This window comes from Streptomyces sp. NPDC060049 (genome assembly GCF_042736715.1).
Classification (GTDB): Bacteria; Actinomycetota; Actinomycetes; order Streptomycetales; family Streptomycetaceae; genus Streptomyces.
The window spans coordinates 111,440-165,466 of sequence record NZ_JBHWVV010000018.1; the positions used below are offsets into that span (position 1 = coordinate 111,440).

The 54,027-nt window shown below is 71.2% G+C and carries 53 protein-coding genes (1 of these 53 running past the window's edge); 14 read left to right on the forward strand and 39 right to left on the reverse strand.

Annotation, left to right across the window (positions count from 1 at the left end; genetic code table 11):
* From rplT to infC, 3 genes are all read right to left on the reverse strand, one after another.
* Positions 1 to 346: the 5' portion of a 50S ribosomal protein L20 gene (gene rplT / locus ACFWBY_RS29225; RefSeq protein WP_215021862.1), read on the reverse strand. The gene continues 41 nt to the left of window position 1, outside the view; only the first 346 of its 387 coding nucleotides appear in the window; it begins with the start codon at positions 344 to 346; the stop codon falls past the left edge of the window.
* A gap of 100 nt (positions 347 to 446) precedes the next feature.
* Positions 447 to 641, reverse strand: a complete 195-nt coding sequence (gene rpmI, locus ACFWBY_RS29230) for a 50S ribosomal protein L35 (protein WP_030157249.1) — start codon at positions 639 to 641, stop codon at positions 447 to 449.
* Between the two features lie 104 nt (positions 642 to 745).
* On the reverse strand, positions 746 to 1,501 hold the full coding sequence (gene infC / locus ACFWBY_RS29235) for a translation initiation factor IF-3 (RefSeq protein WP_385338384.1): 756 nt from the start codon (positions 1,499 to 1,501) through the stop codon (positions 746 to 748).
* A gap of 322 nt (positions 1,502 to 1,823) precedes the next feature.
* Here infC and ACFWBY_RS29240 point away from each other — a divergent pair, with 322 nt between their 5' ends.
* Positions 1,824 to 2,195 (forward strand): DUF1844 domain-containing protein, encoded by a 372-nt coding sequence (locus ACFWBY_RS29240; RefSeq protein ID WP_385338382.1) that lies wholly within the window; start codon positions 1,824 to 1,826, stop codon positions 2,193 to 2,195.
* Between the two features lie 62 nt (positions 2,196 to 2,257).
* Here ACFWBY_RS29240 and ACFWBY_RS29245 read toward each other — a convergent pair whose 3' ends face one another.
* From ACFWBY_RS29245 to ACFWBY_RS29255, 3 genes are read right to left on the reverse strand one after another with little or no spacing between them, the layout of a single operon-like run.
* Positions 2,258 to 2,998 carry an SseB family protein gene (locus ACFWBY_RS29245; protein ID WP_385338380.1) on the reverse strand — a complete coding sequence of 247 codons (741 nt, stop codon included), beginning with the start codon at positions 2,996 to 2,998 and terminating at the stop codon, positions 2,258 to 2,260.
* 2 nt (positions 2,999 to 3,000) lie between these two features.
* Positions 3,001 to 4,176 carry a type VII secretion-associated serine protease mycosin gene (mycP, locus tag ACFWBY_RS29250; protein ID WP_385338377.1) on the reverse strand — a complete coding sequence of 392 codons (1,176 nt, stop codon included), beginning with the start codon at positions 4,174 to 4,176 and terminating at the stop codon, positions 3,001 to 3,003.
* Positions 4,173 to 4,946: a hypothetical protein gene (locus tag ACFWBY_RS29255; RefSeq protein ID WP_385338375.1), complete on the reverse strand. Its 774-nt coding sequence runs from the start codon at positions 4,944 to 4,946 to the stop codon at positions 4,173 to 4,175. The genes mycP and ACFWBY_RS29255 overlap by 4 nt, the downstream gene beginning before the upstream one ends.
* Positions 4,947 to 5,154: 208 nt before the next feature.
* On the opposite strand from ACFWBY_RS29255, the gene ACFWBY_RS29260 reads away from it, so the two are divergent.
* Complete coding sequence (locus ACFWBY_RS29260) at positions 5,155 to 6,357, forward strand: amino acid deaminase/aldolase (RefSeq protein WP_385338372.1); 1,203 nt, start codon at positions 5,155 to 5,157, stop codon at positions 6,355 to 6,357.
* An 18-nt stretch (positions 6,358 to 6,375) separates the two neighbouring features.
* Here the strand turns inward: ACFWBY_RS29260 and ACFWBY_RS29265 are convergent, their stop codons facing one another.
* From ACFWBY_RS29265 to ACFWBY_RS29280, 4 genes are all read right to left on the reverse strand, one after another.
* On the reverse strand, positions 6,376 to 7,653 hold the full coding sequence (locus ACFWBY_RS29265) for a haloacid dehalogenase-like hydrolase (protein WP_385338370.1): 1,278 nt from the start codon (positions 7,651 to 7,653) through the stop codon (positions 6,376 to 6,378).
* Between the two features lie 78 nt (positions 7,654 to 7,731).
* Positions 7,732 to 8,517: a 3-oxoacyl-ACP reductase gene (locus tag ACFWBY_RS29270; RefSeq protein WP_385338367.1), complete on the reverse strand. Its 786-nt coding sequence runs from the start codon at positions 8,515 to 8,517 to the stop codon at positions 7,732 to 7,734.
* A 3-nt stretch (positions 8,518 to 8,520) separates the two neighbouring features.
* Positions 8,521 to 9,900 carry an aldehyde dehydrogenase family protein gene (locus ACFWBY_RS29275; protein ID WP_385338364.1) on the reverse strand — a complete coding sequence of 460 codons (1,380 nt, stop codon included), beginning with the start codon at positions 9,898 to 9,900 and terminating at the stop codon, positions 8,521 to 8,523.
* Between the two features lie 70 nt (positions 9,901 to 9,970).
* Positions 9,971 to 11,350, reverse strand: a complete 1,380-nt coding sequence (locus tag ACFWBY_RS29280; RefSeq protein ID WP_385338361.1) for a glutamine synthetase family protein — start codon at positions 11,348 to 11,350, stop codon at positions 9,971 to 9,973.
* Between the two features lie 77 nt (positions 11,351 to 11,427).
* Between ACFWBY_RS29280 and ACFWBY_RS29285 the strand changes: the two genes are divergently transcribed.
* From ACFWBY_RS29285 to ACFWBY_RS29295, 3 genes are all read left to right on the forward strand, one after another.
* A complete protein-coding gene (locus tag ACFWBY_RS29285; RefSeq protein ID WP_385338358.1) occupies positions 11,428 to 12,174 on the forward strand; it encodes a FadR/GntR family transcriptional regulator in 747 nt (248 codons plus the stop codon).
* Between the two features lie 173 nt (positions 12,175 to 12,347).
* Positions 12,348 to 13,820, forward strand: a complete 1,473-nt coding sequence (gene eat / locus ACFWBY_RS29290) for an ethanolamine permease (protein WP_385338355.1) — start codon at positions 12,348 to 12,350, stop codon at positions 13,818 to 13,820.
* Between the two features lie 36 nt (positions 13,821 to 13,856).
* On the forward strand, positions 13,857 to 14,561 hold the full coding sequence (locus ACFWBY_RS29295; protein WP_385338352.1) for a gamma-glutamyl-gamma-aminobutyrate hydrolase family protein: 705 nt from the start codon (positions 13,857 to 13,859) through the stop codon (positions 14,559 to 14,561).
* 477 nt (positions 14,562 to 15,038) lie between these two features.
* Here the strand turns inward: ACFWBY_RS29295 and ACFWBY_RS29300 are convergent, their stop codons facing one another.
* Positions 15,039 to 15,980, reverse strand: a complete 942-nt coding sequence (locus tag ACFWBY_RS29300; RefSeq protein WP_385338349.1) for a LysR family transcriptional regulator — start codon at positions 15,978 to 15,980, stop codon at positions 15,039 to 15,041.
* A 70-nt stretch (positions 15,981 to 16,050) separates the two neighbouring features.
* On the opposite strand from ACFWBY_RS29300, the gene ACFWBY_RS29305 reads away from it, so the two are divergent.
* Positions 16,051 to 17,175: a TDT family transporter gene (locus ACFWBY_RS29305; RefSeq protein ID WP_385338347.1), complete on the forward strand. Its 1,125-nt coding sequence runs from the start codon at positions 16,051 to 16,053 to the stop codon at positions 17,173 to 17,175.
* Positions 17,176 to 17,197: 22 nt separating this feature from the next.
* On the opposite strand, the gene ACFWBY_RS29310 is transcribed toward ACFWBY_RS29305, so the two are convergent.
* Positions 17,198 to 17,926 (reverse strand): helical backbone metal receptor, encoded by a 729-nt coding sequence (locus ACFWBY_RS29310; RefSeq protein WP_385338344.1) that lies wholly within the window; start codon positions 17,924 to 17,926, stop codon positions 17,198 to 17,200.
* Positions 17,927 to 17,942: 16 nt separating this feature from the next.
* A complete protein-coding gene (locus ACFWBY_RS29315; RefSeq protein ID WP_214948334.1) occupies positions 17,943 to 18,491 on the reverse strand; it encodes a helix-turn-helix domain-containing protein in 549 nt (182 codons plus the stop codon).
* Between the two features lie 311 nt (positions 18,492 to 18,802).
* Here ACFWBY_RS29315 and ACFWBY_RS29320 point away from each other — a divergent pair, with 311 nt between their 5' ends.
* The 4 genes from ACFWBY_RS29320 (at position 18,803) to ACFWBY_RS29335 (ending at position 23,267) form a co-directional block, all read left to right on the forward strand.
* Positions 18,803 to 19,708: a 5'-3' exonuclease H3TH domain-containing protein gene (locus tag ACFWBY_RS29320; protein ID WP_385338452.1), complete on the forward strand. Its 906-nt coding sequence runs from the start codon at positions 18,803 to 18,805 to the stop codon at positions 19,706 to 19,708.
* Between the two features lie 63 nt (positions 19,709 to 19,771).
* Positions 19,772 to 20,614 (forward strand): siderophore-interacting protein, encoded by an 843-nt coding sequence (locus tag ACFWBY_RS29325; protein ID WP_385338341.1) that lies wholly within the window; start codon positions 19,772 to 19,774, stop codon positions 20,612 to 20,614.
* 107 nt (positions 20,615 to 20,721) lie between these two features.
* Complete coding sequence (locus ACFWBY_RS29330) at positions 20,722 to 22,260, forward strand: serine hydrolase (protein WP_385338338.1); 1,539 nt, start codon at positions 20,722 to 20,724, stop codon at positions 22,258 to 22,260.
* 23 nt (positions 22,261 to 22,283) lie between these two features.
* A complete protein-coding gene (locus ACFWBY_RS29335; RefSeq protein ID WP_385338336.1) occupies positions 22,284 to 23,267 on the forward strand; it encodes a pseudouridine synthase in 984 nt (327 codons plus the stop codon).
* Here the strand turns inward: ACFWBY_RS29335 and ACFWBY_RS29340 are convergent.
* The 13 genes from ACFWBY_RS29340 to ACFWBY_RS29400 all read right to left on the reverse strand — a co-directional run bounded on the left by ACFWBY_RS29340 (position 23,264) and on the right by ACFWBY_RS29400 (position 36,273).
* A complete protein-coding gene (locus ACFWBY_RS29340) occupies positions 23,264 to 23,923 on the reverse strand; it encodes a helix-turn-helix domain-containing protein (protein WP_385338333.1) in 660 nt (219 codons plus the stop codon). The two genes, ACFWBY_RS29335 and ACFWBY_RS29340, sit on opposite strands and share 4 nt — an antisense overlap.
* Before the next feature lie 90 nt (positions 23,924 to 24,013).
* Positions 24,014 to 26,866 (reverse strand): DEAD/DEAH box helicase, encoded by a 2,853-nt coding sequence (locus tag ACFWBY_RS29345; protein WP_385338330.1) that lies wholly within the window; start codon positions 26,864 to 26,866, stop codon positions 24,014 to 24,016.
* A gap of 81 nt (positions 26,867 to 26,947) precedes the next feature.
* Positions 26,948 to 27,838, reverse strand: a complete 891-nt coding sequence (locus ACFWBY_RS29350; RefSeq protein ID WP_385338327.1) for a diacylglycerol kinase — start codon at positions 27,836 to 27,838, stop codon at positions 26,948 to 26,950.
* A 23-nt stretch (positions 27,839 to 27,861) separates the two neighbouring features.
* On the reverse strand, positions 27,862 to 28,827 hold the full coding sequence (gene tatC, locus ACFWBY_RS29355) for a twin-arginine translocase subunit TatC (protein WP_385338324.1): 966 nt from the start codon (positions 28,825 to 28,827) through the stop codon (positions 27,862 to 27,864).
* 53 nt (positions 28,828 to 28,880) lie between these two features.
* Entirely contained in the window at positions 28,881 to 29,177 is a 297-nt protein-coding gene (tatA, locus tag ACFWBY_RS29360) for a Sec-independent protein translocase subunit TatA (protein ID WP_385338321.1), read from the reverse strand.
* Between the two features lie 184 nt (positions 29,178 to 29,361).
* Entirely contained in the window at positions 29,362 to 29,562 is a 201-nt protein-coding gene (locus ACFWBY_RS29365; RefSeq protein ID WP_385338319.1) for a hypothetical protein, read from the reverse strand.
* 26 nt (positions 29,563 to 29,588) lie between these two features.
* Positions 29,589 to 29,852, reverse strand: a complete 264-nt coding sequence (locus ACFWBY_RS29370; protein WP_385338316.1) for a hypothetical protein — start codon at positions 29,850 to 29,852, stop codon at positions 29,589 to 29,591.
* A gap of 14 nt (positions 29,853 to 29,866) precedes the next feature.
* Positions 29,867 to 30,865 carry a helix-turn-helix transcriptional regulator gene (locus ACFWBY_RS29375; RefSeq protein ID WP_385338313.1) on the reverse strand — a complete coding sequence of 333 codons (999 nt, stop codon included), beginning with the start codon at positions 30,863 to 30,865 and terminating at the stop codon, positions 29,867 to 29,869.
* 117 nt (positions 30,866 to 30,982) lie between these two features.
* Positions 30,983 to 31,945, reverse strand: coding sequence for a helix-turn-helix transcriptional regulator (locus ACFWBY_RS29380; RefSeq protein WP_385338310.1), 963 nt, complete (start codon positions 31,943 to 31,945; stop codon positions 30,983 to 30,985).
* Positions 31,946 to 32,088: 143 nt separating this feature from the next.
* Complete coding sequence (locus tag ACFWBY_RS29385) at positions 32,089 to 32,466, reverse strand: FKBP-type peptidyl-prolyl cis-trans isomerase (protein ID WP_385338306.1); 378 nt, start codon at positions 32,464 to 32,466, stop codon at positions 32,089 to 32,091.
* A gap of 48 nt (positions 32,467 to 32,514) precedes the next feature.
* Positions 32,515 to 33,453, reverse strand: coding sequence for an FKBP-type peptidyl-prolyl cis-trans isomerase (locus tag ACFWBY_RS29390; RefSeq protein ID WP_385338303.1), 939 nt, complete (start codon positions 33,451 to 33,453; stop codon positions 32,515 to 32,517).
* A gap of 126 nt (positions 33,454 to 33,579) precedes the next feature.
* Positions 33,580 to 34,941, reverse strand: coding sequence for a Pup--protein ligase (gene pafA / locus ACFWBY_RS29395; RefSeq protein ID WP_385338299.1), 1,362 nt, complete (start codon positions 34,939 to 34,941; stop codon positions 33,580 to 33,582).
* A 9-nt stretch (positions 34,942 to 34,950) separates the two neighbouring features.
* On the reverse strand, positions 34,951 to 36,273 hold the full coding sequence (locus tag ACFWBY_RS29400) for an MFS transporter (RefSeq protein ID WP_385338296.1): 1,323 nt from the start codon (positions 36,271 to 36,273) through the stop codon (positions 34,951 to 34,953).
* Between the two features lie 142 nt (positions 36,274 to 36,415).
* Here ACFWBY_RS29400 and ACFWBY_RS29405 point away from each other — a divergent pair, with 142 nt between their 5' ends.
* Positions 36,416 to 37,414 carry a LacI family DNA-binding transcriptional regulator gene (locus tag ACFWBY_RS29405; protein WP_385338293.1) on the forward strand — a complete coding sequence of 333 codons (999 nt, stop codon included), beginning with the start codon at positions 36,416 to 36,418 and terminating at the stop codon, positions 37,412 to 37,414.
* Positions 37,415 to 37,485: 71 nt separating this feature from the next.
* Here ACFWBY_RS29405 and prcA read toward each other — a convergent pair whose 3' ends face one another.
* From prcA to arc, 6 genes are all read right to left on the reverse strand, one after another.
* Positions 37,486 to 38,250: a proteasome subunit alpha gene (prcA, locus tag ACFWBY_RS29410; RefSeq protein WP_385338290.1), complete on the reverse strand. Its 765-nt coding sequence runs from the start codon at positions 38,248 to 38,250 to the stop codon at positions 37,486 to 37,488.
* 46 nt (positions 38,251 to 38,296) lie between these two features.
* The gene (gene prcB / locus ACFWBY_RS29415) at positions 38,297 to 39,136 is read right to left on the reverse strand and encodes a proteasome subunit beta (RefSeq protein WP_385338287.1); all 840 of its coding nucleotides are present in this window, start codon (positions 39,134 to 39,136) and stop codon (positions 38,297 to 38,299) included.
* Positions 39,088 to 39,321, reverse strand: a complete 234-nt coding sequence (locus tag ACFWBY_RS29420; RefSeq protein ID WP_385338449.1) for an endonuclease VII domain-containing protein — start codon at positions 39,319 to 39,321, stop codon at positions 39,088 to 39,090. Before ACFWBY_RS29420 ends, prcB begins: the two co-directional genes overlap by 49 nt.
* A gap of 413 nt (positions 39,322 to 39,734) precedes the next feature.
* On the reverse strand, positions 39,735 to 39,947 hold the full coding sequence (locus tag ACFWBY_RS29425; protein WP_133898495.1) for a ubiquitin-like protein Pup: 213 nt from the start codon (positions 39,945 to 39,947) through the stop codon (positions 39,735 to 39,737).
* A 175-nt stretch (positions 39,948 to 40,122) separates the two neighbouring features.
* A complete protein-coding gene (dop, locus tag ACFWBY_RS29430) occupies positions 40,123 to 41,634 on the reverse strand; it encodes a depupylase/deamidase Dop (protein WP_385338284.1) in 1,512 nt (503 codons plus the stop codon).
* Between the two features lie 250 nt (positions 41,635 to 41,884).
* Positions 41,885 to 43,651, reverse strand: coding sequence for a proteasome ATPase (gene arc / locus ACFWBY_RS29435; protein ID WP_214948081.1), 1,767 nt, complete (start codon positions 43,649 to 43,651; stop codon positions 41,885 to 41,887).
* 265 nt (positions 43,652 to 43,916) lie between these two features.
* On the opposite strand from arc, the gene ACFWBY_RS29440 reads away from it, so the two are divergent.
* The gene (locus tag ACFWBY_RS29440; protein ID WP_384659911.1) at positions 43,917 to 44,237 is read left to right on the forward strand and encodes a ferredoxin; all 321 of its coding nucleotides are present in this window, start codon (positions 43,917 to 43,919) and stop codon (positions 44,235 to 44,237) included.
* Between the two features lie 4 nt (positions 44,238 to 44,241).
* Here the strand turns inward: ACFWBY_RS29440 and ACFWBY_RS29445 are convergent, their stop codons facing one another.
* The 3 genes from ACFWBY_RS29445 to ACFWBY_RS29455 all read right to left on the reverse strand — a co-directional run bounded on the left by ACFWBY_RS29445 (position 44,242) and on the right by ACFWBY_RS29455 (position 47,275).
* A complete protein-coding gene (locus tag ACFWBY_RS29445) occupies positions 44,242 to 44,886 on the reverse strand; it encodes a hypothetical protein (RefSeq protein ID WP_385338279.1) in 645 nt (214 codons plus the stop codon).
* A 325-nt stretch (positions 44,887 to 45,211) separates the two neighbouring features.
* Entirely contained in the window at positions 45,212 to 46,123 is a 912-nt protein-coding gene (locus tag ACFWBY_RS29450) for a tRNA (adenine-N1)-methyltransferase (protein WP_385409724.1), read from the reverse strand.
* Between the two features lie 18 nt (positions 46,124 to 46,141).
* On the reverse strand, positions 46,142 to 47,275 hold the full coding sequence (locus tag ACFWBY_RS29455) for a site-2 protease family protein (protein ID WP_385344771.1): 1,134 nt from the start codon (positions 47,273 to 47,275) through the stop codon (positions 46,142 to 46,144).
* 243 nt (positions 47,276 to 47,518) lie between these two features.
* Here ACFWBY_RS29455 and ACFWBY_RS29460 point away from each other — a divergent pair, with 243 nt between their 5' ends.
* A complete protein-coding gene (locus ACFWBY_RS29460) occupies positions 47,519 to 48,424 on the forward strand; it encodes a RecB family exonuclease (RefSeq protein ID WP_385344762.1) in 906 nt (301 codons plus the stop codon).
* 87 nt (positions 48,425 to 48,511) lie between these two features.
* Positions 48,512 to 49,186, forward strand: coding sequence for a response regulator (locus tag ACFWBY_RS29465; protein WP_385344768.1), 675 nt, complete (start codon positions 48,512 to 48,514; stop codon positions 49,184 to 49,186).
* A gap of 111 nt (positions 49,187 to 49,297) precedes the next feature.
* On the opposite strand, the gene ACFWBY_RS29470 is transcribed toward ACFWBY_RS29465, so the two are convergent.
* From ACFWBY_RS29470 to ACFWBY_RS29485, 4 genes are all read right to left on the reverse strand, one after another.
* Positions 49,298 to 50,875, reverse strand: coding sequence for an ABC transporter substrate-binding protein (locus tag ACFWBY_RS29470; protein ID WP_385344759.1), 1,578 nt, complete (start codon positions 50,873 to 50,875; stop codon positions 49,298 to 49,300).
* Between the two features lie 87 nt (positions 50,876 to 50,962).
* Entirely contained in the window at positions 50,963 to 52,567 is a 1,605-nt protein-coding gene (locus ACFWBY_RS29475; protein ID WP_385344756.1) for an ABC transporter substrate-binding protein, read from the reverse strand.
* Between the two features lie 480 nt (positions 52,568 to 53,047).
* Positions 53,048 to 53,749 (reverse strand): HAD family hydrolase, encoded by a 702-nt coding sequence (locus ACFWBY_RS29480; protein WP_385344753.1) that lies wholly within the window; start codon positions 53,747 to 53,749, stop codon positions 53,048 to 53,050.
* A 122-nt stretch (positions 53,750 to 53,871) separates the two neighbouring features.
* The coding region (locus tag ACFWBY_RS29485) for a vitamin B12 dependent-methionine synthase activation domain-containing protein (protein WP_385409725.1) at positions 53,872 to 54,027 on the reverse strand (156 nt) is incomplete at its 5' end.

Below are 54,027 nucleotides of genomic sequence, written 5' to 3' on the forward strand. Positions count from 1 at the left end.
CCTTCTGAGCGACCTCGACCAGCGCGGCGAACGCGTTGGCGTCGTTGACGGCCAGCTCGGCGAGGATCTTGCGGTCCACCTCGATGTTGGCGGCCTTCAGACCCTGGATGAGGCGGTTGTACGTCATGCCGTTCTGGCGGGCAGCAGCGTTGATGCGCTGGATCCACAGCTGACGGAAGTCGCCCTTGCGCTTCTTGCGGTCGTTGAAGTTGTAGACCAGCGAGTGGGTGACCTGCTCCTTGGCCTTGCGGTACAGGCGCGAACGCTGACCGCGGTAGCCCTTGGCCGCCTCGAGGATTGCCCGGCGCTTCTTGTGGGCGTTTACTGCCCGCTTGACGCGTGCCACTTTTAACTCCTTGTAGCGGGGCCGTGGTTGTCTTCACACGGCCCGAATTCGATGGGGTCCCGGTCTTGACGTCCCGCTCCCGGAAGGGGAGCGGAGGACGTCACTTGCCGAGAAGCTTCTTGATCTTCGCGGCGTCGCCGGGGGCCATCTCCGCGGTGCCGGTGAGGCGGCGGGTGACACGGGACGACTTGTGCTCGAGCAGGTGGCGCTTGCCGGCGCGCTCGCGGAGCACCTTGCCGGAGCCGGTGATCTTGAAGCGCTTCTTGGTCCCGCTGTGCGTCTTGTTCTTCGGCATAGCGCCGTTATCTCCTCGTCGGTGGCGCCCCCACCGGCCCTTGTGGGGGCCGGCTCACCGGGAGCGTCATATTGTGTCGGTGATCCGAGACGGCTGCCTCAGGATCAGGCCTCGGCAGGAGCCTCGGGAGAGGCGTCCGCCTCTTCGGGGGCGGCCTCGGCTGCTTCGGGCGCCTCGTCGGAAGCGTCCTCGGCCTCGATGTCAGCGTCCCCGGCCTCGAACTCGGCGTCCTCGGTGAGGGCCTCGTCGTCGGTGGGGGCGAGACCCTGGCGCTCGGCCTTGCGGGCGGCCTGCGCCTCGCGGGCTTCGGCCATCGCCTCGGTCTTCTTCTTGTGCGGACCGAGAACCATGATCATGTTTCGGCCGTCCTGCTTCGGGTTCGACTCGATGAACCCGAGGTCCTCGACGTCCGAAGCGAGGCGCTGCAGCAGTCGGTAGCCGAGTTCCGGCCTGGACTGCTCGCGACCACGGAACATGATCGTGATCTTGACCTTGTCGCCCTGCTTGAGGAACCGAACGACGTGACCCTTCTTGGTGTCATAGTCGTGCGGGTCGATCTTCGGCCGGAGCTTCATTTCCTTGATGACCGTGTGCGCCTGGTTCTTGCGCGCCTCACGGGCCTTCATGGCCGACTCGTACTTGAACTTGCCGTAGTCCATGAGCTTGCAGACCGGCGGGCGTGCGGACGCCGCGACCTCGACCAGGTCGAGGTCGTACTCCTGCGCGAGCTCAAGCGCCTTCGCAAGCGGCACGATGCCGACCTGCTCGCCGCTGGGACCGACGAGTCGTACCTCGGGAACGCGAATCCGGTCGTTGATGCGGGGCTCGGTGCTGATGGATCCTCCTCGGTAGCACCACACGGCTGCCTGGAGGACAGCCGCTGACGTTTTTCCGTCAGACCGACCGCGGCGGAGAATGAAAAAAGCCCCGCCGGGCACAGGCAGGGGCTCCAAAACAACCGGAGCACCGCCGCGTGCAAACCGCGGGGCGCAGACTCGGGCAGCTTTCCATCGTCCGTACGGAACGATGGATACCACCTGACCGGTGACCCGCCTCCCGTGAGGGTGGTCGGGTGGGAGAATCGGAGCCTCCACTTGTGGTCGGGCACGTGAGTGTCCGACCGGTCGATGTACATACTAGCACCCGCCTTGCAAGCCCGCCGCACGGCATATCGTGGGGCACATGACTGACGCGACGCCCTCCGGTGCCACTCCCGACTCCCCCGACTACGACGACATGACCCGCGACATCGCGGACGTGCCGGCGGTCGAGGTCATCACCACGGTGGCCGTCCACCTGCTCAGTGCGGCCGCGGTCAACCTGGGCCTGGACAAGCCCGACTCCGAGCACAAGGACCTCGACGAGGCCCGCAAGCTGATCACCGCCCTCGCCGGCCTGGTCACCGCGAGCGCCACCGAGATCAGCTCCTTCCACGCCGCCCCCCTGCGCGACGGCCTGAAGTCCCTCCAGCTCGCCTTCCGCGAGGCCTCGCTGGTGCAGGACGAGCCGGGGCAGGGCCCGGGCGAGAAGTTCACGGGTCCCGTGTACGCGTAGCGGAACCGGGGGGAGGGCCGGGGCACCCGCCCCGGCCCTCCCCTTTCGCGTGTCCCCGCGCCTCAGCGCGTGAAGAGCGGCTCTCCCGGCGGGGCCGGGGCCCCCTCCGGGAGCAGCGCCAGGTCCAGTCCCCCCACGAGGCGTGCGCGCAGGGTCTCGTCGGCCGCCAGGGCCTCGGCCACCCGCCGGGCCGCCGCCGTGGCCTGCGGGCCGGCGGCCAGCACGATCGCCAGGGTGCCGTCGGCGTCCGCGGCGCCCGGGCCCAGGCGGGCCTCGAGTACGGCGGGCTCGGCGGCCACGACGGCCCGTACCGCCTCGCGCACGGCCGGGTCGGCGAGCGGGCCGCTGTCGGTGCGGCCTTCGGCCAGCGCGAGCAGGGCGGGGCCGGTGAGCTGGTAGGTGACCGGGCCGGACAGGTCGACGACGACCGTGTCGGCCTTCTCGTGCGCGGCGGCGGCCAGGGCCTGGTGCAGCGGGACCGCCACCGGGCGGGCGGCCGGGTCCCACCGGGCCAGCGAGGCGGTCGAGGTGAAGGCGGGCAGGGCCCGCCGGTCCCCCGCCCGCAGTGTGGGGACGGCCATGTCGCTGGTCTTCTCGCGCTTGAGGCCGGTCTCGGGGTCGGTCTCGACCTCGCCGAGGACGGCGACGACGGGCACGAGCAGGCGGGCGTCCTTGAGGGCCGCCAGCACCTCCGGCTCCTTGCCCCTGTCCTCGGCCCAGGCGGCCAGGGCAGCGCTCAGCCGCGGGTCGGCGGAGCCGTCGTCGTCGGAGAAACCCGGGTCGGGAATGTTCTTGTTCGCCACAGTTACCCGAGCCTATCGGGCCGCGCGGCCCGGGGGCGCCGCGCCAGTACGCCGGCCAGCACGAGGAGCGCCAGTCCGGCCGCCGCGCCGGCCGGGGCGCCGAGACGGGCGCGGCGCTCGGGGCCGCGTTCCGGCTCGGGGCCCGGGCCGAAGTACGTGCCCCGGGCGGCGGCGGGCGCGGGCAGCGCCGGCTCGGCGGTCATCGCGTCGGCGATCTGCAGGGCGGCGACCGGATCGACCAGGCCGAAGCCGCGGGAGTCGTCGCGGCCGCCGGACGGGGCGTCGGAGGCGGTGTCCTCCAGGAGCTTCTTGATCTGCGCCGGGGACAGGCCGGGGTGGGCCGCCTTGACCAGGGCGACCGCGCCGGAGACGAAGGCGGAGGCGGCGCTGGTGCCCCAGCCCTCGTAGTAGGAGCGGTCCGGGTCGGCGATGACGATGTCGACGCCGGGGGCGCTGACGGTGGCGTACCAGTTGCGGGTGGAGAAGGCGGCCTTCTTGCCCTTGCGGTCCACGGCCGTGACGGCGATGACGCCGGGGTAGGCGGCCGGGTAGGAGGCGTGGTCGCCCTGTTCGCCGCCGTTGCCCGCGGAGGCGACGACGACGACCCCCTTGGCCAGTGCGTACTGGACGGCCTCGTCCTCGGCGGCCTCGTGGTGCGCGGAGCTGCTGTCGTCGCCGAGGGAGAGGTTGATCACGTCGGCGCCGTGGTCGGCGGCCCAGCGGATGCCCTCGGCGAGGGCGCCGCCCTTGCTGTCGCGGGCCTTGGTCCGGCCGGGGTCGCCCTCCTCCAGGATCACCCGGATCGGGAGGATCTTCGCCTGCGGTGCGACCCCGAGGACGCCCTGGCGGCGGTCCGGACCGTGGCCGTGCCCGGCGATGATCCCCGCCATGGCGGTGCCGTGCCGGGCCCAGGTGCGCTCGCCCCGGCCGGCGCCCATGCCGACGAGGTCGTTGCCTTCGAGTACCTGCCCGGCCAGGTCGGGGTGGGCCGGGTCGACCCCGGTGTCCAGGACGGCGACGGTGACCCCGTCGCCCCGGGTGGTGCCCCACGCCTCTTCGGCGCGCAGGGCCGTCAAGCCCCACTGGCGGTCCCGGACGGCGTCGGCGGCGGCCGGGGGCGCGAGGGCCGGGACGAGCAGGGCCCCGAGGGCGAGGGCGGGGAGGAAGCGGCGGCTCATCGGGCGGGCTCCGGGGCGGGCGGGGCCGCGAGGGCCCGTACGGCTCGTTCGACGCGGTCGGCGACGCCCTTGGCCTCGTGGCCCAGACCGGCCTGGGCCACGGGTCCGGTGGCGTCCTTGCGCATGGCCTCGTCGGCGGGGGTGGGGGCGTCCAGGGTGCGGCCGTCGGCGAAGGCGGAGACGGAGTAGAGGACGACGGGGGCCTCGGGGAGCACGGAGGCGGTCCAGGCCGCGCGCCGGTCGTCGGGGAAGCCGTAGCCGGGCGGGATGGTCAGCCGGCCGCGCAGGGCGCTCAGCGCCGGGGCGTCGGCGGGGGCGAAGACCATGCCGACGGTGACGAGCGAACTGCGGGTGGCGTCGGTGTAGGTGGCGCGGAGCACGCGGGTGCAGCCGGCTTCGGCGAGCAGGGCCTGCCAGTCGGCTGCGAGGGCGGCGGAGCACTCGGCGTCGGGGGCCAGCGCGATCCGGGTCCACGTGCGGTCGGCGCCGCCGGGCCCGGCGCCCGCACCCTCGACGACGGGCGGGAAGAGGGTGTCGACGGGGGTGGACCGCCAGAGCGAGGCGGCCTCGCGGTAGGCGGCTTCGGCTGCCAAGGGCCGCTGCGCGGCGCGGTGTTCGGCGACCGCCGTGTAGCCGGCGGCGCCGGTGAGGCAGAGTCCGAGGAGGGCGCAGAGGACGGCGCCGAGGACCCGTCCGGGCTGCCGCCGTGGCGGGGCCGGGGGCCGGTCGGGCGCGGTCAGGACCTCGCTGTGCGGTGTGGACGTGCTCATCCGGCGGCTCAGCCCCCCGTTCCGTCCGGCTGCCTGCCCCTACTTTACGCGCCCGCGAACGGGCCCCGGCCGGCCGGTCCGGGCACTCCCGCGGGAGCTCACGCGCGGTCGCGGGTGCCCGCCGGGGCCCCGGGGCCGGTTCCGGCCGGAAGGGCGATGCCCGGGAACCCCCTACCCACGGGTACACCCATCTGGCAGGCTGCCGCCCATGAACTCCCCCGCCGCCGACCGGGCCCGATACGACCGGGCCACCGCCCACCTCGACGCCCCGCTCGCCCTCGTGGACCTCGAGGCGTTCGACGCCAACGCCGACGACCTCGTGCGCCGGGCCGGCGGGAAGCCGGTCCGGGTGGCGAGCAAGTCCGTACGGTGCCGAGCGCTGCTCGAACGGGTCCTCGCCCGGCCCGGGTTCGCCGGGATCATGTCGTACACCCTCGACGAGTCGATCTGGCTGGCCCGCTCCGGCTTCGAGGACGTGCTGCTCGCCTACCCGTCCGCCGACCGGGCCGGCTTCGCGGAGCTCGCGGGCGACGCGAAGCTGGCCGGCGCGGTGACGGTGATGGTCGACGACGTCGCGCAGCTCGAGCTCATCGACCGGGCCCGCGACGGCGGCGACCAGGAGATCCGGGTCTGCCTGGAACTGGACACCGCCCTGCACCTGTTCGGCGGCAGGGTCCGCGTCGGCGCCCGCCGCTCCCCGCTGCGCGAGCCGGCCGAGCTCGCCCGCCTGGCCCGCGCGGTGAGCGCCCGGCCGGGTTTCCGCGTCGTCGGGCTGATGGGGTACGAGGGCCACGTGGCCGGGGTGGGCGACGCGCTGGCCGGGCGCCCGCTGCGCTCGCGCGCCATCCGGCTGATGCAGGGCGCCGCCCGCAAGGAGCTGGCCGCCCGCCGGGCCGAGGCCGTACGGGCCGTGCGCGCCGTGGTCCCGGACCTGGAGTTCGTCAACGGGGGCGGCACGGGCAGCGTCCAGCAGACCGCGGCCGAGGACGCGGTCACGGAGATCGCCGCCGGCTCGGGCCTCTACGTACCGCGCCTGTTCGACAACTACACCTCGTTCAGCGGGCGTCCCGCCGCCCTCTTCGCCCAGCCGGTGGTCCGCCGGCCCGGCGTCGGGGTCGTCACGGTGCTCGGCGGCGGGTACCCGGCCTCGGGGGCGCCCGGCCCGGACCGGCTGCCGTTCCCGTACCTGCCCCAGGGGCTGCGCTACGACCCCCAGGAAGGGGCCGGAGAGGTGCAGACGCCGCTGCTCGGCAGCCCGGCCGACGATCTGCTGATCGGCGACCGGGTCTGGTTCCGGCACGCGAAGGCCGGTGAGCTGTGCGAGCGCTTCGACGAGCTGCACCTCGTGGAGGGCGACCGGGTGACGGCCACCGCCCCGACCTACCGGGGCGAGGGCCGCACGTTCCTGTGACGCCTCCGGGGAGGACGCCTACGGGAAGACGGAGTCCGTCTGGTCGGGGATGACGCTGGTGTCGCCCCGCAGGACGGGCCCCGGCGTGCCGTCGCGGCCGGTGAAGCCGGTGGACGCGCACGGGTAAGGGGAGGCCTTGCGCTTCTTCGGCTCGATGAACATCGGGTTCACGATCCACTTGCCGTCGCTGTTGTCGTAGGCGCGGCACATCAGCTCGTTCTTGTTGCGGTTGACGACGAGCCGCAGCGCGGTCGCGTCCCGCAGGAAGGAGACGTCGGTGTCGGAGTCGCCCGCGGCGAACACCTGGCGGCGTGCGGGCGGCTGGACCTTCTCGGCCGCGGCGCCCCGGACCCCGAAGACCTCCTTGTTGATCCAGCAGCGCTTGCCGTCGATGTAGGTGATCATCGTGTCGTCGCCGTCCCGGACGGAACCGCAGCCCTGCAGGTGGGTGGTGAACTTCCCGCCGCGGGTGGTGGTGTTGCGGATGCCGATGACGTGGTCCGCGTCGATGCCGACGCCCTCGGCCCACACCTCGACGACCGGCTGCGGCGAGGCCGAGCTGATCCAGACGTCGAAGCCGGCCTCGCGCAGGCCGTCGATAAGGTCCCTCTGCTGGTCGTAGTAGCGCACCCAGCCGGTGGCGGTGGTGCTGCCGACCCGCTGCTCGGCGCCGATGGGCGCGGCCAGGTTCTCGGCGCGCGCGGCGGCCGCGAAGCCGCGGACCTCGCGCGCGGTCCAGCCCTGTGTCAGCTGCGGCAGCCAGGCGTAGGCGGGCTCGATCGTGCGGTGGTCCCAGCCCGCGAAGGCGGGGGCGGCCGCACGGGTGGCGGCCGTGCCGTAGACGGCGTTCAGCTCGTCGGCGCAGTCGGCGCCCTCCGGGGTGCCGGTGGGCAGCGTCGCGCCGGGCTTCGCGAGGGCCCCGCAGGCGTCGGCGAGGGCCCTGGCGGCGGCCGGGGTGAGGTAGCGGCTGGTGGTGCTCCAGTCGCCCCGGGCCGGCTGGCGGATCTTCCCGTTGCGCAGCAGCCAGAACATCTGCGCGTCACCGACGTCGTTCTTGACGACGGTGTTGTCCCAGTCGAAGACGGCGACCGGCTTGGCGCGGTGGGACCGGTACGGGGCGCACGCGCCGTACTCGTCGATCAGCCGCTGGAGCCGGGCCTGGTTGTCCCCGTACCAGCCCGCGCCGACCGTCACCCGGGGGCAGGGGGCCGCGGCCGCCTGGGCCGGCGGTGGCGAGAGGAGTCCGGAGCCGGTCACGGCCATGAGGGCGAGGGGGGCCGCCCATCTTCTCTGCATGCTGCTCCTCGGTGCGATCGGGAAAGGGAACAGCCGGGCACCTCGCGGTGCCCGGCTGGAGTCGGCTGACCGGGCGGCCTACAGCGGGGTGACGTACGCCCCGGAGATGCCGCCGTCGACCAGGAAGTCGCTGGCGTTGACGAAGGAGGAGTCGTCGCTCGCGAGGAAGGCGACCGCGGCGGCGATCTCGGTGGGTTCGGCGAAGCGGCCCAGCGGGATGTGCACGAGCCGGCGGGCGGCGCGCTCCGGGTCCTTGGCGAACAGCTCCTGCAGGAGGGGGGTGTTGACGGGTCCCGGGCACAGGGCGTTGACGCGGATGCCCTCGCGGGCGAACTGCACGCCGAGCTCGCGGGACATGGCGAGCACGCCGCCCTTGGAGGCGGTGTAGGAGATCTGCGAGGTGGCGGCGCCCATGACGGCCACGAAGGAGGCGGTGTTGATGATGGAGCCGCGGCCCTGGCGCTGCATGTAGGGCAGGGCGGCCTTGCAGCACAGGTAGACGGAGGTGAGGTTGACGTCCTGGACGCGCTTCCAGGCCTCCAGTCCGGTGGTGAGGATCGAGTCGTCGTCCGGGGGCGAGATGCCGGCGTTGTTGAAGGCGATGTCGACGGAGCCGTAGGTGTCGAAGGCCGTCTTGAACAGCGCCTCCACCTCCTCCGGGCTGGTGACGTCGACCTTCACGAAGGTGCCGCCGACCTCTTCGGCGGCGGCCTTGCCGACGGTCTCGTCGATGTCGCCGCAGACGACGTTGGCGCCTTCGGAGGCGAGGCGGCGGGCGGTGGCGAGGCCGATGCCGCTGCCGGCTCCGGTGATGACGGCGGTGCGGCCGACCAGGCGGCGGCAGACGATCTCTTCAGTGGACATGGTTCAGGCCTCCGTGCTGATGAAGACGTTCTTGGTCTCGGTGAAAGCGGAGAGGGAGTCGGGGCCGAGCTCGCGGCCGAGCCCGGACTGCTTGTAGCCGCCGAAGGGGGTCCAGTAGCGGACGCTGCTGTGGGAGTTGACCGACAGGTTGCCCGCGGCGACGGCGCGCGAGACGCGCAGGGCGCGGCCCACGTCGCGGGTCCAGAGGGATCCGGCGAGGCCGTACTCGGTGGCGTTGGCCAGGCGCACGGCGTCCTCCTCGTCCTCGAAGGGCAGGACGACGGCGACGGGTCCGAAGACCTCCTCGGCGGCGACGGACGCGGTGGGGCCGACGCCGGTGACGAGGGTCGCGGGGTACCAGAAGCCCGGACCCTCGGGGGCCGTGCCGCGGATCACGGTGAGGTCGTCGGTGACGTAGGACCGTACGCGGTCCAGTTGCACCCGCGAGATCAGCGGGCCCATCTGCGTCTTCTCGTCGTTCGGGTCGCCGACGACCACGCTCTCGATCGCGGGGGCCAGCAGCTCCATGAACCGGTCGTAGGCCGATCGCTGGACGAGGATCCGGGTGCGGGCGCAGCAGTCCTGGCCGGTGTTGTCCAGGAAGGACATCGGGGCGGCGGCCGCGGCGGCTTCCAGGTCCGCGTCGGCGAAGACGATGTTGGGGTTCTTGCCGCCGAGTTCGAGGGTGACCCGCTTCACCCGGTCGGCGCACTTGGCCATGATCTGCTTGCCGACCCGGGTGGAACCCGTGAAGACGATCTTGGCCACGCCCGGGTGCTCGACCAGGGCGTCGCCCGCGACCGCGCCGTGGCCGGGCAGTACCTGCAGGAGGTGTTCGGGGAGTCCTGCCTCCAGGGCGAGCTCGGCCAGGCGCAGCGCGGTGAGCGGGGTGGTCTCGGCGGGCTTGAGGATGACCGCGTTGCCCGCGGCGAGTGCGGGGGCCAGGCCCCAGGCGGCGATCGGCATGGGGAAGTTCCACGGGGCGATCACCCCGATGACGCCGAGGGGTTCGAGGAAGGTGACGTCGATGCCGCCCGCCACGGGGATCTGGCGGCCGGAGAGCCGTTCCACTCCGCCGGCGGCGAAGTCGAGGACGTCGCGCACGTTGCCGGCTTCCCAGCGGGCGTTGCCGATGGTGTGGCCCGCCTCGAGGACCTCCAGCCGAGCGAGTTCCTCGATGTGCCCGTCGACGACGACGGCGAAGCGGCGCAGCAGCCTGGCCCGATCGGCCGGCGCGGCGGCCGCCCAGGTCCGCTGGGCCGCGGCGGCCCGTACGACGGCGGCGTCGACGTCGTCCCGTGTGGCGGCCGGGACGACGGCGACGACCTCCTCGGTGGCCGGATTCAAAACGCTCAGATCGAAGGGGGCCTGCGCGTCGGACACGTGGTGCCTCTCAGACGTTCGGGTGCGGTGGGTGCGGTTCCTGCGGTGGGGGGCGTGCGGCGCGATGGCCCTACAGGCGTTCGAAGGAGCGGCGCAGCTCCCAGTCGGTCACCGCGGAGTCGTAGGCGTCCAGTTCGACGCGGGCCATGTTGCGGTAGTGGGCGACGACCTCGGGGCCGAAGGCGGCCTTGGCGATCTCGCTGTTCTCCCAGAGCTCGGCGGCCTCGCGCAGGGTGGTGGGGACGTGTGCGAAGTCGGCGGTGTAGGCGTTGCCGGAGCAGGGTTCGGGCAGTTCGAGGCGGTTCTCGATGCCGTAGAGCCCGGCGGCGACCAGGCCCGCGACGGCGAGGTGGGGGTTGACGTCACCGCCGGGAAGGCGGTTCTCGAAGCGCAGGGAGCGGCCGTGTCCGACCACGCGGAGCGCGCAGGTCCGGTTGTCCACGCCCCAGGCGACGGCGGTCGGCGCGAAGGATCCCGGCCGGAAACGCTTGTACGAGTTGATGTTGGGGGCGTAGAGAAGGGAGAAGTCGCGCAGCGCGGCGAGCTGGCCGGCCAGGAAGTGGCGCATCACCGGTGACATACCGCCGTGGTCGTCCGCGTCCGGGCCCTCCCCGGCCATCACGTTGCGTCCGTCGCCGTCGGTGAGCGAGAGGTGGATGTGACAGGAGTTGCCCTCGCGCTCGTCGAACTTGGCCATGAAGGTGAGCGAGACGCCTTCCTGGGAGGCGATCTCCTTGGCACCCGTCTTGTAGAGCGCGTGCTGGTCGCAGGTGGTCAGCGCCTCGTCGTAGCGGAAGACGATCTCGTGCTGTCCGAGGTTGCACTCGCCCTTGGCCGACTCGACGACCAGGCCCGCGGCCTGCATCTCGTTGCGGATGCGGCGCAGGAGGGGTTCGACGCGGCCGGTCCCGAGGACGGAGTAGTCGATGTTGTACTGGTTGGCGGGGGTCAGGCCGCGGTAGTCCGCGTTCCAGGCCTGCTCGTAGGTGTCCTGGAAGACCATGAACTCCAGCTCGGTGCCCACCATGGCGGTGTAGCCGTGCGCGGCGAGGCGCTCCAGCTGACGGCGCAGGATCTGCCGGGGCGCGGCGACGACGGGAGAGCCGTCGTTCCAGGCGAGGTCGGCCAGGATGAAGGCGCTGCCCGGGCTCCAGGGGATCCGGCGCAGCGTGGCGAGGTCGGGGTGCATGGCGAAGTCGCCGTAGCCCCGGTCCCAGGAGGACATCTCGTATCCGTCGACGGTGTTCATGTCGGTGTCGACGGCGAGCAGGTAGTTGCAGCCCTCGGTGCCGTGCTCGAGGACCTCGTCGAGGAAGAACTGTGCGGCGAACCGCTTGCCCTGGAGCCGTCCCTGCATGTCGGGGAAGGCCAGGACCACTGTGTCGATCTCACCGCTGGCGACGAGAGCACGAAGCTCTTCGGCCGAAAGCGGCGGCTTGCGGTCTACCACGGGAATCTCTCCTTCGGTGAGCCGAGTGCGCCTAAGGTATTGAATAGAACCATTGCTTGGGAAGGGGAGGAGGCGAGATGACCGATACGGCGAGCGAGGGTGACGCCGTCGCACGGCTCAATCCCGTACTGCGACAGGTGCGGGCGGGCAACGGTTTCGAGGAGGCGCTGGAGCAGATCCTCCAGGTGGTCCGGCTCGGACTGGTGCCCGGCGGGGAACGACTGCCACCCGAGCGGGAGTTGGCGGAGCGGATGGGCATCAGCCGGGTGACGCTGCGCGAGGTGCTGAAGGTACTCCAGGACCAGGGCCTGGTGGAGGCCCGGCGCGGACGGTACGGGGGAACGTTCGTCCTGTCCCGCCCCGACACGCCGGCCGGCGGAGCCGAGGAGGAGCTGCGGCGGCGGGTCGCGGGCGTGGACATCGAGGACGCGCTGCGCTTCCGCGAGGTCCTGGAGGTGGGCGCGGCCGGACTGTGCGCCTCCCAGGGGCTGTCCGAGCCGGACACCGACCGGCTCCTCGGCGCGCTGGCCGCCACCCACGACGCACCGCTCCCCGCCTACCGGCGCCAGGACACGCTCTTCCACCTCACCTTGTGCGAACTCGCCGGATCCGCCACCCTGACGGCCCAGTACGCGGCCGTCCGCGCGACGGTGAACGACCTCCTGGACTGCATTCCGCTGCTGGTGCGCAACCTGGAGCACTCCCAGCAGCAGCACAGCGCGCTGGTGGAGGCGGTCCTGGAGCGGGACGCGGACGCGGCGCGCGAGGTGATGCGCGAGCACTGCTGCGGCACGGCGGCGCTGCTGAGGGGGTTCCTGGCCTGAGCGGACGCGGCGCCAGGGGCGGTACGGGATCGGGGGCAGGGGCGGGGCCGCGCGGGCGTGCGGCGGGGGGCCGGGAGCTTTTCGTAACCCCCGTTTAACGCAGGGGTCTTGCGCCCGTCGCGCCGGAGGAGCAAAGGTACGCCCCACAACCATTGCCCTAGGCAGGAGCGCACATGGCCGACGACACCGGCGCACGGCTGGCAGCCGTGCCCGAACCCACCTCATCCCCCGAGAACGGCGGCGACGGCTACCTGGAGCGGCGCACCCTGCGCCGCGGCAGCGCCGGATGGCTGCTGCTGACCGGTCTCGGCGTCGCGTACGTCGTCTCCGGCGACTTCTCCGGCTGGAACGTCGGCCTCGCCCAGGGCGGTTTCGGCGGCCTCGCCATCGCCACCGTCCTCATGGGCGCGATGTACGCGTGCCTGGTCTTCTCCCTCGCCGAACTGTCCGCGATCCTGCCGACGGCCGGCGGCGGCTACGGTTTCGCCCGCCGGGCGCTCGGCACCTGGGGCGGCTTCCTCACCGGCACCGCGATCCTCATCGAGTACATCCTCGCCCCGGCCGCCATCGCCATCTTCATCGGCGACTACGTCGAGTCCCTGAACCTCTTCGGCCTCACCTCCGGCTGGCCCGTCTACCTCGCCTGCTTCGCCGTCTTCATCGGCATCCACCTGTGGGGCGTCGGCGAAGCCCTCAGCTTCTCCCTCGTCGTCACCGCCATCGCCGTGATCGCCCTGATCGTCTTCGCCGTCGGCGCGTTCACCCAGTTCGACGCGGCGAACCTCGACGACATCGCCGTCGACACCACCGCCACCGGCGCGAGTTCGTGGCTGCCGCTGGGCTTCCTCGGCATCTGGGCCGCCTTCCCCTTCGGCATGTGGTTCTTCCTCGGCGTCGAGGGCGTCCCGCTGGCCGCCGAGGAGGCCAAGGACCCGGTCCGCTCCGTACCCCGCGCCCTGTCGATCTCCATGGGCATCCTGGTCCTGCTCGCGCTGGTCACCTTCCTCGCCTCGACCGGAGCACGCGGCGCCGACGCCCTCAAGGACGCCGGGAACCCGCTGGTCGTCGCCCTGGAGGGCAACCCCGGGCTCTCCTGGCTGAAGACCTTCGTCAACTACGCGGGCCTCGCCGGGCTCGTGGCCTCCTTCTTCTCCCTCATCTACGCCGGCTCGCGCCAGCTGTTCGCCCTCTCCCGGGCGGGCTACCTCCCCCGCTTCCTGTCCCTGACCTCCCGGCGCAAAGCCCCCTACCTCGGCCTGCTCATCCCCGGTGCGATCGGCTTCGCGCTGGCCGCCGCCACCGGGAACGGCCCCCGCATGCTGAACATCGCGGTGTTCGGCGCGACCATCTCCTACGCCCTGATGGCCCTCTCCCACATCGTGCTGCGGCGCCACGAACCGGGCCTGGAGCGCCCGTACCGCACCCCCGGCGGCATGGCGACCTCCACGGTGGCCTTCGTACTCGCCCTCTCGGCGCTGGTCGCCACCTTCCTCGTGGACAAGGACGCGGCGTTCATGGCCCTGGCCGTTTACGCGGTCGCCCTCGCCTACTTCGCGTTCTACAGTCGCCACCACCTGGTGGCCTCCGCGCCGGAGGAGGAGTTCGCGGCGCTGGCGGAAGCCGAGGCCGAGCTCTCCCGCGACTGATCCCCCGCCCGTGCAGACCCCCTGGAGGTAACCACCGTGCCCAGGCCGCTCATCGGCATCACCACCTACGTCGAGGAGTCCACCCGCTACGGCGTGTGGGACGTCCCGACGGCCCTCGTCCCCACCGGGTACTACGAACTCGTCCAGGCATCGGGCGGCACGGCCGTGCTGCTCCCGCCGGACGACCCGGCGGCGGCGCGGGAGGTGCTGGCCCGGCTGGACGGCCTGGTCGTCGCGGGCGGCCCGGACGTCGACCCGGTCCGGTACGGGGCCCCGCGCGATCCCCGTACCGGACCGCCCGCGACCCTGCGAGACGAGTGGGAGCTGTCCCTCATCTCGGCGGCGCTGGCCTCCCGCAAGCCCCTGCTGGGGATCTGCCGGGGCATGCAGGCGCTGAACGTGGCCCTGGGCGGGACGCTGGTCCAGCACATCGACGGCCACGTACTGACCGAGGGCGTCATGTCCTGGCACCCGGTCCGCCCGGTCCCCGGCACGCGGTACGCGGCGCTGGTCCCGGAGGAATCGGAGGTCCCGACCTACCACCACCAGGCCGCGGACCGCCTGGGCCGCGGCCTGATCGCCTCCTCCCACGCCGCCGACGGCACGGTGGAATCGATCGAACTGTCCGACCCCGCGCACTGGGTCCTGGGCGTCCAATGGCACCCGGAACGCGACAAGGACACCCGAGTGATGTCGGCCCTCATCGCAGCCGCCTCCGAACCCGGCCCCACCGGCGCTTGAGGCGCGGGCGCCCGCCCCAGCCCCGCCGCCGTTCGAGGCGCGGATTTCCGGCACGGGGCTCCCACCCAGCCCCGCCGGCGTTCGAGGCGGGCGTCCGCCCAAGCCCCGCCGGCGTTCGAGGCGCGGGGTCGGGGGCGGAGCCCCAGGTCTCGGGTCCGGGCGGAGCCCGGGGAACGGGGGAAGGGCGGGTAGGGGAACGCCCCGCAGGGCCACCCACGCCACCGCATCCCGGGCCCGGTCACCCCGGGTCCGGCCACCCCGGACCCGGTCACCCCGGGTCCGGCCAACCCGGACCCGGTCACCCCGGACCCGGCCACGCGGGGCTCAGCCACGCGGGCTCCGGGCCCGGCCACGCGGGGTCCGGCCACGCAGGCTCCGGTGCCGGCCACGCGGGGTCCGGCCACACGGGGTCCGGCAACGCGGGCTCCGGGCCCGGCCACGGGCCCCGGCCGCCCGGTCCAGCCCCGCACAGCGGGGTCAGTGTCGGGTCAGCGACAGCAGGTCCCGCGCCGGACCCGCCGGCCGTGCCCCCGCGGGCCACACCGCCCGCAGGGCCCGGTCGAGCGGCGCCCCGACGACCGGCACGGACACCAGGCGGCGCCCCGCCAGCTCGTCCCCGACCGCCAGCTCGGACAGCACGCACGGCCCCGCCCCGCTCACCGCCGCCGCCTTCACCGCGGTCGTCGAGGCCAGTTCCAGCAGCGGCTCCGCCAGCCCTCCGGAGCCGGCCAGCGCCGCGTCCAGGACCTGCCGGGTCCCCGATCCCCGTTCGCGCAGGATCAGCGGTGTCGCCGCCAGTTCCGCGGGCTCCACCCCGCGCGAGCGCCGCGCCCACGGGTGCCCGGGGGCCACGGCCACCACGAGCCGGTCCCGCGCGATCTCCACCGAGTCCAGCCCCTCCGGCACGCTCAGCCCCTCGACGAAGCCGAGGTCGGCCTCGTGCGCGAGGACCCGTTCGGCGACGACGGCCGAGTTCCCGGCGTGCAGCGACACCGCCGTCCCGGGGCGCTGCCCGCGCAGCGCGATCAGCCAGCCGGGCAGCAGGTACTCCGCGATGGTCATGCTGGCGGCGACGCGCAGCCGGGAGTCGCGGCGGCCCCGTAGCGCCTGCGCGCCCGCGTCGAAGGCCTCGGCCGCCTCCACGACCCGCCGCGCCCAGTCCGTGACCAGCGCGCCTTCCGCCGTCAGGGTCGAACCGCGCGGGGACCGGTCCACGAGCGCGACCCCGAGCCGGGTCTCCATCGCCCGGATCCGGCTGCTGGCGGCGGGCTGGGTGATCCCGAGCCGTCGGGCCGCACCGCTCAGGCTGCCGACGCGTGCGACCGCGAGCAGCAGTTCCATGGCGCCCAGGTCGGGGACCCGGTGTGCCAGTGGAACCTGTGCTTCGGTCCACTCGTCTTTGCCGTACTCGTTACCCATAACTTCAGTTTATGCCCTCATAGGACAGCGCCCCCTGCCGTCCGGTCCCGCCCGGCGCGACGCTGGACCCATGGCCACCACCCTCGTACGACCCCGTCCCGCCACCCCTGGGACCCAGCGGGCCCACAAGGCTCCCGCACTGCGCCACCTCGGCCCCAACTGGTACGCGTCCGTCATGGGCACGGCGATCATCGCCAACGCCGGCGCCACCCTCCCCTACCAGGTCCCCGGCCAGCGCGTGGTCTGCCAGGTCTTCTGGCTGCTGGCCGCCACCGCCCTCGCCGTGCTGCTGACCGCACGCGCCGGCCACTGGCTCCACCACCGCGACCAGGCCCGGGCCCATCTCCTCGACCCCGGCGTGGCCCCGTTCTACGGCTGCCTCTCGATGGCCCTGCTGGCCGTCGGCGGCGGAGCCCTCATCGTCGGCAAGGACCTCATCGGAGTGCGGGCAGCCGTGGCCGCGGACACGGTCCTGTTCAGCGTCGGCACCGCGATCGGCCTGCTCGCCGCCGTCGCCGTCCCCTACCTGATGGTGGTCCGCCACAAGGTCGAGGCCCACCAGGCCACCCCCGTCTGGCTGCTCCCCGTGGTCGCCCCGATGGTCTCCGCCGCGATGGGCCCCCTGCTGATCCCCCACCTGGCCGCCGGCCAGGCCCGGGAGGCCATGCTGCTCGCCTGTTACGCCATGTTCGGCATCAGCCTGCTCGCCACCCTGCTGATGCTCCCCCTGGTCTTCGGCCGGCTGATCGTGAGCGGCCCCCTCCCCCTGGCGCTCACCCCCACCCTGTTCTTGGTCCTCGGGCCCCTCGGCCAGTCCACCACCGCTGTGAACGCGCTCGCGGACATGGCGCCCCAGTCGATATCCGCCGCCTACTCCGGCGCGTTCGGCGCCTTCGCCGTCGTCTACGGGGTCCCCGTGATGGGGTTCGCCCTCCTGTGGCTGGCACTGGCCGCGGCGATGCTGGTGCGGGCCGCGCGCGGCGGCATGGGCTTCGCCATGACCTGGTGGGCGCTGACCTTCCCCGTCGGCACCTGCGTCACCGGCGCGGCCGGTCTGGCCCGCCACACCGGGCTCACCGCCTTCTCCTGGCTGGCCGCGGCCCTGTTCCTGGCCCTGCTGACCGCCTGGCTCCTGGCGGCCGCGAACACCCTGCGCGGCCTGCTCACCGGCCGCCTCCTGGCCGCACCCCGCTAGGCCCAGGCCGTCGGGCTGCCCCTCAGCGCGCCCCCCGCAGGGCCCCGGCCAGGACCGCCGGAGCCTCGGCCAGCGAGGGCCCGTACCAGGTCAGGTGCCGGCCGCTGACGAACGCGGCCGGGATCCCGGGGAAGGCCTCGGGCCCGTCCGCGGCGGTGAAGCGGTACGGCTCGTCCGGGAGGACGACGAGGTCGCAGCCCGAGGCGGCCGGCTCCGACGCCCGGATCCGCGGGTAGCGCTCCGCGTGGCCGGCGTACGCGTTGCGCACGCCGAGGCGGGCCAGCAGGTCCCCCGCGAAGGTGTCGCGGCCGAGCACCATCCAGGGCCTGCGCCAGATCGGTACGAAGGCCAGGGCCGGCGGGAGGGGCTCCGCCCGGGCCCATGCGGCCTCGGCGTCCTTCAGCCACCCGGGCCGCTTCAGCCCCAGCGCGCCCACCAGTACCCGTTCCAGTTCGCTCAGCGCCTGCGGAAGGTCCCGTACCTCGGTGACCAGCACCTCCAGACCGGCGGCCCGCAGCGCGGCGAGGTCGGGGGCCCGGTTCTCCTCCTCGTTGGCGATGACCAGATCCGGGCGCAGCTCCGTGATCGCCGCGACGTCGGGGTTCTTCGTGCCCCCGACGCGCGCCACGTCCCCGAGGTCGGCCGGGTGCGTGCACCAGGCGGTCGCCCCGACCAGCGCTCCGGGCGCGCTCACCGCCACCGCCTCGGTCAGGGACGGCACCAGCGAGACGACCCTCTTCGGCGTGCGCATCCCCGGGCCCTCCGCTTCAGTGGCCCGGCGAGGGCGGTTCGGAGGTCGCGTGGATGTGCTCGCCGACCGCGACGATCAGGATCCGGGTGTCCTCGGTGACGGCCCGCCAGCGGTGGCGCACACCGCCGGACAGGAACAGCGCGTCCCCGCTCTCCAGCCGGTAGGCCCGCCCTTCCGCCTCCACCTGGCAGGCGCCCGAGACCACGTACATCAGCTCGTCGTTGCGGTGCTGGTACTCGCGGCCGGCGTCCTGGTCCCCGGTGAACTCCAGGGCGTGCAGCTGGTGGTGTCCCCGCACGAGGGGCCGCACGCCGGGGACCGGGGTGAGCCCCGAGTCGTCGCCGGCGCGTACGAGGTCCACGGTGCGCGCGGTGTCGGAGGCGGCCAGCAGGTCGACGGCCGTGGTCTCCAGCGCGTCGGCGACCCGCTCCAGGGACCGCATGCTGGGCCGGGCCCGTTCGTTCTCTATCTGACTGAGGAAGGGGACCGACAGGCCGCTGCGCGCCGATACGGCGGCGAGCGTGAGGTGCAGCGCACGGCGTCTCTTGCGGACGGCCACCCCCACCCGGAGCGGCTCCTTGGAGTCCTTGTCCCGGTCGCGGTCCTTGTCCTGCGCGCCGCCCGCGCCGATCACCCGGTCCCCGCCGCTCGTACCGCTCGCGCTCTTCGTGCCGTCCGTACCGTCGGTGCCATCCCTGTCGTCCATGGCGGGGCTGCCCTCCCCTTGTCCTGGTCCATCGCACATCGGTGTGCTGTAAGCACCTTACGCAGCAACCGGCCCCGGTTTCGCGCTCAAGAGCGGAGCAGACGGCACCGGCGCCACTTTGCCGGGGGCGCCAGGGCATCATCGTGATCGTGACGACGACACGACGCCTGATGCTCCTGGACACCGCCTCCCTCTACTACCGCGCGTACTTCGGCGTGCCGGAATCGGTGAAGGCTCCCGACGGAACGCCGGTCAACGCCGTGCGCGGCCTGCTCGACTTCATCGGCCGCCTCGTGCAGGACCACCGGCCCGACGACCTCGTGGCGTGCATGGACGCCGACTGGCGGCCGCACTGGCGGGTGGAGCTGATCCCCTCCTACAAGGCGCATCGCGTCGCGGTGGAGTCCGAGGCCGGACCGGACCTGGAGGAGACCCCGGACACGCTGGCTCCGCAGGTGCCGATCATCGAGGCGGCCCTGGACGCCTTCGGCATCGCCCGGGTCGGGGTCGCCGGCTACGAGGCGGACGACGTGATCGGCACGCTGACCGCCCGCGCCACGGGCCCGGTGGACATCGTCACCGGCGACCGGGACCTCTACCAGCTGGTCGACGACTCGAAGCGGCGGCGCGTGCTGTACCCGCTGAAGGGGGTGGGCAGCCTCCAGGTGACCGACGAGGTGTGGCTGCTGGAGAGGTACGGGGTCGACGGCCCCGGATACGCGGAGCTGGCCCTGCTGCGCGGCGACCCGAGCGACGGCCTGCCGGGCGTGCCGGGCATCGGCGAGAAGACCGCGGCGAAGCTGCTCCAGGCGTACGGGCACCTGGACGGGATCATCGCGGCGATCGACGATCCGCGTTCGAAGCTGACCCCCGTCCAGCGCAAGCGGCTGGACGAGTCCCGGCCCTACCTGGCGGTGGCCCCCAAGGTCGTCCAGGTCGCCCGCGACGTCCAACTGCCGCACTTCGAGGCGGCGCTGCCTGCGGCTCCCGCCCAGCCCGACCTGGTGGCGGCACTCGCCCGCCGGTGGGGTCTGGGGGGAGCAGTTGAACGCCTGAGCAGCGCGCTACGGCCCTGAGGTGCTAACTTAGGTAATCCTAAGCTTCATGAAGGCCAGGGTCGGAAAAGTCAGGGAGACGTCGTGGCAGAAGGACGCGCCCGCAAGGTCGGCACCGCAGTCGTCGTGCGCACCGAGCGCTTGAGCCCGCACATGGTGCGGATCGTGCTGGGCGGTGACGGGCTGGCCGGCTTCGACGCGGGCGCGTACACCGACCACTACGTGAAGGTCCTCTTCGCGCCGGAGGGCGTCGTCTACGCCTCCCCGTGGGACCTGGAGCAGATCCGGGCGGCCCATCCCCGGGAGGAATGGCCGCGCCAGCGCGCCTACACCGTGCGCGCCTGGGACCCGGCGCTCCGGGAGCTGACCCTCGACTTCGTGGTGCACGGCGACGAGGGCCTGGCCGGCCCCTGGGCGGCCCGGGTCCAGCCCGGTGAACTCGTACGCTTCCTCGGCCCCGGCGGCGCCTACGCCCCGGACCGGCTCGCCGGCTGGCACCTCCTGGCCGGTGACGAGAGCGCCCTGCCGGCGATCGGCGCCGCGATGGAGCGGATGCCGTACGGCGCGGAGGTCCACGCGTTCGTGGAGGTCGAGGGCCCGCAGGACGAGCTGGAGATCGCCACCCCGGACGGCGTCGTCCCGGTGTGGCTCCACCGCGGCTCCCGCCCGGTCGGGGAGGCCCTGACCGAGGCCGTCCGCGCCCTCGCCTTCCCCTCCGAGGACGTCCACGCCTTCGTCCACGGCGAGGCGGGCTTCGTCAAGAACCTCCGCCGCTACCTGCGGGTCGAGCGCGAGATCCCGCGCGAGCGCCTGTCGATCTCCGGCTACTGGCGCCTGGGCGAGACGGACGAGGGCTGGCGCGCGATCAAGCGCGACTGGAACGCGGAAGTCGAAGCCGAGCAGGAACCGGTCGGCGCCTCCCACTGAGCCCGCGGCACCCCTTCGGGGGCGACCCTTCCCGGCCCCGCGCGCGGGTGCCGGCGGCGGCTGCGGCCCCGCGAGCGGGGTCACCCGGTCGGCGGCACAATAGGTCCATGCGTACGCTCCGCGCCCTCACGGCGGTCGGAGCCGTCGCCCTCCTGGCGACGGCCGGGACGGCAGCGACCGCACCTAGCCCGCCGCCGGCACCGAAACCCCTGATCAGCGACCAGCGGGTCGAGGAGGCGGTGCGCCGCCTCGACCGGACCGTCGCCGACATGATGCGCTCCACCGGCGTCCCCGGCGTGTCCGTCGCCGTCGTCCACGACGACGAGGTGGTCTACCTCAAGGGCTTCGGCCTGCGCCGCGTCGGTGAAAAGGAGACCGTCGGCCCGGACACGGTCTTCCAGATCGCCTCGCTCTCCAAACCGGTCTCCTCCACCGTCGTCGCGGGCGTCCTCAAGGAACCGGCCGACTTCGACCGGCGCGCGGAACTGTCCGGCTTCGCGCTGAGGGACCCGTGGGTCACCGAACACGTCTCCACCGCCGATCTCCTCTCCCACCGCAGCGGTCTGCCCGACCACGCCGGGGACCTCCTGGAGGACCTCGGCTACGACCAGGCGTACATCCTCGACCACCTGCGTCTGGAGCCGCTCACCGCGTTCCGCGCGAGCTACGCCTACACCAACTTCGGTTTCACCGCCGCCGCCGAGGCCGTCGCGAAGGCCCGGGGCACCAGCTGGCAGAAGCTCGCCGACGACACCCTCTTCAAACCGGCCGGCATGATGCGCACCAGCACCGAGTTCAGTGCGTTCGACACGGCGCCCGACCACGCCGCCACCCACGTCCGCAACCCCGACGGCACCTGGAGCCCCCGCTTCGTCCGTGACCCGGACGCCCAGGCACCGGCCGGCGGGGTCAGTTCCACCGCCGGCGACATGGCCCGCTGGATGCGGCTCCAGCTGGGCGACGGCATGCTCGACGGGAAGCGGATCGTCCCGGCCGACACGCTCGCCCGGACCCATGTGCCCGAGATCGTCTCGCAGCCGGTGAACGCCACGGGCAAGACGGACTTCTACGCACTCGGCTGGAACGTCTCCTACGACGACGCGGGGCGGGTGCGCCTGAGCCACTCCGGGGCCTTCGACCTCGGCGCCAACACCAACGTCACCATGCTCCCCCTGGAAAAGCTCGGCATCGTCGTCCTCACCAACGGTGCGCCCGTCGGCGTCGCCGACGCGGTGGCCCTCGACTTCTTCGACTTCGCCGAGCACGGCACGACCACCACCGACTGGCTCCCGCTGGTCGCCGCCCTCTACGCCCAGCTCGACGGCGCGGGCCGCTCCTCCACCGACTACGCGCACCCGCCGGCCGCCGCGAAGGCCGCCCAGGCCGACAGCGCGTACACCGGGACCTACGACAACCCGTACTACGGCAGGGCCACCGTCACGGCGGACCCGGACGGCGCCGGCCTCACCCTCTCCCTCGGACCCGGGCCCGAGCGCTACCCGCTCGCCCACTACGACGGCGACGTCTTCAGCTTCGAGACGGCCGGCGAGAACGCGGTCGGCCGCACCGGGGTGACCTTCGCCGACGGAACCCTGCGCGTCGAGTACCTGGACGGCGAGCACATGGGGACCTTCACCCGGCGGTAGTCGGGCAGCCTAGGCTGGACCCGATGAAACGCAACATCCCTCCAGCACCCCTGCCCCAGGTCCGCGGCATCGACCCGGTCCGCATGCGGCTGCCCCCCGACCCCGACGGGGCCTGGCCGGATCTCGGCTCCTACCTGACCGCGCGCTACGAGGGCACGCGCGGCGCCGAGTCGATGGCCCGCCTGCTCGGTGAGGGCCGGGTGCTGGGCGCCGGCGGTCGGGTGCTGGCCGCCGGGGACCCCTACGAGCCGGGCGCGTTCCTGTGGTTCCACCGGGACATGCCCGTCGAGCCGGTGGTGCCCTTCCCGATCGGTGTCGTGTACCGCGACGAGCACCTGCTGGTGGTCGACAAACCGCACTTCCTGGCCACCACCCCGCGCGGCAGCCACGTCTTCCAGACGGCCTTGGCCCGGCTCCGGGTGGAGCTCGCACTGCCCTCGCTGAGCCCCGCGCACCGGCTGGACCGGATGACCGCCGGCCTGGTGCTGTTCAGCATCCGCCCCCAGGACCGGGGCGCCTACCAGCTGCTCTTCCAGGAGCGGCGGATCCGCAAGGAGTACGAGGCGCTCGCGCCGCACGATCCGGCGGTGGGGTTCCCGCGCACGCTGCGCAGCCACATCGAGAAGGTGCGCGGGGTGATGGCGGCGGTGGAGGTCGAGGGCGCCGAACCCAATGCCGAGACGCTGGCCGAACTCGTCGCCTTCAAGGACGGCCTGGGGCGCTACCGGCTGACTCCGCACACCGGGCGCACCCACCAGCTGCGGGTGCACATGAACAGCCTCGGCCTTCCGATCCTCGGCGATCCGGTCTACCCGGTGGTCGGCGATCCGGCGCCGGACGACTACCGCCGTCCGCTCCAGCTGCTGGCCCGGACACTGGAGTTCACCGACCCGGTCACCGGGATCGCGCACCGGATGGAGAGCGCTCTGACCCTGCGGGCCTGGACCGACCGGGCCGGCTGGGAAACGGACCCGGGCCCCCGGCCCGCGGATCCGGCCGCGGTCTAATCCGCGGGCCCGGCGATCCCCGCGATCCGCAGCGCCGCGTCGGCGGTGGCCTCGGCGAAGGCGGCCACGGGGCGCGCCGGGTCGGATCGGTGGATGAGCATGACGCCTTCGATGAGGCCGAAGACCAGGTCGTTGCGGAGCGCCAGAGCGGCCCGGTCTCCGGCGAGTTCCGCCGCGACGCAGGTGCCGTCGAGCAACTGGCGGTAGGCGTCCTTGAGTTCGAGTCGCATCAGGCGGAAACGGGCGAACCCGGCCCCGCCGACCTCGGGCAACAGGTAGAGCGCGCCGAGGTTGTACGGTCCCCCGCACAGCAGCAGGACGTCGGAGCGGCACAGTTCCCACAGCCGGCGGGTGGCGGGCCGGCCCCCTTCGAGGAGCAGTCGGCGGGCCAGCACCAGGGAGGGCGCCACCGTGGACTCGAGGAGTTCGGCGAGGAGTTCCTCCTTGCCGCCGAAGTAGTGGTACATGGTGGCCTGGCGCATTCCGGCCCGTTCGGCCACCGCCCGCGTGGTGGTGGCCGCGTACCCCTTCACCGTGAACAGCTCGGCCGCCGCGTAGAGGAGTTCCTCGCGCGGCGGCCGGCCGCCGGCCGGCCGCAGCTGATCGGCGCGTGGCCGACCGACCCGTCTCGGCCCTTCGTCCGTTCCCCCAGTCATGGCCCGATCGTCGCACAGGACACGTCGAATCGATCATGGCAAGAGATGAGATCCAGCCATGGCTATTTTTGGAGGAAGCACCAAATCCGATCAGCCGACGGAGCTGTAGGCGACCACGCCCCGAAGGAGCGCGTCGACCGCCTTGCGCGCGTTGCGCGCCACCGTGCTGCCGCCCTGCGAGGACGGCGGCGCCGAGGAGGCGGGCGCGGCGGCGGCCACCTGCCCCAGCACGTCGATGACCTGCTTGCACCAGCGCACGAAGTCGCCCGCCGGCATCTCCGCCTCGCGCAGCACCTCGTCGAGGCTCTTGTCGGAGGCCCACTGGTAGACCGCCCACGCGAAGCCGAGGTCCGGCTCCCGCTGGCCCACGCCCTCCGCCTGGTTGATGCCGTGCTCCTCCTCCAGCGCGTCGAGCCGGCCCCAGATGTGGACCATCTCGCCGAGCGCCGCCTTCGCCGCGCCGCCCGGCACCTTCGGCGCGACCGCGTCGTCGGACTGGCGTGCCTCGAAGACCAGCGCCGAGACGCAGGCGGCCAGTTCGGCCGGGCTCAGACCCTCCCAGACACCGGCCCGCAGGCATTCGGACGCCAGCAGGTCGAGCTCTCCGTAGAGCCGGGCGAGCCGCCGGCCGTGCGGGGTGACCTCGCCCTCGCGCAGGTAGTCCAGCTCCGTCAGCAGCGCGTGGATGCGGTCGAAGGTGCGGGCGATGGTGTTCGTCCGGCCCTCGATGCGCCGCTCCAGCTGCTGCGTGTCCCGCTGGAGGCGGTGGTAGCGCTCCGCCCAGCGGGCGTGGTCCTCGCGCTCGTCGCAGCCGTGGCACGGATGCGCCCGCAGCTCGGTGCGCAGCCGCGCGATCTCGCGGTCGTCGGCCGCGGCCGCCCGGCCCCGCCCCTTGCGCTCGACCGTGAGGTGCCCGGCCTTGGTGCGCAGCTGGGACGCCAGGTCCCGACGGGACTGCGGGGACTTCGCGTTGAACGTCTTGGGGATCCGCATCCGCTCGATGGCCTCGACCGGCACCGGGAAGTCGATGGCGGCGAGCCGCTTGACCTGCCGCTCCACGGTGAGCACCAGCGGGCGCGGGCCCTCGGCGTACTCGTACCCGCGGTGCCCGTTGGACCGCCCGGCCGGCACGCCCGGGTCCAATACGAGGGCGAGCCCTGCGAACTTGCCGGTCGGCACGTGGATGACGTCGCCCGGCTTGAGCTTCTCCAGTGAACTGGCCGCCTGCACGCGGCGCTGGGCCGCGCCCTGCTTGGCCAGCTCGGTCTCGCGGTCCTTGAGGTCGCGGCGCAGCCGCGCGTACTCCTCGAAGTCGCCGAGGTGGCAGGTCATGCCCTCCCGGTAGCCCTCCAGGCCCTCCTCGTTGCGCTGCACCTGCCGGGAGATCCCGACGACGGAGCGGTCGGCCTGGAACTGCGCGAAGGAGGTCTCCAGCAGTTCGCGCGAGCGGTGCCGCCCGAACTGCTGGACCAAGTTGACGGCCATGTTGTACGAGGGCCTGAAGCTGGAGCGCAGCGGATAGGTACGGGTACCCGCCAGCCCGGCCAGGGCCGCCGGGTCCATGCCCCGCTGCCACAGCACCACCGCATGGCCCTCGACGTCGATGCCGCGCCGCCCGGCCCGCCCTGTGAGCTGCGTGTACTCACCGGGGGTGATGTCGGCGTGCTGCTCGCCGTTCCACTTGACGAGCTTCTCCAGGATGACCGTGCGCGCGGGCATGTTGATGCCCAGCGCCAGCGTCTCCGTGGCGAAGACGGCCTTCACCAGGCCCCGTACGAACAGCTCCTCGACGACCTCCTTGAAGGTGGGCAGCATGCCCGCGTGGTGCGCGGCGATGCCCCGCTCCAGGCCTTCGAGCCATTCGTAGTAGCCCAGGACGTGCAGGTCCTCCGCTGGGATGGACGCGGTCCGCTCCTCGACGATCTCGCGCACCTTCAGGCGCGCGGAGTCGTCGTTGAGCCGCAGCCCCGCATACAGGCACTGCTGGACGGCGGCCTCGCAGCCGGCCCGGCTGAAGATGAAGTTGATGGCGGGCAGCAGCCCGTCACCGTCGAGACGGGCGATGACCTCGGGCCGCGAAGGGGTCCAGATCCGTCCGCGCGAACGCCGCTCGCGCTCCCGGTCGGCCTCGCGGACCATCTTTCCGCGCCGCCGGTCCTTCGGGTTGTAGCGGCTGGTGTTCTCCTCGCGGGCCATCCGCAGCAGATCGGGATTGACCTCACGGCGCGCCGAGCCCCGGCCGCCGTGGTCGGACTCCTCCTCGAAGAGGTCGTAGATCCGCCGGCCGGCCATGACGTGCTGCCACAGCGGTACGGGCCGCTCCTCGGAGACGATCACCTCGGTGTCGCCGCGCACGGTGTCGAGCCAGTCGCCGAACTCCTCGGCGTTGGAGACGGTCGCGGAGAGCGAGACCAACGTCACCGACTCGGGAAGGTGGATGATCACTTCTTCCCAGACGGCCCCGCGGAACCGGTCGGAGAGGTAGTGGACCTCGTCCATCACGACGTAGCCGAGGCCGGTCAGCGCCTGCGAGCCCGCGTACAGCATGTTGCGGAGCACCTCGGTGGTCATGACGACCACGGGAGCCTCGGAGTTGACGCTGTTGTCACCGGTGAGCAGGCCGACCTTGTCGGCGCCGTAGCGCTTGGCGAGATCGGCGTACTTCTGGTTCGACAGGGCCTTGATCGGCGTCGTGTAGAAGCACTTGCGGCCCTGCTGGAGGGCCAGGTGCACGGCGAACTCGCCGACGATCGTCTTGCCCGAGCCGGTCGGCGCGGCCACCAGGACGCCCTTGCCGGCCTCCAGTGCCTTGCAGGCCTCGATCTGGTACGGATCCAGGTCGAATTCGTACATCTCGCGGAAGGGCGCCAGGGCGGTGGCCTCTTCGGCGGCGCGGATCCGGGCAGCGGCGTACCGCTCGGCGGGAGAGAGTTCTTCGGTCATCTTGTCTTCGAGCCTACCCGCCGCCCCTGACAACAGTCGCGATCTTTATGACCGGCTCCGGCCGCCCCGCACGCGGCCGTCCTACGCCAGGAGCCGCAGGGCCCCGGGGACGCAGTGGGCGGTCACCGGCAGTGGTCCCAGCGGCTCGCCGTCCGCGTAGGCCGTGCTGCCGGCCGCCTCCAGGGTCACCTTCGCGGCCCGGTGGACGGTGACCTTCGGGTGGCCGAGATGGGTCCCCTTGTAGACCTGCGGGAAGACCTTCAGCAAGGTGGCCCGGCTGCAGTCCCCGACGACGGTGACGTCGAACAGCCCGTCGTCCGCAAGCGCGTCCGCGCAGATGCGCATCCCCCCGCCGTAGGAGGATCCGTTGCCGACGGCCACCAGCGTGGCCTCGGTCTCGATCACGGGACCGTCGTCGAGGGTGATCCGGTACGGGAAGGGCCTGAAGGCGGCGAGCTCCAGCGCGATGGCCAAGTCGTACTTGAACTTCCCCAACGGCAGCCGCATCCGGTTGCCCCGGTCGTTGACCCGCGAGTCGAAGCCGGAGCACAGCACGGTCCCGTACCAGGTGCCCCCGCCGACCCGGCCGAGGTCGATCTCGCGGACCCCGCCCTCCTTGAGCACCTCGGCGGCCAGCCGCCCCGCGCGCGCGGGATCCCCTACGGGCAGCCCCATGGCCCGTGCGAAGTCGTTGCCCGTGCCCACCGCGACCACCCCGAGCGGTACCAGGGTCCCGGCCAGCGCTTGGAGCGCCAGGGAGACCATGCCGTCGCCGCCGACCGCGACGACCGCGCCGGTACCGCCCCGGACGGCTCCGCGCAGCCGCTCCAGCGCGTCGGGGGCATCGGCGCCCACGACGGTCCGCACGGAAAAGCCCGCGTCCCGCAACGCGGAAGCGGCCGGCTGCGCGGCGTGCGCGCCCCGGCCGCGTCCCGCGGTGGGATTGACGAAGAGGGTGATCTCAGCACTCACGCACGGGAATCTACCCCGCCGGGTCAGGTGGCGTCGTCGTAGCCGTTGATCCGCTGCCGGCCGCCGTCGTCCTGCCCGGGCAGGGCGCCTGGCGCCACCACGGGCTCGATCTCGCCGAGGGCCGCCGGGGTCAGGTCCAGCTCGGCGGCTTCGTCGTCGTCGAGGTCCGCGTCGGGGTTGCGGCGCGCCCGCCGGCGGTCGTTGACCAGGCAGACGGCCAGCGCGACGAAGTACAGGGTGACAATCGGCGCGGCCAGCGCCAGCATGGTCAGCGGGTCACCGGTGGGCGTCGCGAAGGCGGCGAAGATCGTGATGCCCAGCACCATGCCGCGCCACCAGCCCCCGAGCCGCTTCGCGGTCAGCACCCCGGTGAAGTTGAGCAGGATCAGCAGCAGCGGCAGCTCGAAGGCCAGGCCGAAGACGATGACCATGCGCGTGATCAGGTCGAGGTAGTCGTCGACCGGGAGCAGGTTGCGCGCGTTGTCGGGGGTGAACTCCAGAAGGATCACCGCGGTCTGCGGCAGGACCTTGTACGCGAGGACCGCGCCCGCGCCGAACAGCGGAGCGCCGACCGCCACGAAGCCCACGGCGTACTTCTTCTCGTTGCTGTGAAGACCCGGGGCCACGAAGGCCCACAGCTGGTAGAGCCACACCGGCGCGGACAGCACCACACCGGCGGTCAGGGAGACCTTCAAAGCGATGGAGAACGGCGCGATGAGGCCGTTGACCGTCATGTCGGCGCAGGGATGGCCGTTGCGCTGCTCGACCACGCCGTTGGTGCAGCCGACGGAGTCCAGAATCGGCTTCATCATGAAGTCGATGAGGTCCTTGTAGAAGAACGCGGCCACGCCGGTGATCACGAGGATCGCAAGGACCGACTTCAGCAGCCGGTTTCTCAGCTCACGCAGGTGCTCGACAAGAGGCATGCGCCCTTCGGCGTCCTTTGCCTTCTGGTCCGTCTTCTCCTGCTTGCGGGCAGACTTGAGCAACCCACGTCCCTTGTCTCGATGCAGATGACTGGCGCGACCGAGGTCGGCCGGAGTCAGCTCTGGGTGGTGTGGTTGGGCTCACTGACCGGCCGCGCGCTGGTGACGTCACCGGGCGAGGCCTGGATGGTGCGCGGGGCAGCCTGCTGCTGCGGAGCCTGGTCGGCGACGGAGGAAGCGGTGGAGGCGTCCTCCGCCTCGCCCTCCTTCTTCATCGCCTTCGCCTCGCTCTTGAGGATGCGGGCGGACTTGCCGAGCGAGCGGGCCATGTCGGGAAGCTTCTTGGCACCGAACAGCAGGAAGATCACGGCGACGATCAGGAGGATCTCGAGGGGCTTCAGGTTGCCGATCATGTGTGTCTTCCTTCTCACCGAAACGGCTGGTTGTGGTGGCGAGGCGGCCCGGGACCTAGATCCGTAAGCCGCTCTGACATGGATCGTAACCCCCGGGGGTTAACGCCGGGCAATCCCCGGGGGTCTCACCGCTTGCGTGGACCGACAGTACGACGGTTGTCCCACCATGGCTATGGCCGCGCCCTCAGGGCCGGGCCGACCGCCCGGACCTGGCCAGATCGGCCGCGGCCCGCTCCAGCTCACCGGAGGCGTCCGCGATCCGGCGGCCCGCGTCCGCGACCTGCCCGGAAAGCCTGCGCACCTCCACGAAGACCCGGACCGCGAGCACGGCGAGGACGGCGAGCCCCAGGAAACCAAGAGCGATTGCGAGCATCGGCCACAGCATGGGACGAGCCTAGGCCACCGCACGCCTCAGACGCTGCGCAGGGTGCTCACGCCGCCACCCGTCAGCAGCTCCACGATGCGCTCGCCGGCGGGCTTGCGGACCTGGACGCCGCACTCGGGGCACGTGAAGGAGTAGAAGGTGGTCCGGCGGCTGCCTCCGATGGCCAGGCGCAGGGCTCCCGCGTCCAGCTCGAAGCGGGCCCGGCAGTCCGGACAGGCCGCCTTGAAGGCGACCGGCGTCCCGGGACCGTCCCCGGCGGGCGCCTGCGGCGGCCCGGACGTCGGCGACATCACCTGCGGCCCCCTCAGCCCTGTTCCCCGACGGCCGTGTTCTCGACACCCCTGTCCTCATACGCGGCGAGCGCCTCCCGGGCCGCCTGCCGCGCGCTGTCCGCCAGCTCCACCGGGGCCACGATGCGCCCCTCACGGCCCAGGCGCAGCGCGAGCCGGCGCAACGAGGCCGGGTCGGGGCTGCGCAAGGTGATCCGCAGGCCGCCCTCGGGCAGTTCCTCGGCGCTGTCGTGCGGGTAGTACTCGGCGACCCAGCGCCCGCCCGGGCCGACCTCGACCACGACCTCCGGGTCCTCGGCGGCCGGCTGCACCAGCCCCACGGACAGGTCCCGGGGCTCGATCGCCGGCGGGTCGGAGCGCTCGTCGAGCAGCCGGATCTCCGCGACCCGGTCCAGCCGGAAGGTGCGCCGCGCCTCCGAGAGGTGGCACCACCCCTCCATGTAGGTGTGCCCGACCGCGAACAGCCGGATCGGGTCGACGGTCCGCTCCGTCAGCTCGTCGCGCGCCGGCGAGTAGTAGCGCAGCCACACCCGGCGCCGCTCCGCGATGGCCCGGTCCACATCGGCGAAGACCCCGCCCTCCGACTCGAAGGTCACCGACAGCCGGGAGCTGGCCCCGGCCGCCTCGCCGGCCGCCGCCTCCAGCTTGGCCGTGGCCCGCAGCAGCGCGTCGCGGTCGCTCTCGCGCAGCCCGGGCAGGGTGGCCACGGCGCGGGCGGCGACCAGCAGCGCCGTCGCCTCGTCGGCGGCCAGGCGCAGCGGCTCCGCGGTGGACTCCCCCGAGGCGTCGGGGTTGCGCCACCAGATGCGCTCCCCGTCGGTGTCGATGTCGAGCAGGTCCCCGCCCCGGAAGCTGGTGCCGCACATGGGGAGCACGTCGAGGTCCGAGATCAGCTCGTCCTCGGTGATCCCGAAGGCGCGGGCCACGTCGGCGACGTGCGCGCCCGGGCGCTCGCGCAGGTACGTCACCAAGGACAGCATCCGGCGCGTCTGGTCGATGGCGTTGGCAGCCATGCTGGTACGTCTCCCCCTCAGGGCGTTGCCCACTGGTCTTGCGCGGCCGTGCACGGGCCCGCGCGGTTCGCCGCGGCCGTGCGCTCGCACGCCCGTCCGCGGTCCTGCCCGGTCCGCTCAGCCCTTGGCCACGGCACGCAGCCGGTCCACGACGTCGGCCCGCAGGTCGGCCGGCTCCAGCACGACGACATCGGGGCCGAACTCCACCAGCCACGCGTCCAGCCCGTGCCCGTACGGGATCTCCAGCTCGTCCCAGCCCTCCCCGCCCGCGCTCTCGCGCACGGCGGTGGCCTTGGCCCGCAGCGGATAGCCGGCCCCGGCCCGCAGCCGGATCAGCGCGGAGCGCTCCGCGCTCTCCCCGGCCCAGCTCGCCACGGTCTCCCGCACGGTCACCACGTCCGGGACCTCGGCGGTGTACGCCGCCGCGCGCGAGCGGACCTTGCCCGTGATGCGCGAGAGCCGGAACACGCGCTCCGCCCCCCGGTCGCGGTCGAAGCCCGCCAGGTACCAGTGGCCGCGCCAGCACTCCAGCGCCCACGGTTCGACCTGGCGGCTCTCGGGTCGGGCGGCGGTGGACTTGCGGTAGTCGAAGACCACCGGGCGACGGTCGCGGCAGGCCAGCATCAGCGGCTCGAAGGCCGCCTCGTGGACCGGGATCCGGGGTTCGATGGCACTGTGCTGGCCCTCGTACGGGTCCGAGGCCTCCGGCATGCCGCCGGCGCGCAGCTTCTGCAGGGCGCCGCTCGCGGCCCCGGCGAGGCGCGCCTGCTGCCAGACCTTGGCGGCGAGCCCGAGGGCCGCGGCCTCCTCCGCGTCGAGCGCGACGGGCGGCAGCCGGTTGGAGTCGCGCCGGGCCAGGTAACCGGTGTCGCCGTCGAGGTTCTCGACGGTCTCGATGACCAGACCGAGCTCGCGCAGATCGTCCTTGTCCCGCTCGAACATCCGGTTGAAGGACTCGTCGTTCCCGGCTTCCATGTACGCCTCGATGGAACCGCGCAGTTCACGCTTGCTGAGCGGCCGGCGCGTCCCCAGCAGACACAGCGCCAGATTCATCAGCCGCTCGGCCTTGGCAATCGCCATCGACGCCCATCCGCCCTTCCAGACCTTCGAGTCGTGCCCCGCGTACGCCCTCGTGACCGCTGACCGTACCGCCCCGGTGGTCCAGGGCAAAAGCGAGGGCCCCCGCCTCACGGCAGGGGCCCCACGGCTACACGACGGACCGGTCAGGCGCCCATCAGGTCACACACGAAGATCAGCGTCTCGCCCGGCTTGATGGCGCCGCCGGCGCCACGGTCGCCGTACGCCATGTGGGCCGGGATCGTCAGCTTGCGACGGCCGCCGACCTTCATGCCCTGGACGCCCTTGTCCCAGCCGGAGATGACCTGGCCGACACCGAGCTGGAACTGCAGCGGGGCGCCGCGGCCCCAGGAGGCGTCGAACTCCTCACCGGTGGAGAAGGCCACGCCCACGTAGTGGACGGAAACGCGGGAACCCGCCTTGGCCTCGGCGCCGTCGCCGACCCAGATGTCCTCGATGACGAGGTCGGTGGGGACCGGGCCCTCGGGGAAGTCGATCTCGGGCTTCTCGAGCTTGTCGCTCACGGAACTGCTCCTCAAAAACTTACGAACAGGGGGACAACCGGGACAGTCTTACATCACCGCGAGGATGTCGAGGCTGAACACCAGCGTCGAGTTCGCCGGAATCGTGCCCTGGTCCTTGTCCCCGAATCCCATGTCCGGCGGGATGACCAGCAGGACGCGGCTGCCCACCTTCTTGCCCGTCAGGCCTTCCTTCAGGCCCTTGACCGAAAGCTGGCTCATCGGCCACGTCACGGACTGGTCCGTGGCGTACGTGCTTTCGAAGGTCTTGTCGTCCTTCCACGTCTTGCCGTTGAACTTGACCACGACGTTGTCGCTGTCCTTGACCGCGGCGCCGTCGCTCTCCAGGACGTAGTTCGAGACCAGCTTGGCCGGCGGCGTGACGTCCTTCGGGACGGCCACGGAGACTTCCTTGCCGTCCGTGTTCGTACCGACCTTGGGCAGGTTCTTGTCGTCCTGCGGGACCTCCTTGCCCGTGGCCGAGGCCGGGATGGAGGTGCCCTTGACGATGTCCACGACGAAGACCAGCGTGGCGTTCGGCTTGATCTTCTCGCCCGAGCCCTGCTCGCCGTAGCCGAGGTCCGGCGGAATCACGAGCTCCAGACGGCTGCCGACCTTCTTGCCCTCAAGGCCCTGGTCCCAGCCCTTGATGACCTGGCCGGCACCGACGGTCACGTCGAACGGCTTGCCCTTGCCGAAGCTCTGGTCGAACGGCTCCTTGCCGTCCCACACCTGGCCGAGGTAGTTGACCTGGGCGACGTCGCCCTTCTTCAGCGCCGGGCCGTCGCCCTCGCTGATGGTCACCACCTTCAGTTCCTTCGGCGGGGTGCCCTTCCCCTGCGACAGGGTGGGCTCTTCCCCGAACTTGGCGCCCTTCGTGATCGCGGGCGCCCCGTTCTTCATCTCGGCGGAGTCGGAGCCGCTGTCGCCACACGCTGCTGTCGACAGCAGCAGAAGGGGTACGACTAGCAGGCCGGCAAGTCGGCGCACGTGTTCCTCAGATCTCAGACGGCTGGGCGGTCGTCGCCACTCTAAGCCGTGCGCAGGGCCCCGTACGAGATGCGTACGAGGCCCTGCCCAAGATCAGTGCGATGTCACACCACACCACATGGCGCCCTACATCCCCGCGATCAGCTTCTCCACCCTGTCGTCCACCGACCGGAACGGGTCCTTGCACAGCACGGTCCGCTGCGCCTGGTCGTTCAGCTTCAGGTGCACCCAGTCGACCGTGAAGTCCCGCCGCTGCTCCTGCGCCCGGCGGATGAAGTCGCCCCGCAGCCGCGCACGCGTCGTCTGCGGAGGAACCGACTTGCCCTCGAAGATCTTCAGGTCGTTGCAGATCCGCGCCGCCTGCCCCTTGCGCTCCAGCAGGTAGTACAGCCCGCGCCTGCGGTGGATGTCGTGGTAGGCGAGGTCTATCTGAGCCACCCGCGGATTCGACATCGTCATGCTGTGCTTGGCCCGGTACCGCTCGATCAGCTGGTACTTCATCACCCAGTCGATCTCGGTCCCGATCCGGTCGAGGTCCTCCGCCTCGATCGCGTCGAGCGTACGGCCCCACAGCTCCAGCACCTGGTCGACGACACCGGTGCGGATGCCCCGGCGCTCGGCGAAGTCGACCGCCTTGTCGTAGTACTCGCGCTGGATCTCCAGCGCGGAGGCCTCCCGGCCGCTCGCCAGACGCACCTTGCGCTGGCCCGTGATGTCGTGACTGACCTCACGGATCGCCCGGATCGGGTTCTCCAGCGTCAGGTCCCGCATCACCGTGCCCGCCTCGATCATGCGCAGCACCAGATCGGTCGCGCCGACCTTCAGCAGCATGGTCGTCTCGGACATGTTCGAGTCGCCCACGATGACGTGCAGGCGGCGGTAGCGCTCGGCGTCCGCGTGCGGCTCGTCGCGCGTGTTGATGATCGGCCGCGAGCGGGTCGTGGCCGAGCTGACGCCCTCCCAGATGTGCTCGGCCCGCTGGCTCACGCAGTAGACCGCGCCCCGGGGCGTTTGCAGCACCTTGCCCGCACCGCAGATCAGCTGCCGCGTCACGAGGAAGGGGATGAGAATGTCCGCCAGCCGGGAGAATTCCCCGTGCCGCGCCACCAGATAGTTCTCGTGGCAGCCGTACGAGTTGCCCGCCGAGTCGGTGTTGTTCTTGAACAGATAGACGTCGCCCGCGATTCCCTCCTCGTGCAGGCGGCGTTCGGCATCGACGAGCAGACCTTCGAGAATGCGCTCGCCGGCCTTGTCGTGGGTGACCAGTTCGATCAGGTTGTCGCATTCGGGAGTTGCGTACTCCGGATGCGAACCCACGTCGAGGTAGAGGCGGGCGCCGTTCCGCAGGAAGACATTGCTGCTGCGGCCCCATGACACAACACGGCGGAAGAGGTAGCGCGCCACTTCGTCAGGAGACAGTCGGCGCTGTCCCCTGAACGTGCACGTGACGCCGTACTCGTTCTCCAGCCCGAAAATGCGGCGGTCCATGACTGAACATTACGCCTTCTGCTCTGTTCTGAAACCGAGTTCGCGAGCGTCGTTTCGATCATTTTCCCGAGAGCCCTCCGAAGAGCCCTCCACGGGGCTGTCCGCCGGGCCCGCCACGGAGCCGGCCCCCGGGCCCGCCACCGGACGCCCCACGGCCCGGACCGCGAGCACCCGCTGAGTGACCATCAGCACCAGCAGCGCCGCCGCCCCCGCGACACCCGCCACCGCGAAACCCGCCGCCGTACCGCCCGCCTCCACCGACGGACCCGCGGCCGCCGTACCGATCGCCGCACCCACCCCGAAGAAGGTCACCAGCCACGAGAACGCCTCCGTCACCGTCCCCGCCGGCGCGTGCCGGTCCACCACGATGAACGCGCACGCCAGCGCCGGAGCCAGGAACACCCCCGCGAGCGCCGCGAACGCCGTCATCACCACCGGACCCGGCACCAGCGTCAGCGGCAGGTAGCAGACCGCCAGCAGCGCCACCAGCAGCCGCAGCCGCCGCTCCGGAGCCCCCGGCCACCGCCGGGCCCCGTAGAGCACTCCGCCCGCCAGCGCGCCGAGGCCCAGCGCCGCCATCAACCAGCCGTAGACCGCCTGCCCGCCGTGCTCGTCGGCGTACGCCACGCCCGCCACCGTGATCGACCCGAGCGCCGTCCCGACGAAGAAGAAGGCACCCAGCAGCGCCAGCAGCCCGCGCGAGCGGAGCGCCCCCAGCCAGTGGGCCTCCCGCGGCGCCGAACGCCACGTCCGGGAGGGCTCAGACACCACGACCGAGAGCGCCCCCAGCACACCGATCGCATTGATCACCAGCAGCGCCGCCGCCGGATCCCACAGCGCGACGAAGAGCGTCACCAGCAGCGGACCGACCGTGAACATGACCTCCTGGGCCACCGCGTCCATCGCGTACGCCGCGTGCACCCGCTCCTCCTTGTGGCCCAGAACCCCCGGCCACAGGGCGCGCAGCCCGCCCTCCAGCGGCGGCGTGAACAGCCCCGCGACCACGACCGCCCCGTACGCCGCCGCCACCGAACCCGTGCCGGCCAGCGCCAGCCACACCATGCCCAGCGCCGACACCACCGCCGCCGGCAACTGCACCCGCGGCTGCCCGTACAGGTCCACCGCCCGGCCCAGCAACGGCTGCCCCACCGCGTTGGCCAGCCCGTACGCCGCCGCCAGCGCCCCGGCGAGGCTGTAACTGCCGCCCTCGGCCCGGGTGAACAGCACGATCGCGATCGGCCCGGTGCCGTTCGGCAGCCTGCCTATGAGCGTGCCCGCCAGCAGCCTCGCGGCATGCCGGGTCCTGAGCAGCTCCGCGTAACCCGCGGCCATGTCGCCCCCATCCGCCCGGTCCCACCGGGTCATACGTATAACGTGACCCGTCATACGTACCATGGCCACCACCCGACGGTCCACACCACCGCACGCCGCCACACCCCCGGACCCCCGCGACCTCGCACTACAGGAGCACCGTGTGACGAGACCCACCAGCCGCGACGTGGCCACCGCCGCCGGAGTCTCCCAGGCCACCGTCTCCCTCGTACTCGGCGGCAAATGGCGCGGCCGCGTCTCCGAACGCACCGCCGACACCGTCCGCGAAACCGCCGCCGAACTCGGCTACCGCCCCAACCTCGCCGCCCGCAACCTCCGCCTCGGCTCCACCCGCACCGCCCTCCTCGTCGTCCCCGCCCTCACCAACGAGTTCTTCGCACGCGTCTACACCGGCGCCGCCCGCATCGCCGCGGAACACGGCTTCGGCGTCGTCCTCTACCCCTCCCCCGACGGCACCGGCCCCGCCCGCGACCCCTTCGCCTCCGCCCGTGCCGCCCTCGACGGCGTCATCGCCTCCTCCATGGCCACCCACGCCCTCGAAGCCCTCGGCGGCGACGGCCTCCCCCTCGTCATGCTCGACAGCGACCCCACCTCCCACGCCGCCGCCGCCCACGTCAACCTCGCCATGGCCGACGGCATGCGCCAAGTCACCGAACACCTCCTCGGCCTCGGCCACCACCGCATCCTCCACCTCGCCTCCGCCGTCGACTCCTGGACCTTCACCGTCCGCGCCGACGCCCTGGCCGCCCTCCTGGGGCCCTCCACCGAGCTGCGCACCGTACGGGCCCCCCTCAGTGTCGACGGCGCCCGTACGGCCGCCGAAGCCGCCCTCACGGCCCCCGGAGCCCGCCCCACCGCCATCGTCTGCGACGACGACATCCTCGCCGCCGGAGCCTGCAAGGCCGCCCGACGCCTCGGCCTGCGCGTCCCCGACGACCTCTCCGTCACCGGCTTCGACGACCTCGCCCTCGCCACCGCCGTCGAACCGGAACTCACCACCGTCCGGCTCCCCGCCGAACGCGTCGGCGAACAGGGCATGACCGCCCTCCTCGCCGTCCTCGAAGGCATCCCGTGGACCGCCGAGGACATCCCCGTCGAACTCGTCGTCCGCGACTCCACCGGCCCCGCGCCGACCACCTGAACCCGAGAACGCGAGAGCGCCCCCGGCCCAAGGCCGGGGGCGCTCTCATCGGATGTCCTGCGACTGCTCGACTACTCGGCTTCCTCGTCGGCAGCCTCGTCGTTCGACACCGCATCGGCCTGAACGGCCGCCGGAACGTCCGCCTCCAGCAACCGCGACAGCTGCCGGCCCCGGATCCGCTTGAACTTGCGCTGCTGGGCCCGCGTACGGTCCAGCACCGCCACCTCCAGCCGCTCCGCCGGAATCGACTTGTCCGCACCGTTCGCCTGACTGGACAGCGCCTGCACCGCCAGCTTCAACGCCTCGGACAGGGTCATCCCGTCCTGGTGCCGCTGATCGAGGTAGGTACTGATCTGCTCGGCGTTGCCGCCGACCGCCACCGAACCGTGCTCGTCCACGATCGAACCGTCGTGCGGCAGCCGGTAGATCTGGTCGCCCGCCGCCGTCGCACCGACCTCGGCCACGACCAGCTCCACCTCGTACGGCTTCTCACCGGCCGAGGAGAAGATGGTGCCCAGCGTCTGCGCGTACACGTTCGCCAGCCCACGGGCCGTCACATCGTCACGGTCGTAGGTGTATCCGCGCAGATCGGCATAGCGCACACCGCCGATCCGCAGGTTCTCGTACTCGTTGTACTTGCCGGCGGCCGCGAAGCCGATCCGGTCGTAGATCTCGCTGAACTTGTGCAGCGCGCGGGACGGGTTCTCGCCGACGAACACGATGCCGTCGGCGTACTGGATCACAACGAGGCTGCGACCCCGGGCGATGCCCTTGCGGGCGTATTCCGCCCGGTCGGCCATGGCCTGCTGGGGTGAGACGTAGAACGGAGTCGACACCGGCTGTCCGTCCCTTTCTTCTGGGCTCCTACGGGGCGGCGGATGGTCAGAGCAGGGCGGCGCGCGGGCCGTCGGGCTGCTCCAGCCGACGATTCGTGATCTTGCGGGCCAGCTCCGAGGACTCGGCGTCGCTCAGCCTGCGGAAGCCGTCTTCGGTCATGACGGTGACGATGGGATAGATGTGACGGTAGAGGTCCGGCCCACCCGTCGCCGAGTCGTCGTCGGCGGCGTCGTACAGCGCCTGCACGACGAGCGTGGTGGCCTGCTCCTCCGTCAGATCCGGCTGGTACAGCTTCTTCATCGAGCCGCGGGCGAAGATCGAGCCCGAGCCGGTGGCGGCGAAGCCGTGCTCCTCGGAGCGGCCGCCGGTCACGTCGTAGGAGAAGATCCGGCCCCGCTCCTTGCCCTCGTCCCACCCTGCGAAGAGCGGTACGACGGCCAGCCCCTGCATCGCCATGCCCAGATTGCTCCGGATCATGGTCGACAGGCGGTTCGCCTTGCCCTCCAGGCTCAGGGTCGCCCCCTCCACCTTCTCGAAGTGCTCCAGCTCCAGCTGGAACAGCTTCACCATCTCCACGGCCAGACCGGCGGTGCCGGCGATCCCGACGGCGGAGTACTCGTCCGCCGGGAACACCTTCTCGATGTCCCGCTGCGCGATCATGTTCCCCATGGTCGCCCGCCGGTCACCGGCGAGCACGACCCCTCCGGGGAAGGTGGCGGCCACGATGGTCGTCCCGTGCGGCGCCTCGATGACCCCGTCCGGCAGCTTCCGGTTCCCCGGCAGCATCTCGGGCCGGTGCGCGCCCAAGAAGTCCATGAAGGACGACGACCCCGGCGTCAGGAAGGCTGCCGGTAGACGCCCTGTGCTACGAGTGTTGGGTTCCACAGGTTTCCTTCCACGTAAGCGGCTGCACGCCTCATGACGTCCGGCCGATCCTTGAGTTGCCCCAGTGCTGCGTTACAGGCGAAGCACAGTACGCCTCGGACCCTACCCGTCTGGTGATCGTGATCCACATGCTCTGCCGGACACTCCTGGCAGATCACGCAGAGCCCGCCTTGAGCCGCGATCATCTCGTCACGCTCGGCTTCGGTGATGCCGTAGTGCCGCTTGAAGTACGAGGCCCTGTTGCGTTGCGCTCGACACTCCCGGCAGTAGCTGGCCCAGCCGTCCGAGCTCGTCTTGTTCCTCTCCCACTCCGCGTGGGACTTGATCACCTCGCACTGGGGACACCGCTTGCGGCCGGACGGCACGGGGATTTCCCCCGTACCGTCCGCCCCTTCGCTTCTTGCCGCTGCTTGTAGTGATCGGCCTGACACTCGCGGCAGTACGCCTGAAAGCCGTCCCGCATCGAGCGATTACTCGCGAAGGCCTCGAATGGCTGAACACGCTTACAGCGCGAGCACCGTTTCAAGCCTTCAGGCGCCACCTCGGCCACCCAACCCCCCACACCTTCGATTTGAAGGCAGGATTACCTAGATGGCTTTTACTGGCCACCCTTTTGCACGAACGACCTCACGAAATCCTCGGCATTCTCTTCCAAGACATCGTCAATCTCGTCAAGTACGGAGTCGACGTCGTCGGAGAGCTTTTCCTGGCGCTCCTTGAGGTCGGTCGATTCTTCGACCGCCGCCTCCTCGACCTCCTCGGTCGAGCGCTGCGCCTTCTGCTGTCCGCCGCCCGTGTCCTTGGTCGCCATGTCTAGCTCACCCCGCTCGGTTCGCACGCTCACACGGAGAGACCCCGGGAATTCGGGATCCCTCAAGATCAGACCCTACGTCGGACCCTACAAGGAGGGACCGACATCCGTACCCGTACTTTCACAACGTCCGGATGTCTTCATGATTCCCGGACCGGAGGCCTTTCAGGCCCGCTCAGCGCCCCGAAAGCACCCGCACCAGGTCCTCCGCCGTCCGGCACCGGTCCAGGAGCTCCTTCACGTGGGCCCGGGTGCCCCGCAGGGGTTCCAGCGTCGGGACCCGCTGGAGCGAGTCGTGGCCCGGCAGGTCGAAGATCACCGAGTCCCAGGAGGCCGCGGCCACGTCGTCCGCGTACTGCTCCAGGCACCGGCCCCGGAAGTAGGCCCGGGTGTCCTCCGGGGGCTTGCTCTGTGCCCGTTCGACGGCCGTCTCGTCCAGCAGCCGCTTCATCTTGCCGCGGGCCACCAGGCGGTTGTACAGCCCCTTCTCGGGCCTTACGTCGGCGTACTGCAGGTCCACCAGGTGGAGCCGGGCGGCGTCCCACTCGAGGCCGTCGCGGCGCCGGTAGCCCTCCAGGATCTCCCGCTTCGCGATCCAGTCCAGCTCCCCGGACAGGCTCATGGGATCGGTCTCCAGCCGGCCCAGCACGTCCTCCCAGCGGGTCAGCACGTCCTTGGTCTGGTCGTCCGCGTCGGAGCCGAAACGCTCCTCCACGTACTTCCTGGCCAGCTCGTAGTACTCCATCTGGAGTTGTACGGCGGTCAGTGTCCGCCCGCTGCGCAGCGTGATCAGGTGCTGCAGGTCGGGGTCGTGGGAGACCTGGTGCAGGGTGCGCACCGGCTGGTCCACGGCGAGGTCGACGTTGATGTAGCCGTCCTCGATCATGGAGAGGACGAGTGCGGTGGTGCCGAGCTTGAGGTAGGTGGAGATCTCGGAGAGGTTGGCGTCGCCGATGATCACGTGCAGCCGGCGGTACTTCTCCGCGTCGGAGTGCGGTTCGTCGCGGGTGTTGATGATGGGGCGCTTGAGGGTGGTCTCCAGGCCGACCTCGACCTCGAAGTAGTCCGCGCGCTGGCTGATCTGGAAGCCGTGTTCGCGGCCGTCCTGGCCGATGCCGATCCGGCCCGCGCCGGTGACGACCTGGCGGGAGACGAAGAAGGGGGTGAGGTGGCGCACGATGTCCGAGAAGGGGGTCTCCCGCTTCATCAGGTAGTTCTCGTGCGTGCCGTAGGAGGCGCCCTTGTTGTCGGTGTTGTTCTTGTAGAGGTGGATGGGCTGGGCGCCGGGGAGCTGGGCGGCCCTGACGGCCGCTTCGGCCATGATCCGCTCGCCGGCCTTGTCCCAGAGCACGGCGTCGAGCGGGTTGGTGATCTCCGGCGAGCTGTATTCGGGGTGCGCGTGGTCGACGTAGAGCCGTGCGCCGTTGGTGAGGATGACGTTGGCGAGGCCGATGTCCTCGTCGGTGAGCTGGCTGTTGTCGGCGGCCTCGCGGGCGAGGTCGAAGCCGCGGGCGTCCCGCAGCGGGTTCTCTTCCTCGAAGTCCCAGCGGGCGCGTCGCGCCCGGTGCATCGCCGCCGCGTAGGCGTTGACGATCTGGGACGAGGTGAGCATGGCATTGGCGTTCGGGTGCCCCGGGACGGAGATCCCGTACTCCGTCTCGATCCCCATTACTCGCCGTACGGTCATGCGGCCCTCCTTGCCCGGCGGCGCTCCTGTTCGGGAGCGGCGCTCAAGTACCGCTGGTGCTCCTGTGCGTCGTGTGCGGTGCCCGTCCCCGCACTGCGCGACCTGCGGTACGGAAGAGCCTAGAACCACTCCGCGCTGGTGGGGAGATCATTTCAGTCATTGACTTTGCCCTGTCACCGGCTGAAAAGAGCAGTTGGTAAAGCAGTCGGCTGCGGGTGCCCTGCAGGGCGCCCGCAGCCGGCCCGCTTTGTCAGAGGTACTGACCGGTGTTGGCCACCGTGTCGATGGAGCGTCCGGTGTCCGCGCCTTGCTTTCCGGTGACGAGGGTGCGGATGAATACGATCCGCTCGCCCTTCTTTCCGGAGATTCGGGCCCAGTCGTCGGGGTTGGTGGTGTTGGGGAGGTCCTCGTTCTCCTTGAACTCGTCCACGCAAGCCTGGAGGAGATGGGCGACGCGAAGGCCCTTCTGGTTGTGCTCGAGGAAGGCCTTGATGGCCATCTTCTTCGCACGGTCCACGATGTTCTGGATCATCGCGCCCGAGTTGAAGTCCTTGAAGTAGAGGACTTCCTTGTCGCCGTTCGCGTACGTGACCTCGAGGAAGCGGTTCTCCTCGGTTTCGGCGTACATCTGCTCGACGACGGTCTGGATCATGCTGTGGACGGTTTCGTCCGTGGATCCCTGGTGTTCGGACAGGTCGTCCGTGTGCAGGGGCAGGGACGCCTTGAGGTACTTCGCGAAGATGTCCTTCGCCGCCTCGGCTCCGGGGCGCTCGATCTTGATCTTCACGTCGAGGCGGCCGGGGCGCAGGATGGCCGGGTCGATCATGTCCTCGCGGTTGGAGGCGCCGATGACGATGACGTTCTCCAGGCCTTCCACGCCGTCGATCTCGGCGAGCAGCTGGGGGACGATGGTGTTCTCCACGTCCGAGCTGACTCCGGATCCGCGGGTGCGGAAGAGGGATTCCATCTCGTCGAAGAAGACGATGACGGGGGTGCCCTCGCTCGCCTTCTCCCTGGCACGCTGGAAGACGAGGCGGATGTGCCGCTCGGTCTCGCCTACGTACTTGTTGAGGAGTTCGGGGCCCTTGATGTTCAGGAAGTAGGACTTCCCGGTGGGCTGGCCGGTCACCTCGGCGACCTTCTTGGCAAGGGAGTTGGCCACTGCCTTGGCGATGAGCGTCTTGCCGCAGCCGGGGGGGCCGTAGAGCAGGATGCCCTTGGGGGGCCGCAGTTCGTGTTCCTTGAAGAGGTCCGGGTAGAGGTAGGGGAGCTCGACCGCGTCTCGGATCAGTTCGATCTGGTCGCCCAGGCCGCCGATCTTGTCGTAGTCGATGTCCGGGACCTCTTCGAGGACGAGGTCTTCGACCTCGCTCTTGGGGACCACTTCGTAGACGTAGCCGGAGCGGGGTTCGAGCAGGAGGGCGTCGCCGGGGCGGATGGTGATGTCCAGGAGCGGCTCGGCGAGCCTCACCACCCTTTCCTCGTCGGTGTGCCCGACCACCAGGGCGCGCTCGCCGTCCTCGAGGATCTCCTTGAGGGTGACGATGTCCCCGGCCCGCTCGTATTCCATGGCTTCGACCACGTTGAGGGCTTCGTTGAGCATGACCTCCTGGCCGCGCCGGAGGTCTTCCGGTTCGACGCTGGGGCTCACGTTCACTCGGAGCTTTCGGCCGCCGGTGAAGATGTCGACGGTGCCGTCTTCGTTCGCCTGCAGGAAGACTCCGAAGCCGGCCGGCGGCTGTGCGAGCCGGTCGACTTCTTCCTTGAGGGCCACGATCTGGTCGCGGGCCTCGCGCAGGGTATTGGCCAGACGCTCGTTCTGGGCGGAGACGCCTGCCAGGTTTGTCTGGAGCTCGACGATCCGCTCTTCGAGAATCCTCGTGTGTCGCGGAGAGTCGGCGAGCTTACGTCGCAGGACGGCGATTTCCTGCTCGAGATAGGCAACCTGGCCGGCGGGGTCCTCAGACCCTCGCCCGGGCCGGATGCCGCGGTTGATGTCGTCGTCGTGGGCTGCCACGGTCCTCACCTCCTCCAAGGGGAGCTGGACGCTTTCTGACCCTACCTGGGCTGGTGGTGATTGAAACCCCTAGATCACAAAGACGGTAGGGGTGTGTCCGATCTTCACCCTTGCGTACTCCCTCACGCCAAGGAAATACCCACCCATCAAACTCGGGAAGCGGCCGGTTGTAAGGTCGAAGTGTTCAACACCCGTCAGAGCTCGTGCGACTTGCCGCGAGTTGTGTCCGGGATGGATCTACTCATCGCAGGGAACGGCAGGAGATATGACCGTGCAGCAGGAGGCTCCCGCGGGTGGCGCCGGCGAGGCCGGAGAGCCGCTCGAGGTCTGGATCGACCAGGACCTCTGCACCGGCGACGGCATCTGTGTGCAGTACGCGCCGGAGGTGTTCGAGCTGGACATCGATGGTCTGGCGTATGTGAAGAGCCCCGCCGACGAGCTGCTCGTGGAGGCGGGGGCGACCACTCCGGTTCCGCTGGTGCTGCTCCAGGACGTGGTCGACTCGGCGAAGGAATGTCCCGGGGACTGCATCCATGTAAGGCGTGTTTCGGACAGGGTCGAGGTCTTCGGTCCGGACGCGGAGTGACGCTTCAAACACCCGTGGCGGTCGAGTCCGTAAGCTCCTGGCGGAATTTTCCGCCGGTCCAGCGCCACTTCGCGAGTTGTTTGGTGTCGGGGCTGTAGCGGGGTACCTCGGGCGAGGAGTAGCCGAGGAGCGTGGCGGTGACGACTCCGTCGCGCACGGTGAGCTCGGTCGCGGTCTGTCGCCGGCCGGCTTCGAGGAGCGTGGCGACGACGCGGGGGCCCGCGTCCCCGCCGGTGCCGCGGGTGAGGACGTAGATCGCGTGCGGCGGGGTTCCGGAGCCGGCGTCGCAGCGGACGGCCGCCACGGTTTCGGGGCGGCCGTCTCCGTCGAGATCGCCTTGGGCGCTGGCTGTGACGGCCTGGGGCGCGCCCCGGCAGTCGAGGGGGTAGGTGAGCGCGTTCGGGTCGGGGGCGGCTGCCTCGGGGCCCTTCGGGGGGCTCGCCGGTGTCGTGGGGCCGGCGGGGCTCGTCGGGTTCGTGGGGCCGCTCTGTGCGGTGGGGGCTCCGGTGGCCGGATCGGGCTGGAGGAATCCCGCGGCGGCTATGACGGCGGCCAGGGCCGAGGCGGTGGCGAGCCAGTGGACGGGCCGCGCGCGGTGGTGCGCCAGGGTTCGAAGTTCCGGCGCGGGCTCGGCGGGGCTGTGCGTCACTCGGGGTGTCTCCTGTGCGAAGGGTGACGGGGAGCCAGCATCGTGCCACACCTCACATCGGGGTGGAACGGTTGGGTCCGCACCGGCGGGGGCCGGTTCCCGGGACAACGAGAAGACGCTGTGGCGGGGGGGGCCCCGGGGGGGGGGGGCGGCGCGCCCACCCGCCGGGGGGTGGGGGGGGGGGGGGGCGGGGGGAGCCGCCGGGGGCCCCCCCGGGGGGGGGGCGGGCGCCCCCCAACACCCCACCGGGGGGGCCCCCCGGCCCCGCGGGCGCGGCCCCCCCCCGCCACAGCGTCCGTGTGTTGGGCGGGCGGTCGGCCGTGGGTCAGCCGCGGTCGCCCGAGGAGCCGGACTGGCTGCCGGGGCCGTCGTAGTCGTCGCCGTAGGCTCCCTTGGCGGGGCGGCGGCGGCGCATGGGCGGCTCGACGCCGTCCGCGAGGCGGCGGGCGGTGACGAGGAAGCCGGTGTGGCCGATCATCCGGTGGTCCGGGCGGACGGCGAGGCCCTCGACGTGCCAGTTGCGGATCATCGATTCCCAGGGCTGCGGTTCGGCGTAGCAGCCGAACTCGCGGATGGATTCGACGGTCCGGGCGAGCTGGGTGGTGGTGGCCACGTAGCAGCAGAGGATGCCGCCGGGGACCAGGGCCTTGGAGACGGCCTCCAGGCATTCCCAGGGCGCGAGCATGTCGAGGATCACGCGGTCGACGTCCGTGTCGGACAGGTTGTCCTGGAGGTCGCCCACGGTCAGCTGCCACGCGGGGTGCGGGCCGCCGAAGTAGCGCTCGACGTTGGAGGTGGCGATCTCGGCGAAGTCCGCGCGGCGCTCGTAGCTGTGGAGCATGCCCTGGTCGCCGATGGCGCGCAGCAGGAAGCTGCTCAGGGAGCCGGAGCCCACACCTGCTTCCACGACTCGGGCGCCGGGGAAGATGTCGGCGAAGGCCAGGATCTGGCCCGCGTCCTTGGGGTAGACCACGGCGGCACCGCGGGGCATGGACAGGACATAGTCGGGGAGCAGGGGACGCAGCGCGAGGTACGCGACGTTGCCCGTGGTACGGACAACACTGCCCTCGGGGGAGCCGATCAGCTCGTCGTGCGGGAAGGAACCCTTGTGGGTGTGGAAATTCTTCCCGGCTTCGAGCGTGAACGTGTAGTGGCGGCCCTTGGGGTCGGTGAGCTGAACCTGGTCCCCGACCTCGAAGGGCCCGCGTCGGCGGGCGGCACCGGTCGGTTCGGACATGTGACCAGTGTATTGGCTTCAGGACTGGGGCCGCGCCATGGCCTTCACGAAGGCCTTCTCGACGTCCAGGGTGGACAGGACGCCGTAGATGGCGCCGTCCTGTTCGAGGACGAGGTATTCGCTGGCGGGGGTGGTGCGGAGGTGGTCGAGGAGTTCTTCGCCGGTGAGTTCCGCGGAAACCTTCATGCCGTCGGTGAGGTCCTGGGAGAGGGTGCTGACGGCGATCCAGGGGCGGCGGTGTTCGGGGACGGCGGCGATGGCGCTCTCGCGGACGATGCCGGTGGGGTCGCCGAGGCCGTCGACGACGACGAGGGCGCGGGCGCCGGCTTCGTTGGCGCGGCGCAGGGCTTCGGAGAGCGGGGTGGCGTTCTCGACGGGGATGGCCCGGCGGGTGAGTTTGCGGGCTTGGAGTTCCGGGAGGTGTTCGCGCAGGCGGGCCATGCGCAGGCTGTTGCCGGCGCCGGTCCAGATGATCGCGGCGAGGATCGCTGCGAGGAGCGCGTCCATGACGGTGTCCATGCCGCCGATGTCGTCGGCGGGGTTGCCGAGGGTGCCGGTGTAGTTCAGGAGGGGCAGGCCGAGGAGGACGGCGACGGCGAGGGCGCGGCCGACCCAGGCGGCGGCGATGGTGCCGGTCATGGGTTTGCCGGTGATGCCCCAGATGACGGCGCGGAGCATGCGGCCGCCGTCGAGTGGGAGGCCGGGGAGGAGGTTGAAGGCGGCGACGAGGAGGTTGGAGACCATCAGGCCGGCGAGGAGGACGCCGGGGACGCTGGCGGGTTCGACGGTCTTCATGCCGAGGTAGAAGGCGCCCGCGAGGAGGAGGGAGAGCAGGGGGCCGACGAAGGCGAGGACGAATTCGCGGCCGGGGGTCTCGGATTCCTTCTCGATCTCGGAGACGCCGCCGAAGAACTGGAGCTGGATGCGGCGTACGGGGAGTTTGTAGCGCAGGGCGGCGATGGTGTGCGCGAGTTCGTGCACGAGCACGGAGGCGTAGAAGGCGACGGCGAAGAAGAGCGCGACGAGGTAGCGGACGGGGCCGAGGTCGGGGAGGATCCGGTCGAGCTGGTCGCCGAAGACCCAGGTGATGAGGGCGGCGACGAGGAACCAGCTGGGCGAGACGTAGACGGGTACGCCGAAGGGGCGGCCCATGAGGAGTCCGCCGCCCGGTCCTGAGCGCCGGCCCGCGCGCTCGCCGGTCTCGTCGGTGTCTGCCACGGTTGTCCTTCGTTCGCTGCTGTCCGGCGCCGTGTGCGCGTCGGCGGTCCTTCTGTCTTTTCCCGGTGGTGTCCGGGTGCGCCGTAGCGCCGTGTGATGCTCCGATCATGCAGTGCGAGGTGGCTTTGAGTCGATGGTATGCGCGTGCTGTCGGTGGCGGGTCGTAGGGTTTTGCGTATGACGACGAGCCCCGGCAGCGGTCCGGACGACGCAGTGAGCAGTTCCGTGCCCGGCCGGGGGGTGGCTGTGGCGCCTTCTTCGCTGTCGCCTTCGCGGGCGAGCGACTTCATGCGGTGCCCGCTGCTGTACCGGTTCCGGGTGATCGACAAGCTGCCGGAGAAGCCGAGTGCGGCGGCGACGCGGGGGACGCTGGTGCACGCGGTGCTGGAGCGGCTCTTCGACCATCCGGCGGTGGAGCGGACGGCGCCGCGTGCGAAGGCGTTGATCCCGGCGCAGTGGGACCGGTTGCTGGAGTCGAAGCCGGAGCTGACGGAGCTGTTCGCCGAGGGTGACGAGGGTGTGGGGCTGGCGCGTTGGCTGACGGAGGCCGAGGCGCTGGTGGAGCGGTGGTTCACGCTGGAGGACCCGACCCGGCTGGAGCCGGTCGAGCGGGAGTTCTTCGTGGAGACGGAGCTGGAGTCCGGGCTGCGGCTGCGCGGGATCATCGACCGGGTGGACGTGGCGCCGACGGGTGAGGTGCGGATCGTCGACTACAAGACGGGCAAGGCGCCGCGGCCGGAGTACGCGGAGGGTGCGCTGTTCCAGATGAAGTTCTACGCGCTGGTGGTGTGGCGGCTCAAGCGCGTGGTGCCGCGGCGGCTCCAGCTGGTGTACCTGGGCAGTGGGGACGTGTTGACATACGACCCGGTGGTCGAGGATCTGGAGCGGATGGAGCGCAAGCTGCTGGCTCTGTGGGAGGCGATCCGGGAGGCTACGGAGACGGGTGAGTGGCGGCCGAGGCGGACGAAGCTGTGCGGCTGGTGTGATCATCAGGCGGTGTGCCCGGAGTTCGGCGGCACTCCCCCGGACTACCCGCTGACCATCCTTCCGCGGGGCGGCGCGGAGGGTCCGTCCGGGCCGTAGCAGGGCCCGGGGAGGAATTCCGATCTTCGGATCAGGGCAGAATGGGCGGCGTCCCCGATGGCGTCCGACGAATACGAGGTAGACCCCGTGGCGATCCGCGTACTGCTGGTCGACGACCAGCCGCTCCTGCGCACCGGTTTCCGGATGATCCTGGAGGCCGAAGGGGATCTGGCGGTGGTCGGCGAGGCCGGGGACGGACTGCAGGCGCTGGACCAGGTGCGGGCGCTCCAGCCCGATGTGGTGCTGATGGACATCCGGATGCCCCGGATGGACGGGGTGGAGGCGACCCGGCAGATCACCGGTCCGGGCCGGGACGGTCCGGCGAAGGTGCTCGTGCTGACCACGTTCGATCTGGACGAGTACGTGGTGGAGGCGCTGCGGGCGGGGGCCAGTGGTTTTCTGCTGAAGGACGCTCCGGCGCAGGAGCTGGTGCAGGCGATCCGGGTGGTGGCGGGCGGTGAGGCGATGCTCGCGCCGAGCATCACGCGGCGGCTGCTGGACAAGTACGCGGGGCATCTGCCGTCGGGCGAGGACAGTGTGCCGGACCTGCTGGGCACGCTGACGGAGCGCGAGGTCGAGGTGTTGAAGCTGGTGGCCAGGGGCTTGTCGAATGCGGAGATCGCGGCGGATCTGTTCGTGAGCGAGACCACGGTGAAGACGCATGTGGGTCACGTGCTGACGAAGCTGGGTCTGCGGGACCGGGTTCAGGCCGCGGTGTACGCGTACGAGAGCGGTCTGGTGCGGCCGGGCGCGGGGCAGTAGCCGGCGCGGTCCGCCGGTGTACGGGGACGGGCCCGCTTCCGCTTGACGCGGAGGCGGGCCCGTTGCCGTGGCGGACCCTTGTCGTGGTGGCCGGGTGCCGTGCCGGCCGGTTCAGCCCTTGCTGATCTCCCAGAAGCGGAAGACGGTCGAGGCGTCCAGGGACCACTGCAGGCCGGTGACGTTCTGGCGGGTGACCGCGTACTGCTTGCTCTGCCAGAGCGGGAGGATCGGGATCTCGTCGGCGACGATGTCCTGCAGGCGGCTGTAGTCGTTGGCGGCGGCGGCGCGGTCCGCCTTGGCGGAGGTCGCCGGGATGATCGTCCCGGTGATCTCCTTGTTGTCGTAGTTGTTGCGCAGGACGTTGTCGGGGCCGAAGAACGGCTGCGTGAAGTTGTCGGCGTCGGGGTAGTCGGGTACCCAGCCCTTCACGTAGACGCCGTACTTGCCGTCCTGGATGTCCTTCTCGTACTGCTCGAACTCGACGGACTTGACGTCGGCTTCGAAGAGGCCGCTGTCGTTGAGCTGCTTGGCGATGAGCTCGAATTCCTGGTCGGTCGAGGGCCCGAAGCGCGAGGGCGTCGAGTACAGGGTGATCTTCACCTTGTCCTTGATGCCGGCGGCGCGCAGGACGGCCTTGGCCTTCTCGACCTGGGGGCTGCCGCCGTAGCGGTCGAAGAAGGAGGTGGTGTGCGAGGCGATGCCGGCCGGGACGATGGAGTAGAGCGGGGTGGCCGTGCCGTCGTAGACCTGCTTGACGAGGGCGTCGCGGTCGACGAGGTAGGCGAACGCCTTGCGGACGGGGAGCTTTCCCGCCACCGGGTCGCTCATGTTGAAGACGAGGTGTTCGACTTCGGCGCCGGCGCCCTGGACGACCTCGACCTTCTGGTCGCCGGTGCGGGAGGCGAGGCCGGCGATGTCCTTGGCGGCGATGCCGCGGAAGGCGAAGTCGACGTCGCCGCTTTCGAGGACCTTCTTGAGGGCGTCCTGGTCCTCGTTGAAGAACTTCATGGTGACGCCGCTGTTCTTCGCCTTGGCCTTGCCGCTGTAGGAGCCGTTGACGGAGAAGCTGGCGCTCTTGTCGCTGATCGAGTCCAGCTTGTAGACGCCGGAGCCGGTGGCCTTGCCGTCCTCGCGGAGTTTGTCCGCGGGGTACTCGGTGTGGTCGACGATGGAGCCGGCACCCGAGGCGATCTTGCTCGGGAAGGTGGCGTCTGAGGTCTTGAGGTTGAAGACGACGGTCTTGTCGTCGGGGGCCTCGATGGAGCCGATCGAAGCGAGCATGACGGCAGGGCCGTTCTCGTCGTTGATCTTCAACGTGCGCTCGAAGGAGTACTTGACGTCCTTCGCGGTGAGGCTGTTGCCGTTGCTGAACTTCAGACCGCCGCGCAGGGTGCACTCGTACACCTTGCTGTCGCTGCCCTTGAAGCCGCAGGACTGCGCGGCGTCGGGTTCGGGCGTGGTGCCGCCCTTGGGGAAGCTGAGCAGGGACTGGAAGACGTTGTTGAAGAGCAGCCAGGAGCCGGAGTCGTAGCCCGAGGCGGGGTCGGTGGCCTTGACCTTGTCGGATATGCCCATGACGACGCCCTTGCCGCTGCCGGCGTTCGAGCCATCCGTCGAACCGCAACCGCTGAGCAGCGCGGCGGCGGTGGCAGCGCCGAGCGGGGCTGCCAACCACTGGTTACGTCTCATCACACGAACGTCCTTCTCAGTCTCACTGACTCATCTGACTTGTCTGTTCCGGTCCGCCTGTGGGGGCGGGGCCGGGTGTCGTGCTGTTCAGCCGCTGACACCGCGGCCGAGTTCCCACAGCTGGAGGTCGGAGATGGCGTTGATCGACCACTCCACTCCGGTGATCCCGTCGCGCGCGGCGACGTACTGCTTGCCCTGCCACAGGGGCAGGACGGGTACGTCCTCGGCGACGATGTCCTGCATCTCCGTGATCGCGGGGACGGCGACGCCTCGGTCGACGGCGCGCCTGGATTCGGGGATGAGCTTGGTGCGCACCGCGGTGTTGGCGTACGGCGTGCCCAGGAAGTTGTCCTGCTCCAGGAACGGGGCGAGGAAGTTGTCGGCGTCGGGGAAGTCGGGGAACCAGCCGAGTCCGTAGACGGCGTATTCGCCCTTCTTCTGCGCGGGGCGGAATTCGGCCCAGTCGGTGCCCTGGACGGTGACGTCGAACAGCTGGGTGGAGTTCAGCTGGGTCTTGAGGGCTTCGAACTCGGCCGCGGTGCCTTCGCCGTAGTGGTCGTTGGTGTAGTTGAGGGTGAGCTTGACCGGGGTTTTGATCCCGGCGGCCTTCAGCAGGTCCGCGGCCTTGGCGGTGTTGCCTTCTCCGTACTTGTTGAAGAAGGAGTTCACGTGGCCGGTCACGGTGGTGGGGACCAGCGAGTACAGGGGCTGCGCGGACTTCCCGTACACCGTGGAGACGAGGGCGCCCCGGTCGACCGCCGCCGCGAGGGCCTGGCGTACGGCCTTGTCCTTGACGGTCGGGGCCTCGGTGTTGAAGCCGAGGTAGCGGATCTCCAGGCCGGGCATGGGGACGAGCTTGATGCCCTTGGGGGGCTTGGCGGACAGCTCGGTGATCTGGGCGGGCGACAGGGTGCGGGAGACCATGTGGACGGTGCCGCGTTCCAGGGCCTTGCCCATGGCCTCGGAGTCGTCGAAGGCGCGCAGTTCGGCCTTGTCGTTCTGGAGCTTCAGGCCGCCTTTGTAGTCCGGGTTCTTGCTGAAGACGGCCCGGACGAGGCGGTTGCCCTTGACTTCGGCCTTCATCGTGTACGGGCCGGATCCGTCGACCGCGAAGCCTTCGCGGAGCTTCTTCGCGTCGTACTTCTTGGCGCTGACGATGCCGGCCGCGGGGGTGGAGAGCTTGTACGGGAAGGTCGCGTCGGACGTCTTCAGGTGGAAGACGACCGTGTCGGCGCCCTTGGCCTCGACGGTGTCGATGGTCGAGAGCAGCGAGGAGGGGCCGTTCTCGTCCTTGATCGCGAGGACGCGCTCGATGGAGAACTTGACGTCCTGGGCGGTGAGCGGGTCTCCGCCGGCGAACTTGAGGCCGGGGCGCAGCGTGCACCGGTAGCTCTGGTTGCCGGTGTCGGTGAAGCGGCAGTCGGAGGCCGCCTCGGCGACGGGCTGGCCGCCTCCGCGCGGGGTGCGCATCAGCGTCTGGACGGTCTGGCGCAGGATGTTCCAGGTGCCGGCGTCGTAGGCGTAGGCGGGGTCGAGCGGGGCGGGAGCGTAGTCGGCCGCCTCGAACCGGTCGGTGGTTCCGACGACGATCGCCCCGGATCCCGCTCCACCGCCGCTGGTGCTGCCGCAGGCGGTCAGCGCGGGGGTGAGCAGTCCGGCGGCTGCCGTCAGCACCATGGTCTTGCGGTTCATGCTGGAAGTACTCCCTCGACCCGGCACTTGGTCAAAGCTGGCGTGGAGGGCAGCGCGACGGTCGCCCGTTCTGGGCGGAACGATCGGGCCGGTGTTGTGACGATCGGTCCACGCGGTCCGGCAACAGGGGGTGTGTTTCCGGGACGGCTGAGGTACGGCGCGGTGCCCGGATCGACATTAGTGGCCTGCGGAGGGGTGGCTTGAACCGGCCGGAGCGGGGGTGTTGCCGCACCGTGGCGACGGCGGACCGAGGGTGTGCGCGGGGGTGTGCGCAGACTCGGTCAGGTGCTGATCAATGCGGACACAAGGGATGGCGCAGGAGGGCGCGGAGTGGTGCGAAGGGGGACTTGTGGGTGACTAAGGTCACCCGGGTCAACTCACCCGGGAAGATGGAATTTCGGCCTCCGGGGGAAAGCGCGAAAGATCCGCCCCCTGAACCCGGGTCCTGGGGGTGGATCATCTCGTACGGAGCGTGCCCGGTCAGTTCAGGGGAGTGATGAGGGAGCGCAGGAACGGCAGGTCCACGTCCTCGAGGGAGCTCATGATCGTGCGACCGGGCGCGGGGGCGATCAGGCCCACGGAGGGGATGGCGACGACGCGGCAGCCGGCGGCCTCGGCAGCGGCCACGCCCGTGGCGGTGTCCTCGATGACGGCGCAGCGCGAGGGGTGGGCGCCGAGGGCGCCGGCGGCGAGGAGGTACGGGTCGGGGTGCGGCTTGGTGCGCGCGACCTCGTCGCCGGCGACCGTCATGGTGAAGCGGTCGCGGCCGAGGGTGAGCAGGACCTGGTCGATGACGCGCCGGTGCGAGGCGGAGACGAGGGCGGTGGGCACGTTGTGCCGGGCCAGCTCGCTCAGCAGCCGTTCGGCACCCGGCATGAGGGGCACCCGGTCGGCGATGCGGGCCTCGAAACGCTCGTTGAGCAGGACGGAGAGCTCGGCGAGGCCGATGGCCGCGCCGGTGGACTCGATGAGGAAGCCGGCACTGCGGGTCATGGGGCCCCCGACGACGATGTCCCGCCACCCTTCGTCGAGGCGGTGGCCGAGCTCGCCGAAGACGTCGACCTCGATCTCCCACCAGAAGCCCTCGGTGTCCACGAGGGTGCCGTCCATGTCGAGCAGCACCGCCTGCAGGGCATGCCCGTCGGCCGTACGGGCGACGGGGGCGGGAACTGTGCTCGTCATGCGCGCACCTCTCTGAAGGGTCCTCGGAGGACGACAAGGCCGGTCACCTCACCGCCCGGGGAACACCCCGGGGCGACAGGTGACCGGCCTGTATGGGACCGACTAGTGTACGCCGATCCGTCTCAGCGTGCGTTGAAATACTTGGCTTCGGGGTGGTGGATGACGATGGCGTCGGTGGACTGTTCCGGGTGGAGCTGGAACTCCTCGGAGAGGTGGACGCCGATCCGCTCGGGCTGGAGGAGGTCGGCGATCTTGGCGCGGTCCTCCAGGTCGGGGCA

Excerpts from the sequence above, each read along its gene's own strand:
- dop (WP_385338284.1), bottom strand. The coding sequence starts at position 41,634 with ATGACCGTACGGCGAGTAATGGGGATCGAGACGGAGTACGGGATCTCC.
- ACFWBY_RS29450 (WP_385409724.1), bottom strand. The coding sequence starts at position 46,123 with ATGTCCGAACCGACCGGTGCCGCCCGCCGACGCGGGCCCTTCGAGGTC.
- ACFWBY_RS29340 (WP_385338333.1), bottom strand. The coding sequence starts at position 23,923 with ATGACTGGGGGAACGGACGAAGGGCCGAGACGGGTCGGTCGGCCACGC.
- ACFWBY_RS29255 (WP_385338375.1), bottom strand. The coding sequence starts at position 4,946 with ATGAGCACGTCCACACCGCACAGCGAGGTCCTGACCGCGCCCGACCGG.
- ACFWBY_RS29420 (WP_385338449.1), bottom strand. The coding sequence starts at position 39,321 with ATGATCGCGGCTCAAGGCGGGCTCTGCGTGATCTGCCAGGAGTGTCCG.
- ACFWBY_RS29370 (WP_385338316.1), bottom strand. The coding sequence starts at position 29,852 with ATGTCGCCGACGTCCGGGCCGCCGCAGGCGCCCGCCGGGGACGGTCCC.
- tatA (WP_385338321.1), bottom strand. The coding sequence starts at position 29,177 with ATGATCGGCAACCTGAAGCCCCTCGAGATCCTCCTGATCGTCGCCGTG.
- ACFWBY_RS29335 (WP_385338336.1), top strand. The coding sequence starts at position 22,284 with ATGAAACGCAACATCCCTCCAGCACCCCTGCCCCAGGTCCGCGGCATC.
- ACFWBY_RS29285 (WP_385338358.1), top strand. The coding sequence starts at position 11,428 with ATGACCGATACGGCGAGCGAGGGTGACGCCGTCGCACGGCTCAATCCC.
- ACFWBY_RS29365 (WP_385338319.1), bottom strand. The coding sequence starts at position 29,562 with ATGCTGTGGCCGATGCTCGCAATCGCTCTTGGTTTCCTGGGGCTCGCC.
- pafA (WP_385338299.1), bottom strand. The coding sequence starts at position 34,941 with ATGGACCGCCGCATTTTCGGGCTGGAGAACGAGTACGGCGTCACGTGC.
- ACFWBY_RS29455 (WP_385344771.1), bottom strand. The coding sequence starts at position 47,275 with ATGGGCCGCCCCTTCGGCGTACCCGTCTACGTCTCGCCCAGCTGGTTC.
- ACFWBY_RS29345 (WP_385338330.1), bottom strand. The coding sequence starts at position 26,866 with ATGACCGAAGAACTCTCTCCCGCCGAGCGGTACGCCGCTGCCCGGATC.
- ACFWBY_RS29440 (WP_384659911.1), top strand. The coding sequence starts at position 43,917 with ATGACCGTGCAGCAGGAGGCTCCCGCGGGTGGCGCCGGCGAGGCCGGA.
- ACFWBY_RS29400 (WP_385338296.1), bottom strand. The coding sequence starts at position 36,273 with ATGGCCGCGGGTTACGCGGAGCTGCTCAGGACCCGGCATGCCGCGAGG.
- ACFWBY_RS29310 (WP_385338344.1), bottom strand. The coding sequence starts at position 17,926 with ATGCGCACGCCGAAGAGGGTCGTCTCGCTGGTGCCGTCCCTGACCGAG.
- ACFWBY_RS29305 (WP_385338347.1), top strand. The coding sequence starts at position 16,051 with ATGGCCACCACCCTCGTACGACCCCGTCCCGCCACCCCTGGGACCCAG.
- eat (WP_385338355.1), top strand. The coding sequence starts at position 12,348 with ATGGCCGACGACACCGGCGCACGGCTGGCAGCCGTGCCCGAACCCACC.
- ACFWBY_RS29320 (WP_385338452.1), top strand. The coding sequence starts at position 18,803 with ATGCTCCTGGACACCGCCTCCCTCTACTACCGCGCGTACTTCGGCGTG.
- ACFWBY_RS29380 (WP_385338310.1), bottom strand. The coding sequence starts at position 31,945 with ATGGCGATTGCCAAGGCCGAGCGGCTGATGAATCTGGCGCTGTGTCTG.
- ACFWBY_RS29240 (WP_385338382.1), top strand. The coding sequence starts at position 1,824 with ATGACTGACGCGACGCCCTCCGGTGCCACTCCCGACTCCCCCGACTAC.
- ACFWBY_RS29475 (WP_385344756.1), bottom strand. The coding sequence starts at position 52,567 with ATGAACCGCAAGACCATGGTGCTGACGGCAGCCGCCGGACTGCTCACC.
- ACFWBY_RS29300 (WP_385338349.1), bottom strand. The coding sequence starts at position 15,980 with ATGGGTAACGAGTACGGCAAAGACGAGTGGACCGAAGCACAGGTTCCA.
- ACFWBY_RS29330 (WP_385338338.1), top strand. The coding sequence starts at position 20,722 with ATGCGTACGCTCCGCGCCCTCACGGCGGTCGGAGCCGTCGCCCTCCTG.
- ACFWBY_RS29265 (WP_385338370.1), bottom strand. The coding sequence starts at position 7,653 with ATGCAGAGAAGATGGGCGGCCCCCCTCGCCCTCATGGCCGTGACCGGC.
- mycP (WP_385338377.1), bottom strand. The coding sequence starts at position 4,176 with ATGAGCCGCCGCTTCCTCCCCGCCCTCGCCCTCGGGGCCCTGCTCGTC.
- ACFWBY_RS29270 (WP_385338367.1), bottom strand. The coding sequence starts at position 8,517 with ATGTCCACTGAAGAGATCGTCTGCCGCCGCCTGGTCGGCCGCACCGCC.
- ACFWBY_RS29460 (WP_385344762.1), top strand. The coding sequence starts at position 47,519 with ATGACGACGAGCCCCGGCAGCGGTCCGGACGACGCAGTGAGCAGTTCC.
- rpmI (WP_030157249.1), bottom strand. The coding sequence starts at position 641 with ATGCCGAAGAACAAGACGCACAGCGGGACCAAGAAGCGCTTCAAGATC.
- ACFWBY_RS29480 (WP_385344753.1), bottom strand. The coding sequence starts at position 53,749 with ATGACGAGCACAGTTCCCGCCCCCGTCGCCCGTACGGCCGACGGGCAT.
- ACFWBY_RS29260 (WP_385338372.1), top strand. The coding sequence starts at position 5,155 with ATGAACTCCCCCGCCGCCGACCGGGCCCGATACGACCGGGCCACCGCC.
- ACFWBY_RS29425 (WP_133898495.1), bottom strand. The coding sequence starts at position 39,947 with ATGGCGACCAAGGACACGGGCGGCGGACAGCAGAAGGCGCAGCGCTCG.
- ACFWBY_RS29375 (WP_385338313.1), bottom strand. The coding sequence starts at position 30,865 with ATGGCTGCCAACGCCATCGACCAGACGCGCCGGATGCTGTCCTTGGTG.
- ACFWBY_RS29470 (WP_385344759.1), bottom strand. The coding sequence starts at position 50,875 with ATGAGACGTAACCAGTGGTTGGCAGCCCCGCTCGGCGCTGCCACCGCC.